This is a genomic window from Actinomadura atramentaria DSM 43919, assembly GCF_000381885.1.
GTDB classification, from domain to species: domain Bacteria; phylum Actinomycetota; class Actinomycetes; order Streptosporangiales; family Streptosporangiaceae; genus Spirillospora; species Spirillospora atramentaria.
The window spans coordinates 113016-169221 of record NZ_KB907216.1 but is presented as its reverse complement, the minus strand read 5'-3'; the positions used below and the strand labels follow the sequence as shown (position 1 = coordinate 169221).

The following is a 56206-nucleotide window of genomic DNA, read 5'->3' as shown; positions in this document are numbered from 1 at the left end:
GGCACGGGTACGTGCTGGAGATCGAGGACCGCGGGCTCGGCATGGAGGAGGCCGCCATCGCGGCGGCCAACGCGCGGCTCGCGGACCCGCCGGAGTTCGACCCGTCCGACAGCGCGCAGCTCGGGCTGTTCGTCGTCGCGCGGCTCGCGCAGCGGCACGGGATCAAGGTGACGCTGCGGGCGTCGCCGTACGGCGGGATCACCGCCATCGCGCTGATCCCCGGCGAGCTGATCGTGGCGATCGAGGAGCCGGAGCCGTCCGCGCGGCGCTCGGGGCCGCTGGCGCTGACGCCGGGGCCGTCGATGGCGGTCGGCGCGGAGCGCGCGGCGGGCGGCGTGGTGCGGCTCGTCGCGGAGCCCGCGCCGGAGGCCGAACCCGTGCCTGAGCGGGTGTCCGAGCCCGTGTCTGAGCCCGCGCCCGCCGGGAACGTGCCCGTGCGCGCGGTCGAGGCGCCGGCCGAAGTCCCGGCCGAGGAGCCCGCGCCGCTGGAGTCCACGGACGCCGGGCTGCCGCGCCGCCGCCGCCAGGCCAACCTCGCGCCGCAGCTCCGCGAGCGGCTGGAGGCGCGCGAAGGCCGCGCCGCGCCCGTGCCCCTGCCCGCGCCCGTGGCCGAGCCCGTGGCCGAGCCCGCGCCTGAACCCGAACCCGATCCCGGACCGGCCGTGCCGCTCGGCGCGCCCGTGCCCGGCGACGTCCCGCCCCCGCCGGAGGACCCGGCGGAATCGCCCCGGTCGCCCGAGGCGATGCGGTCCAAGCTGTCCGCGATGCAGCGCGGCTGGCAGCGCGGCCGGTCCGAGACCGGACCCGCGCCGACCCACCCCGAGCCGACCCACCCCGAGCAGGAGGACGACACCCGATGACAGAAGCCCAGCAGGCAGTGACCCGGACCGGGGACGACGACCTGAACTGGCTGCTCGACAACCTCGTCCAGCGCGTCGCCCAGGTGCAGAACGCGGTCGTGCTGTCGAGCGACGGCCTGCGCATCGCGGCGTCGAAGGGGCTCGACCGGGCCCAGTCCGACCACGTCGCGGCGGTCGCGGCGAGCTTCCAGAGCCTCGCGCGCGGCGCGGGGGAGTCGTTCGGCGGCGGCGCGGTCCGGCAGACGATCGTCGAGATGGAGACGGCGTTCCTGTTCGTGACGGCGGCCGGGCGCGGCGCGTGCCTGGCGGTGCTGTCGGACGCGGACGCCGATCTCGGCCTCATCGCCTACGAGATGGCGATGCTGGTGACGCGCGTCGGCCAGCACCTGTCGGCGGACCCGCGCGCGGACGCCGCCGCGCCGGGTGCGTGACATGCCGGGTTCGTCCTGGTACGACGACGCCGCCGGCCCGGTGGTGCGCCCCTACGCGCTCACCGGCGGCCGGACGCACTACGACGGCGCGGACGTGTTCGACATGGTCGCGCTCGTCGTCACGCGGGACGCGCCGCCCGACGACGCCGGGGAGACCGGGCCGCGCCCGGTTCCGCCCGGTGCGCCCGTTCCGCTTTGGTCACCTGATCCCGAACATGAGATGATCTTGGAGTTTTGCCGCACTCCGCTGTCGGTTGTCGAGATAGCGTCGGAACTCGAACTCCCGCTCGGGGTCGTCCGCATCCTGCTGGGCGATCTGCTCGACCGCTCGCTGATCGAGGTCCGGCGGCCCGCGCCGGTGGCCCGCTTCCCCGGCGAGCGCGTACTCAAGGAAGTGATCGATGGAATCCGTGCGCTCTGAACCGTCCCCCCGGCAGGGCGATTCCGCGCTGACCGTGAAGATCCTCGTCGCCGGCGGTTTCGGCGTCGGCAAGACCACGCTCGTCAGCGCGGTGAGCGAGATCCGGCCGCTGCGCACCGAGGAGTCCCTCACCGAGAAGAGCATCGGGATCGACGACACCTCGGCGGTGTCGCAGAAGACCACGACCACCGTCGCGATGGACTTCGGGCGGATCACGCTGCCGAACGGCCTGGTGCTGTTCGTGTTCGGCACGCCCGGCCAGGACCGCTTCTGGTTCATGTGGGACGAGCTGGCCAAGGGCGCGCTCGGCGCCGTCGTCCTGGTGGACACCCGGCGGCTCGCCGACTGCTTCCCCTCGGTGGACTACTTCGAGCGGCGCGGCGTGCCGTTCATCATCGGCGTCAACCGGTTCGACGGCGCGGGCACGCACACGCCCGACCAGGTCCGGGACGCGCTCGACCTGCCGCCGGAGATCCCGGTGATCGACTGCGACGTCCGGGACCGCGAGTCGGCCAAGCAGGTCCTGATCACGCTGGTGGAGCACATCATGCGGTCGATGAGCGGGCGGCAGACGGTCGCGCAGTAGCCGTCCGGGCCGCGGCGCGGGTCCGCGCGGTTGACATCGACTTCGGTCGAGGTTCTTGGCTGGACGCATGGAGTCCGACGACCTCGATCCCGAGACCGGCGAGGACCGCGCCGCGCTCGGCCGCCTGCTGGCCGACCTGCTGCTGGGCGCGCCCGACGACGGCGACGTCTGGCCGCACGCGTTCTGGGCGGCCTGGCCGCCGGACTAGGGACCCGTGCTAAAGCAGCGCGCGGAAGTCGGCGAAGTCGAAGCCGGGCGACACGACGCAGCTCACCAGCACCTCCGCGTCCCCGGCGGGCCGCGCGGCCTGCCAGCGCCCCGCCGGGACGAGCGCCTGCGGGGCCTGCCCGGCGGCGAGGTCCGCGCCGAGCACGACCGTCTCGACCGCGTCGCCCGGCCCGTCGCCGGACCCGCCGAGCAGCAGCGCCAGCGGCCCGCCCCGGTGCCACAGCCACAGCTCGTCCGAGCGCACGGCGTGCCACATCGACTCCTCGCCGGGCGGCAGCAGGAAGTAGATGCCGGTCGCGGTGCTGCGGTCGCCCGGGTAGCCGTCCGGGGCGACGCGCGGGCCGGTGCGCCACGTCTCGCGGAACCAGCCGCCCTCGGGGTGCGGGAGCAGGTCGAGCGCGGCGGCCGTCGCGGGGCGGTCCAGGACGGCGGTGTGCCGTCCGTCCGGGCCGCGCCGCAGGTAGCGGACGGCCGGGTCGCCCGACCGGTCCGCGACGCCCTGCGCGAGGCCGGGCACCGGGTCCAGGTCGACGGCGACGACCTGGCCGTCCGGGAAGACGTCGTCGGCGATGGCGAGCGCGGCGGCGGGGTCGTCGGGCGCCCACGCGCCCGCGCCGTCGCGCAGCGCGAACCGGGGGCCGGACGCGGCGCGCCAGGCGTCGAGCGTCGTCAGCAGCATCCGGCGAGCCTACCGGCCGGGCCGCTCACTCCAGCTCCGACAGCCGCGCCGGGTCGAACGCGAGCGGGAACGGCGCGTCCAGCGCGACCGTCTCGCCCGCCCGCGCGCGGCGGCGCACCCGGTACGCCGCGCCGTCCAGCTCCAGGACGGTGACCGCCGGGCGCGGCTCCAGGTCCACGAGCCAGTAGTGGCGGATGCCCGCCGCCGCGTACTCGGCGACCTTCCCGACGCGGTCGGTGCGCTCGCTGGCGGTGCGGGGCGTGACGACCTCGGCGGCGAGCAGCAGGTCGGGTCCGTAGTAGGTGCGGGTGCGGCGCTCCAGCGCGGTGCGGGCGACGTCGCGGTCCACGACGAACACGTCCGGCTTGCGGACCCCGGCGGGCGTCGTGACGTCCTGCGCGCCGCCCGCGACGTGGACGTCGGCCCCGGCGCGCTGCGCCGCGTCGCGCAGGACGCCGCGCAGCCGGTCGGCGGCGTTGTCGTGCCACAGGTCGCCGGGCAGCTCCGCGAGCCAGCCGTCGGCCAGCTCGTGGCGGCGGCCCTCGTCGGGCAGCGCGTCCAGGTCGTAGAGCGTGTACGGGCCGTGCGGGTGGCCCGCCGCCGCGGGCTGCGCGGGCGGGGGAACTGTCGGCACGGGCGGTCGCCTCCCGTCGATGATCAAGTCCGCCCGAATCTAGCCGACGGGGGCGGCGGACCGGGCGGGGCGCGCGGGCGGCCGCCGATGATCCGCACGGGCCCGGACGGAAGAGTTACGATACATCTCGAATTCCGGCTTGCGTCTCCTCCGACCGGAGAGTCCAAGCTGGTCCCGACGTCCCCCGCGCGTCGCCGCCCCGCACATCCGGACCCCGCCTCCACACGACCGACCTCCGGAGGAGACACGATGAGCCCCGACCGAAGTGACGCGCCCCGCGCGGGGGAGCCCGCGCGCCGCGAGGCGGCCGAGCGCGCGTCCGACGCCGACCGCGACGCGGTCCTGGTCCGCCTGCACACCGCGTTCGCCGAAGGACGCCTCGACGAGGCCGAGCTGGACGAGCGCATCGCCCGCACCCTGGAGTCCCGCACGCGCGGCGAGCTGACCGCCGTCGTCGCCGACATCCCCGCGACCGCCGGGCCGCGCACCGTCGCGACCGCCCCCGCGGGCCGGGCCGGGCGGTTCCACCTCGCCTACAAGGACTCGCTGCACCGGTCCGGGCAGTGGGCGCTGCCGGAGAAGTCCACGGTCGTCGTCTACAAGGGGACGGGGCTGCTGGACCTGACCTCGGCGGAGTTCGCCGGGCCCGTGACGCGGCTGCGCGTCGTCGCCTACAAGTCCGGGGTGGACGTCATCGTCCCGCCGGGCGTCCGGGTGGAGGCGGGCGGCATCGGCGTGTCCTCCGACGTGCGCGACCCGGCCCCGGCGGGCGCGCCGGTGCTCCGCGTGGACGGCGTCGGCTACAAGGGGTCGATCGACGTGAAAGATCACTCGTCGCCGCGTTGAGGTGATATGAACCTTGCCGCGGGGGTCATCGGGCGCTGTCCGCGCCGACACCCGCACACGGACTGATCCGGCGCGGTTCGAGGACGGGGACGGGACCGGCCGCAGGCGACGCCCGCCGGGCGAAGGAGCACGCGTGACAGCGAGGATTCCGGAGCGGAACGGGACGCTGGGGACCGGCGGGGAGGCGGGCGCCGCGCCCGGCTCCCGGCACGTCCGGCGGCTGCTCGCGTTCGACGCGGCGGACGTGCCCGCGCCCCGGACCGCGCCGGACGACGGGCGCTCGCCGTGGGTCCGGTCCGCCGACACCTGGAACGAGGCGGGGATCGCCTGGCACGACGGTCCGGCGCTGGTGTCGTCGCGCGCGCCCGCGCGGGCCGACGGGGCTCGCGAGCGGAAACCCGAGCGGAAACCCCAGCGGAAGGACCGGCCCGAGCGGCGGCCGGGCGCGCGGCGGCGCGCGCCGATCGTCGCCGGGGCGGCCGCCGTCGCGGTCCTCGCGGGCGGCGGCGCGGTGTACGCGCTGGCCCGCGACGACGGCGCGCGGCCCCCGGCCGTGCCCGCCGCGCACGTCGCGGACGCGCTGTTCGCGGCCGACCCCGCCCGCCCGGACGGCCTCGCGCAGGACCTGCGGACCGTCGCCGTCGCCGGGAGCACGGTCGTCGCGGCGGGCGCGGAGACCGCGCCGGGCGCGGCCGTGTCCCGCGCCGAGCTCGTCGTGTCCCGCGACGGCGGGCGCACGTTCGCGCTCGCCCGCGTCCGCACCCCCGACGAGTCCGAGCCGCCGCTGGGCTCCGCGCCGGTCGCGGTCGCGGGCGGCCCCGGCGCGTGGGTCGCGCTCGGCGCGGACGGCACGACGCTGTGGACGAGCCCCGACGCACTCGTCTGGACGCTGCGCGGCACCGGCCCCGGCGGGCACGTCACCGCGCTCGCCCGGACGTCGTCGGGCTTCGCGGCGGTCGGCTCCGCGGACGGGCGCGGCGCGGTGTGGACGTCGCCGGACGGGCACGAGTGGCGGCGGGCGGCCGCGCCGGGCGCGACGAACCTCGACGCGGTCGCGGCGTCCGGCGCGGCGCTGGTCGTCCACGGGACGTCCGCGCGGACGGTGACCAAGACCGTCCGCAAGCGCGGCAAGAAGCGCAAGGTCACCTCGACGACCACCGCCGAGGGCCAGTGGGTCTCGGCGGACGGCGGCCGGACGTGGACGGCCGCGCCGATCCCGCAGGCGCAGGGCTCCACCGGCGCGGCGCGCGGGCTGACCGCCGGGCCGCGCGGCTTCTACGCCGTCCGCGCGGCGACGCGCAAGACCGGCTCGAAGAAGCACCGCAGGACGGTCCGCGACGCGGTGGTGTTCGCGTCGGCGGACGGCCGCCGCTGGACCCCGGCCGGGCGGATCGCCGGGAAGGGCGCGGTGTCGGTCGAGCGGTTCGCCGGGGCGGCGGGCGGGCTGGCCGCGCTGGTCCGCGACGGGAAGACCCTCGGCGTCCAGCGCAGTCCGGACGGGCGGACGTGGCGGGCCGCGCCGCTCGCGGGCCGTCCGTCGTCGGTCGCGGGCCTCGGCGTCGCGGCGGGCGGCGAGCCCGTCCTGGCCGGGCGCGCGGGCGACGATCCCTATCTCGCGGCGGGCGCGCCCGTGGACCTGCGGGCCGTGCCGGGCGTGATCGGCGTGCAGAAGTCGGTGTCGGCGCTGGCCGCCGCGCCCGGCCTGGTCGTCGCGGTCGGCGCGACGAACGGCGCCGGGGCGCTGTGGACGTCGCCGGACGGCGCCCGCTGGACGCGGACGGCGCTGGACGCGCCCCCGGCGTCGGCGCTGACCGCCGTCGCGCACGGCCCGGCGGGCTGGCTCGCGGCGGGCCGGACGGGCACCGCCTCGCTCATGGCCGCGTCGGCGGACGGCGCGCGGTGGCGCACCAGCCGCGCCGAGGGCGCGCAGGTCGCGGCCGTCGCCTACGGCCCCGCCGGGTACGTGGCGGTCGGCACGAAGGGCGGCGCGAAGCGCGGCCCGGCGTCGGGGCGGCCGGGCGGCGCGGCGGCGGCGTGGCGCACGACGGACCTGGCGCGCTGGTCGTCGGCGGAACTCGACGGCGAATCCGGCAAGGACGTCGGCAAGGACGCGTGGATGAGCGGCGTCGCCGCGACGGCGTCCGGCTATGTCGCGGTCGGCGGGAAGCACGCGGGCACGCGGGACGTCCCGGCGCTGTGGACGTCGCGCGACGGGCTGGACTGGACGACGGCCGCCGCGCCGGAACCGCCGCCCGGCGTCGTGTCGGGCTCGTTCTTCCAGGTCGTCGCGGGGAACGGCGGTCGGCTGCTGGCGCTCGGCCGGGGCCGGACCGTCACCGGCCCGACCGGGTTCGTCGCGGTCTCGGCGGACGGCGGCGCGCACTGGACGCCCCGCACGCTGCCGGACCTGCCCGCCCCGGCCGCCGCGACGGCGACGCCGCGCGGGTTCGTGCTCGCCGGGTCCACGGGGCTGCCGGGCCGCCGGGAGATCACCGTGCTCGCGTCGGCGGACGGCGCGGGCTGGCGCCGGGTCGCGGCCCGCGGCACCGGCTCGGGCGACCAGCGGGTCGCCGCGCTGGCGGTCGTGGGCCGCGACCTGTTCGGCGTCGGGGGGACCGCGGGCCACCGCGGGGACGTCCCGTTCGTGTGGCGCGCGCCGGTCCCCTGAGCGGGTCGGCTAACCGTTACAGCGGCAGGAGCAGCCCTTCGGGCAGGAGCAACCGCCACCGTGTCCGCAACTGCATGCAGCTTGACTCATGGGGGGGAAATTAACCGGTTTGCACCCCGGGGGTCTATGACCGTCCCGTAAGGCCCGGCTCGCGGCAAGGGAAGGCGGGCCTTCGAGCCGCCGGTCAGCCGCCCAGGTTCAGCCGGACGATCGCCGGATCGCGCTCCCCGGCGCGGTCGGCGAACTCCGCGACGCGGTGGACGACGTCCGCGCTCGTCACGCGCCCGGCCAGCGCCGCGCTGACCAGGACGTGGTCGAGGTCGCGCGCGTTCCCGCCGTCCTCGGCGGTGTAGCGCCGCTTCGCCGGGACCTTCCCCGCCGTGTCGCGCAGCCCGCCCTCGCGGACGAGCGTCGCCACCGGCCCGCCGTCCGGCGGCTCGTTCAGGTCGCCCGCGACGATCACCGCCGCCTTCGGGTCGCGGCGCGTCAGCTCCCGCACGAACGCGGCGACGACCTTCGCCTGCGCGTCGCGCCGCCACGCGGACGGCTGCGCGGGCGGCTGCCGCCGCCCGTACCAGGGCTCGTCGTCGGACGTCGTCGGGAACCACTGCGTCGCGACGACGACGATCCGCCGCCCGCGCCACGACAGCTCCCCGGCGAGCGGCTTGCGCGTGCCGTTCCACGCCGGGTCGGCGGGCGCGATCCGCGCCGGGCTGTGCGACAGCCGCGCGGTCTTCCCGTCGCCGACGACCGAGACGGGCGTGCGCGGCAGCTCGTCCGGCCCGAACCCGAGCGCGCCCGCCGGGGGACCGGTCGGCCGGTCGGTGAACGACAGGCCCCGGTCGGTGCGGAACAGGAACCCCAGCCGGGCGTTCGCGCCGCGCTCGCCGCCGTCCGCACCGTCGCGCGGGTCCACCGACCGCCAGTCGTAGGCGGGGCCGCCGACCGCGCTGATCGCGTTGATCAGCTCCGCGACGGACTGGTCGGCGGCGGTGGTGCCGTCGTCGTCGGCGCCGCTGTTGTCGTCCATGCCGGAGACGGCGAGCAGGTCGGGGGAGCGCAGGCCCGTCACGACGTCCTCGGCGAGGGACAGCAGCCGGTCGGCGGACGTGTCGGGGTCGACGCCGCCGAGGTCGAGCGTCGCGACGGCGAACTCGCCGGAGCGCTGCGCGCGGGTCGACTCGCGGTCGAGGCCGCCGTCCACGCGGCGCGGCGTCGCGGTGGGCAGGACGACGTAGTCGCCCGCGCCGTAGTCCAGGACGCCGTCGACCGCGCCCGGCAGCGTGTCCCCGACGTTCATCGTCGGCAGCGGCGCGAGCGCGTCGTCCAGCACGAGCCGCGCCGTCGCCGGACCCGAATTGCCCGTCAGCACGCCGCCGCGCGCGGTGCGACCGGAGACGCCCGAGCCGTTCGCCGCGACCACCGGTACCTCGCCGTAGCGGGACGGCCCGACCGCGACGGCGTCGTTGATCCGGACCCGCATGCCCTCCAGCGACTCGAAGAAGCCGAACGCGTCCCGGCGCGGGTCGAGCCGCCCGGACGTCTCCGCGTCGCGCGCGGAACCGGAGTAGCGGTGCGCGGGCGGGCGGCGGCCGCCCGGCCCGAGCACGACCGGGGCGGGCAGCGGGACGCCGTGCGCGTCCACGGTCACGCCCGCCGCGCCCGCGTCGATCTCGGTGCGCGACAGGTTCGCCGACGAGCCGCCGCCGGGCCGGAACTCCGCGACGCGGCCGTCCACCCGGACCGCGTCGCCCACGGCGGCGGTCGGCGCGCCGCCGGTGAACACGAACACGCCCTCGGACGTCGCGTCGTCGCGGTCGGGGTGCGGGTCCTGCATCCAGAAGCCGTTCGCGGTGACGGCGGTGACGGTGCCGGGGACGCCCGCGACGGTCTGCCCGGCCAGCGGCGAGACCTGCCGGTCGCCCTGGACGTCGTGGACGCGCGCGCCCCAGACCGTCCCGGCGGCGACCGCCGGGAACGCGCCGGACGCGCCGGCGAGCAGGGCCGCGCCGGCCGCGGCCACCAGGAGTCGCCGCCCGTGCCGAGCCACGTCCCGCCTCCATGATCGCGTCGTAGGGGCGTCCATTGGAACACGGATGACGACCGGCCCGCAGCGGGAAGCAACGGTAAATGTCGGACATGATCGGGAGGTGACAGGGCTCCCGCGCCGAACCGCGCGGGAGCCCCAAAAAAACCGGCTCAGTCGAACAGGACGACCTGCCGGACGACGTCGCCCGCGCGCAGCGCGTCCACCGCGTCGTTCAGCTCCTCGAACCGGATGCGGCGCGAGATCAGCCCGTCGATGTCCAGCCGCCCCGCGCGCCACAGGTCCACGAACCGGGGGATGTCGCGCTTGAGGTCGCAGCCGCCGTACAGGGACGCCTTGATCGCCTTGCCGTCGAACAGCAGCGCGAAGGCGTTGTTGCTGTACTCGTCGTCGGCCGCGCCCGCCCCGACGACGATGACGTCCCCGCCGCGCCGCGTCGCGTCCCACGCCGTGCGGATCGCCGCGGACCGGCCGACGACCTCGAAGGCGTAGTCGAAGCCGACGCCGTTCGTGAGCAGGTTCTTCGCCTCGTCCGCGTCCGCGAGCGTCGCGGTGTGCGTCGCGCCGAACCGCTTGGCGAGCGGGTGCTTGGCCTCGTTCGGGTCGATCGCGAGGATCGTCGAGGCCCCCGCGATCCGCGCGCCCTGGATGACCGACAGCCCGACGCCGCCCGCGCCGACGACGGCGACCGTCGAGCCCGGCTCGACCCGCGCGGTGTTGATCGCCGCGCCGACGCCCGTCGGGATGCCGCAGCCGAGCAGCGCCGCGTACTCGAACGGCACGTCCGCCGCGACCGGGATGACGCCCTGCCGGGGCAGGACGATCTCCTCCGCCCACGTGCCGACGCCCGCCATCCCGAACGCGGGCGTGCCGTCGCCGAGCCGGAACGCGGGCTCGGTGAACGCGGCCGCCAGGTGCGTCATGCACAGGTACGGCTGGCCGCGCAGGCAGTCGGGGCACGTCCCGCAGTCCGGCGTCCAGTTGACGACGACGTGGTCGCCCTCCGCGACGCCGGTCACGTGCGACCCGACCGCCGTGACGACGCCCGCGCCCTCGTGCCCCATCACGGTGGGCGGCACGGACGGCAGCACGCCCGTCATGGTGGACAGGTCGGAGTGGCAGACGCCCGTCGCCCTGATCCGGACCTTCACCTGGTCGGGGCCGGGGTCGACCACGGTGACGTCGTCGCGCAGGTCGAGGTGCTCGTCGCCGACCGCGTGCAGAACCGCGGCACGTGCCATGTCAGCCTCCACAGTGAGGGGTGGGTGGTGCGAACGGGGGCTACTCCTCCAGCGTCAGCGCCGCCTTGGGGCAGGACCGGACGGCGTGGCGGACGCGGTCGGCCTCGGCGGCCGGGACGTCCGGCGCGAGGATCGTCAGCTCGTCGTCGTCGCTGAGGTCGAAGACCTCCGGGGCCAGTCCGACGCAGACGCCGTTGGCCTCGCACACCAGCGGATCGACCGCGACTCTCATGGGCGCTCTCCGTTCGCTCGGCAAAAGTAGAACACGTTTCAGTATAGGGCGGCAAGGCTCCGGGAGGCGGCGGGAACGATCCGGACGATCTCGGCTAGAGTTCCCGACCGGAGGACACGATGACTGAGAGCACGGCGCCCGCCCCCCGCACCGCAGACGCCCGCCCGGAGATGCCCGCGGAACTGCTGCGCGCGGCCCGCGCCGCCAAGGGCTTCATGCCGGACGACGAGGGCCGGGCCCTGTACGAGACCGCGCTGGACCACGCCGTCCGGCACGGGGCCGCCGCCCCGCTGCTGGAGGTCGGCACCTACTGCGGCAAGTCCGCGATCTACCTCGGCGCCGCCGCGCGCGCCGCCGGGGCGACCGTCGTCACCGTGGACCACCACCACGGCTCGGAGGAGAACCAGGCGGGCTGGGAGTACCACGACCCGTCCCTGGTCGACCCGCTGACCGGCCGGATGGACACGCTGCCGACGTTCCGCCGGACGATCGGCAGCGCCGGGCTGGAGGACGAGGTCGTCGCCGTCGTCGGCGCGTCCGCGACCGTCGCCCGGTTCTGGTCGACGCCGCTGGCGCTGCTGTTCATCGACGGCGGGCACGCCGAGGAGTGGGCGCAGGCCGACTACGCGCACTGGGCACCGCACGTCGCGGTCGGCGGCGCGCTGGCGATCCACGACGTCTTCCCGGACCCGGCGGACGGCGGCCAGGCGCCCTTCCACGTCTACGAGCGCGCCCTGGCGAGCGGCGCGTTCGAGGAACGCCGCGTCGTCGGCTCCCTGCGCGTCCTGGAACGCGTCTCCCCCAAGGACCCGCGCACGCCCGCCTGACCCCGGACCCGCGCACGCCGCGCCGCGCTGGAGCGCGGCGCGGCCCGGCGGGACATCGCGCGCGGGCAGGCCGCGCCGCGGCCGCCGGACGTGCCGAGTCTGTCGGCTGTGCCGAGTCTGTCGGCTGTGTCGCGTCTGCGGGCCGCGCTGCGTCTGCGGGCCGGGCCGTGCCTGCCGGCTGTGTCGCGTCTGCGGGAGGTGCTGCGCTCGTCGGATGTGCCGCCGTCCCCGAGGTGCCGCGCCGTCCGCCGGAACGGGTCGCCGGGAACGCCGGAGGCCGCCCCCGCCGAGCGGGGGCGGCCTCCGGCGTTTCCTCAGCTTCGGGAGCGGACCGGGTCCGCGACCGGGGCGGGCGCGCACCCGCACGCCGCCGGGTCGGAGGCGGGCGAAGGGCCGAGCGGCCGCCCCGCGATCTCCTTGAAGAGCCGGGAGCCCGCCGACGTCCCCTCCAGCACGTCCGCGGCCAGCACGACCGCCGCCGCCGTGTACGTGGACCGGTCCCCCGGGAAGTGCGCCTCGTTGGCGAACTGCCAGCCCGTCCAGTACGAGCCGTCCTCGTGGCGCAGGTGCTGGATCGTGGCGAACAGCTCCAGCGCGCGGTCGCGGTCGCCCGCCGCGTCCAGGGCCATCACCAGCTCGCAGCTCTCCGCCGCCGTCACCCACGGCTGGTCCGACACGCAGCGGCAGCCGAGGCCCGGCACGACGAACGTGTCCCAGCCCGCCGCGAGCCGCGCCCGCGCCGCCTCGCCGCGCACCGGACCGCCGAGCACCGGGTAGTACCAGTCCATCGACCAGCGGCTCTTGTCGGCGAACGCCTCCGGGTGCTCGGCCACGACGTGGCCGAGCTGGTCGGCGGCCAGCTCCCAGTCCGGGCACGGCTCGCCGAGCCGCTCGGCCAGCGCGACCGCGCAGCGCAGCGACTGGTGGATGGACGAGCAGCCGGTCAGCAGCGCCTCTTCGCCCAGCTCGCCGTTCTCGTGCCGAATCCAGCGGAACTCGCCGCGCCGCGTCTGCAGGCCCAGCGTGAACTCGATCGCCCGGCGGACCGTCGGCCACATCGCGCGCGCGAAGTCCTCGTCGCCGGTGGTGACCAGCTCGTGCCAGACGCCGACCGCGACGTACGCGGCCTGGTTGGACTCGCCGCCGGGCTCGGTGACCTCGCCCAGCACCCACTTGGCGGGCCACGAGCCGTCCGCCCGCTGCACGTCCGCCAGCCACGCGTACGCGCGGCGCGACGGCTCGCGCAGGCCCGCCACCGACAGCGCCATCGCCGCCTCGACGTGGTTCCACGCGTCCACGTGCCCCGCGACGCCCCCGGTGGGGGAGAACCACGGGATCGCGCCGGACGGCTCCTGCTGCCGGGCGATGCTGCGCGCCGTGGCGACGACGTCGTCGGCGGTCAGGACGCCCGGCACGGACGGCGGGGAGGCGGCGTCGTCAGACCGCATCCGCGGTCTCCCTCGCCGACGCGGCGGGCCGGTCCGGCGTCGCGGGCTTGGTGAAGTAGACGACGACGCTCTTGCCGATCAGCGGGTTCATGACGCGCTCGGCCAGCCGCGTGGCCAGCGGGCGCTTCATGATGTCCCACACGAGGACCTGGTGGTACGCCTTCGCGAGCGGGTTGCCTTCGTTGTTCACGCCGACCGCGCACTTGATCCACCAGTACGGCGCGTGCAGCCCGTGCGCGTGGTGGTGGCCGTCCACCCGGAAGCCGAGCGACTTCAGCTTCGCCTCCAGCTCGGCCCGCGTGTAGATGCGCACGTGGCCGCCCGGGGCGGTGTGGTAGTCCTCCGACAGCGCCCAGCACACCCGCTCGGGCAGCCAGCTCGGCACCGTCACCGCGAGCTGTCCGCCCGGCTTGAGGACGCGCAGCAGCTCGCGCATCGCCCGCATGTCGTCGGGGATGTGCTCCAGCACCTCGGACGCGACGATCTTGTCGAAGTGGTCGTCGGGGAACGGCAGGTCGAGCGCGTCGCCCTGCACGGTCGTCGCGGACGCGCCCTCGGGGACCTCGCCCGCCAGCCGCATCGCGCCGAACATCTTCTCGACGCCGTCCAGCTCCTCGGCGTCCAGGTCGAAGGCCACCACGTCGGCACCCCTGCGGTACAGCTCGAAGGCGTGCCGTCCGGCGCCGCATCCCATGTCCATGATGCGTTCGCCGGGTGCCACGCGGAACCGCTGGAAATCCACGGTCAGCAGGGTCGTGCTCCTTCCGTACGGGGGACGCTCGGGCGAGCGGCCCTCATGCCTTGCGCCGGCCCGCGGCCAGCCGCAGGTAGTCCCGCTGCTCGATCGCGGTGCGGTAGTGGTCGACGGTGGCCTGCGCCACGGCCCGCCAGGCGTACTTCTCCAGCACGCGCGCGAGCCCGGCGGCGCCGACCGCCGCCCGCTCCTCGGGGGAGTCGTGCAGGCGGCGCAGGACGGTCGCCAGCTCCTCGACGTCGCCGGGCGCGACGAGCGGCGCGGCGTCCCCGACGACCTCGGGCAGCGCCCCGGCCCGGCTGGCGACCAGCGGCGTCCCGGACGCCATGTGCTCGACGGCGGGCAGCGAGAAACCCTCGTACCGCGACGGCACCACGGCGATCTCGGCGGAGGCGAGCAGCTCGCCCAGCTCGTCGTCGCTGATCCCGCTGACGAACCGGACCCGGTCGCCGAGCGCCAGTTCGCGGACGAGCTTCTCGGTCGGGCCGTCCTTGCGGGGGCGGCTGACGATCACCACGTGGACGTCGCGCTCGGTCGCGACCTTGGCGACGGCGCGCAGCAGCACGTCCACGCCCTTGATCGGCGCGTCCGCGCTTGCCATCGCGACGATCCGGCCGGGGACGCGCTCGCCGCGCGGGTGGAACACGCCGGTGTCCACGCCGAGCGGGAGGATCTGGATGTCCCGCGGGTCGACGCGGAAGTCCCGCACGATGTCGACCTTGGACGAGCCGGAGACGGTGAGGACCGGCCCGACGCGCCGCGCGACCTGCGCCTGCATCCCGACGAACCCGTACCAGCGGCGCTTGCCGAACCGCGCGAGCGGGTTCTCGGCGGCCTCCAGCTCGATGCGGCGGTCCACGCTGATCGGGTGGTGGATGCTGGTGACCAGCGGCAGCCCGGCGCGGGCGATGCCGAGGTTGCCCCAGCCGAGGACCTGGTTGTCGTGGACGACGTCGAAGTCGCGGCGGCGGCGGCGCAGCTCGCGCAGCGCCCGCAGGCTGAAGGTCAGCGGCTCAGGGAAGCCGCCGGTCTTCATGTGCGCGAACTCCAGGACGTCGATCCAGTCCCGGAACTCCTCGCGCGCGGGGGTCCGGAACGGGTCCTCGTCGCGGTAGAGGTCCAGGGACGGGACCGCCGTGAGGACGATCTCGTCGCGGTCCAGCTCCGGGTACGGCTGCCCGGAGAAGATCTCGACGCGGTGGCCGAGATCGACCAGTTCGCGGCTCAGATGGCGGAGGTACACGCCCTGGCCGCCGCAGTGCGGCTTGCTCCGGTACGAGAGCAGGGCCACGCGCAACGGACCGTCCGACGGCTCAACTGCCTCAGTCACGCCAGCCCCTGCTCACGCATCACTCCTGTCCGTCGCGGCGGTCGCGCTGCCGTGCGCAGCGGCGGCCCCTCGGGTCGATGATGAAACCAGACCTTACGTTACCGGCTGGTTCGGTATTGGGCATCGCGTCCAAGAGTGTTCGCAACACCACACGCAACCCACAACGGGCGAACCGCATTCTTTACGGCCTTCTCGTCAGCCGCGCGGACGGAATGAACTCCACCCGCAGCTCCTTCACGCCGTTGACGAAGTTGGACCGCAGCCGCCGGGGCTCGCCCGCGGGCCGGATGTCGGGCATCCGGTCCAGGATCGTCTCGAACAGCACCGCCAGCTCCAGCCGCGCCAGGTGCGTGCCGAGGCAGTAGTGCGGGCCGCCGCCGCCGAAGCCGACGTGCGGGTTGGGGTTGCGGCCGACGTCGAACGTGAACGGGTCCTCGATGACGCGCTCGTCCCGGTTCGCGGATGCGTAGAACAGGACGACCTTGTCGCCCGCCCTGATCTGTTTCCCGCCCAGTTCGGCGTCGCGCACGGCCGTCCGGCGGAACAGGTTGATCGGGCTCGTCCAGCGGACGATCTCGTCCGGGGCCGTGCGCAGCAGCGAGCGGTCCGCCCGCAGCCGCTCCCACTGGGCCGGGTTCTCGAAGAACGCCTGCATGCCGCCGACCGAGCCGTTGCGGGTCGTCTCGTGGCCCGCGATGACGAGCATGAGCAGGAAGAGCTGGAACTCCTCGATGCTGAGGCGCGCGCCGGTCTCGTCCGGCTGCAGCAGGGTCGTGGCGATGTCGTCGCGCGGGTCGGCGGTCCGCTGCGCGGCGAGCCGCGCCGCGTACTCCATCAGCTCGCCCGCGAAGTCGCGCGCCTGCTCCTTCGCGCCGTTCAGCTCCGGGTCGGCGAAGCCGATGATCCGGTTCGACCAGTCGCAGATGCGGTCGCGGTCCTCGACGGGCGCGCCGAGCAGCTCGCAGATCACGTAGGCGGGCAGGTGCGCGGCGATGTCCCCGACGAAGTCGGCCTCGCCGCGCTCCACGACGTCGTCCAGCAGCTCGTTGCAGATGTCGCGGATGTGGCCTTCGAGGCGGCGGATCATCCGGGGGGTGAAGCCGCGGTTGACCTTGGCGCGGTTGCGCGTGTGGTCGGGCGGGTCCTGGAACAGCATCATCATCCCGTAGAGCAGGATCTCGTCGTCCGTGAACTCCTCGTACATCGAGGTGCGGACGTGGCTGGAGAACGTCTGCGGGTCGCGGGAGACGCGGACGACGTCCTCGTGCCGCGTCACCGCCCAGAAGCCGGGCACGCGCGGGTCGAGGTCGCGGTGCCAGTGGACGGCGTCGTGGTCGCGCAGCCAGCGGAACTGCTCGTGGGGGACGCCGGAGCGCTCGTAGACGCCCGGGTCGATGACGTCGATCTCGGGGGCGGTGCCGGTGTCGGGTCCGGGCATGGGGATGTCCTTCGGCTCGGGGTCGTCCGTCGGGGGGTCCTTGGCCGGGTTCCGCTTCGCGCCGCGCGGTTCCGGTCGATCTTGGTTGACCGATCGCTTGCTTGGGATACCTGAATAGAACGAGTTCTAACATGAGACTCGCGTCTGGACAAGGGTCTCATCCGCCGCCGCGCGCGGGGCGCGGCGGCGGACCGCTGCTAGAGGCGTTCGAGGACGGTCGCGGTCGACAGCGCGCCGCCGCAGCACATCGTCACGAGCGCGGTCGACGCGTCGCGGCGCTCCAGCTCGTGCAGCGCGGTCGTCAGCAGGCGCGCGCCCGTCGCGCCGACCGGGTGGCCGAGCGCGATGGCGCCGCCGTTGGCGTTGACGCGGTCCATGTCCGGTCCGTGGACCGACGCCCACGACAGGACGACCGACGCGAACGCCTCGTTGATCTCGATCACGTCGATGTCGCCGATCGCCATCCCGGCCTTGGCCAGGACGCGTTCGGTGGACTGCACCGGGCCGTCCAGGTGGTAGTACGGCTCCGCGCCGACGAGCGCCTGCGCGCGGATGCGGGCGCGCGGGCGCAGGCCGAGCGCGCGGGCCCGGTCCTCGTCCATCAGCAGGACGGCCGCCGCGCCGTCGCTGATCTGGGAGGACGTGCCCGCCGTGTGCAGGCCGTCGGGCAGGACGGCGCGGAGGCCGGACAGGCTCTCGACGGTGGTCTCGCGCAGGCCCTGGTCGCGGGTGACGGTCCTGGTCTCGCCGGTCGGGTTTCCCTCGGCGTCCAGGACGGGCGCGTCGATCGGGGTGATCTCCCGCTCGAAGCGGCCGTCCGCCCACGCCTTGGCGGCGTTGCGCTGCGAGCGCGCGCCGAACGCGTCCAGGTCCGCGCGGGACAGCCCCCGGCGGCGCGCGATGCGCTCGGCCGCCTCGAACTGGTTCGGCATGTCGATCGACCAGTCCGCCGGGTGCGGGTTCGCGGGCAGCACGTTGCTGCCGAGCGGGGCGCGGCTCATCACCTCCACGCCGCAGCCGATCGCCGTCTCGACGGCCCCGGCGGCGATCTGCGCGGCGGCGAGGTGGACGGCCTGCTGCGCCGACCCGCACTGCGCGTCCAGCGTCGTGACGCCCGCCTGCCACGGCAGCCCGGCGTACAGCCACGCGTACCGGCCGACGTGGCCGCCCTGCTCGCCCGCCTGCGTGACGCACCCGGCGAAAACCTGTTCTACCTCGACCGGGTCGAGTCCCGCGCGGTCCACGACGGCGGTCAGCGCGTGCGCGAGCACCGCCTGCGCCTTCAGTCCGGCCAGCCAGCCATTGCGTTTGCCCTGCGGGGTCCGTGTCGCCTCGACGATCACCGGCGTGCCCATGCCGCCTCCTCGGTAGGGGGAATCAACCAGAAATGTAACCTGTTCTAGTTGAGTGGGTCACGCGTAGCGGACCGGGAACTCCTTGATCCCGTTCAGCCACGCCGACCGCAGCCGCCGGGGCTCGCCCGCCGCGCGGATCTCCGGCATCCGGTCCGCGACGGCCTCGAACATCAGGCCGATCTCCAGCCGGGCCAGGTTCGCGCCGATGCAGTAGTGCGCGCCCGTGCCGCCGAAGCCCAGGTGGGGGTTGGGGGAGCGGGTTATGTCGAACGCGCCGGGGTTCTCGAAGACCTCCTCGTCGAAGTTCGCGGAGCTGTAGTACATGGCGACGCGGTCGCCCGCGCGGATCGGGACGCCGCCCAGCTCGGTGTCGACCGTCGCCGTGCGCTGGAACGCCGTCACGGGCGTCGCCCAGCGGACGATCTCGTCGGCCGCCGTCTCCGGGCGCTCGGCCTTGAACAGCTCCCACTGCTCCGGGTTGTCCAGGAACGCGATCATGCCGTGGGTGATGGCGTTGCGGGTCGTCTCGTTGCCCGCGACGGCGAGCAGGATCATGAAGTAGCCGAACTCGTCGTCGGACAGGCCCGCCCCGTCCACGTCCGCCTCGACGAGCCGCGTCACGATGTCGTGCGCCGGGCAGCCCCGGCGGCGCTCGGCCAGGCCCATCGAGTACCCGACGATCTCCGCCGCAGCGCAGGCCGGGTCCGCGTCGAATTCCGGGTCGTCGTAGCCGAGCATCTGGTTCGACCAGTCGAACAGCCGGCCCCGGTCCTCCTGCGGGACGCCCATCAGCTCCGCGATGGCCTGCAGCGGCAGCTCGGCGGCGATCTCGGTGACGAAGTCGCCCCCGCCGCCGCGCCGCCGCGCGTCCGCCACGATCCGCTCCGCGCGCTCGGCCAGCGCGTCCCGCAGCCCGTTGATCACGCGCGGCGTGAACCCGCGCGACACGATCCGGCGCAGCTTGTTGTGCCTCGGCGGGTCCATGTGCAGCAGCAGCGCCTCGCGCTGCAACTCCAGCTCCGCCGGGTCGAAGTCCGCGTTGAACCGGATCACGGCGCCGTTGGCGTTGGCCGAGAACCGCTCGTGGTCGCGGCTGACCTCCTTGATGTGGGCGTGCTTGCTGACGACCCAGAAGCCGTCGTCGGCGAATCCCGTCCGCCCGCGCGGCTGCGGGTTCCACCACGGCCGCGCGGCGGCCCGCAGTGCCGCGAACTCGGCCAGCGGAACCCGCTCGGCCATCAGGTCGGGGCTGCAGAAGTCGAAGTCCGGGGGGACGGGGGCGGGTGCGGTCGCGGACAGTGCGGTCGGGCTCATAGGTGCTCCCCAGTGCGCTCACGGCCGGAAACCCTCCCGGCCGCGCCGATGAGACTCGAGTCTAACCACAGGTATCACCATAAGTCTCTACCCCGGTCCCATGCTCCCCCACGCTCCGGGAGGTCCTTGTTGATCGAGGTTCGGGTGGGGCGGGTCGGAGCGGGGGAAAGCGCCCGAAGGGGGTGGAGGGTCGTTACTCTTCCGCTGGAGCGGGCGAGGGAATGAGGTGCCGACGTGCGGGTGTGGCGGGGGAGCGTCGTCCGGAACGCGGGTCGGGCCGGGGTCGTCGGCGTGCTGGTGGTCGTCTACATCGTCATGGCGATCGGGATGTCGGTGGTGCTGGGGCCTCGGCCTTCCGAACCGGTGGGCGACCCCGTTGTCGCGCGGGCGGCCGCGCCCGATCCGCTCGCGCCGTTCGCGGGGTCGCCCGCGGCGCGGTGGCCGGACGGGGAGTTCGGGCTCGTCACGCCCAGGCCGCGGGCGATGGCCGGGTTCACCGAGGAAGAGGTCTCGCTCGCCTACTGGCATGTGCGGAAGATGCTGTCGGCGGCGAATCTGGACAAGCGGGCGCTCTATCGGCGTGATCCGCGGGCGCTCGCCGCGTTGCTGACGCCTGCGCAGCGGGCGGGGCTGCTGGCGCGGCGGTCGGACCGGAGCGTCTGGGTCACGTCGTTCGCGCCGGGGGCGGCGGAGGCCGCGGTCCCGTCCGTCAAGGTGCGGGGGACGATCACCGCCGAGCCCGCCGTGGACCGGGGACGGACGGTCGTGCGGGTCAAGGCCCGGCACGTCTTCGTGTACGCGGTGCGGCCGCCGGGGCGGCGCGGGTCGGTCGCGCGGGTCGTCGTCCGGCGCGACACGACGCTGCTCATCGTCCGGTCGGGCCCGGCGGTGGCCGTCGAACTGCGCTCGACGGCGGTCGGCGCGGCCGGGGTGCGTTGCGGCTCCAAGGACGGGCTGCTGCGGCCGGTGTTCGACGGGGCGGGCGGCGGGGCCGCCGCGAGCGGCGCGCCCGTCGATCCGTACGACCTCTCGACCGACCCCGCGCGGGGCGCGCGCGACGAGTGCGGGACCGCGACGCGGACCTGACCGCGCCCGGGCGCCGCCGCCGGTGCGCGCGGGGTCCAGCGGCTTCTACCGGGACCTGACCGCGCCCGGGCACGGCCCGCGCGGGGTCCAGCGGCTTCTATCGGGACCTGACCGCGCCCGGGGAGCGCGGAGCCGGCCGCGCGGGTGCGCGGCCGGGGGCGGGCCGGGGTCAGCCGCTGACGTTCGGGTCGGAGTCGGACGCCGCGTCCCGCTCCATCTCGCGCTGTTGCGCCGCCTCGGCCTGCGCGAGGCTCTCGTCCGGCGGGTCCTCGGGCACCGCCGCGCGGTCGGCGTCCTCGTCGGTGACGATCATCGCGTCGTCCTCCGGCCCGAACCCGCGCACGCTCGGCACCTCGCGGCCGAGCAGCTCGCCGTCGCCGTCGTCGGCGGGCACCACCCGGCCCGGCTTGGCCTCGGTGTCGGAGACCCACTCGCCGACCTCCGACGCGTCGGTGTCCTGCACCGCGTCCGGCTCCTCCTGCCAGAACCGCTGGTCGAGGGTCTCGCCCTGCTGCTGCTCCTCGGCCGTCGCGCCGAAGCGCTCGACCGTGGACCAGTGCTCGGGGACCGTGATCCCCTCGTCCAGCGGGTCCTCGGTGGGCGCGCCGTCGAGGGTCTGCGCGGGGTCGAGGATTCCGTCGTTCACGTACTCCGGCTCGTCTTCCTGTCGGGCCATGATCCGTGCCCCCCTTCTGGAGCTTTCTCGCCTCCACCCTCGCCGCGATCGGCGGGCCCAAACACGCGTTTGAACACGCGGTCAGTGCAGCGCGTCGTAGAGCGCGGTGGTGGCCAGCTCCATCGCCGCCTGGTTGGCGCGGCTGTCGCGCAGCGCGTCGATCATCGCGAAGTCGTGGACCATGCCGCCGAGCCGGACGGCGGTCACGTCCACCCCGGCCTGCCGGAGCTTGGCCGCGTACGCCTCGCCCTCGTCGCGCAGCACGTCCGCCTCGCCGTTGAGGATCAGCGACGGCGGGAGGCCGCGGAGCTGGTCGACGCTCGCGCGCAGCGGGGACGCGTGGACCTCCGCGCGTACGGCCGGGTCGGGCGCGTACTGGTCCCAGAACCACTTCATGCCGTCGCGGTTCAGGTAGAAGCCCTCGCCGAACTCGCGGTAGGACTCGGTGTCGAAGTCGGCGTCGGTGACCGGGTAGAACAGCACCTGGCTCCGGAACCGGACGTCGCCGCGCTCGGCCGCCATGATCGTCAGGACGGTCGCCATGTTCCCGCCGACCGAGTCCCCGACGACGGCCGTGAAGTCGGCGTCCAGCCCCTTGTCCGCGCCGTGCCGCATGATCCACCGCGCGACGGCGTAGCACTGCTCGACCGCCGTCGGGTACCGCGCCTCGGGCGCGCGGTCGTACTCGGGGAACACCACGGCGGCGTCGGCGCGGACGGCCAGTTCCCGCACCAGCCGGTCGTGCGTCCGCGCGGAGCCGAACACCCAGCCCGCGCCGTGGACGTAGAGGATCACCGGGAGCGTCCCGGTCGCGCCGGGCGGGCGGACGATCCGGACGGGCACGGTGCCGGTCGGGCCGCCCTCGACCTGGATCCACTCCTCGTCCACCTCGGGTTTGGGGACGCCGGTGTCGGTCTGCAGGTCCTCCAGCACCTGGCGGCCCTGCTCGGGCGGCAGTTCGTAGATGTAGGGGCGCTCGGCGTTGGCGTCGGCGAACTCCTGCGCCGACGGCTCCAGGATGATCTCCCTGCGGGTGAGCGTCTCGGCCATGCCTCCTCCTCGGGACGGTGGGACGGCCGGTCGGGTCCGCGCGTGCGCGGTGCGGACGGCCGCCGGTCCGCGCCCCTCACGTCACCAGTGGGAAACGGTCGCCAACCCACAAACCTGCCAAATCGGGCAAAGCCCGCGTGGCGCGGCGGGCGCACCGCACTACGATGGGCCGATTCCGGCCCGTGTGCTCCCCCTGGCAGGACGGAAGGTCCGCAATGTTCGTGTTGGTCGTCCTAACGATCATCCCGGTCGCCCCGCTGGTGTTCGTCGTACGGTGCGTTCGCTCCATCGCCGGCCGACGCGGACTGCGCACCCGCGGCCACCGCGCGTGGGGTGTGGTCGTCGATGTCGGGGCGACCTGGGTTCCGTCGCGCAGCAACCCCGGCTCGGGCCAGTACGTCCACCACCCGGTCGTCCGGTACCGGGGCGATGACGGGTACGAGCGCCAGGCGGTCAGCGAGGTCGGCACGCGCCGCGTCCGCTTCCGGCCCGGGGAGCAGATCGTCGTCGTGTACGACCCGGCGAACCCCGACCGGGTCCGGCCGGAGGCGATGCTCGGCTCGGGCGGCTTCGGTAACTGGCTGGGTCTGGTGCTCAGCATCGTCCTGTTCCTGGCGCTCGCCGCCGGGGCCGCGACCTTCTGGTACCTGAAGTTGTCGTGACGCGGGCCCGGCGGGTGCTCAGGCGGGACTCCGTCCGGATACTCAGTTCTGACTTGGGGTTGTTTGCTCGTATTTGAGCGGGTTGCGGTGCTCTGTCGGGCGCGGCGCCGCCGGACGAGGCTGGGCGCACGCCCGCCGCCCGGCGCGGCGCCGACCGTCACCCCGGGGAGCCCCCGTGAGAGCCCGCATCACCGCCGTCGCCGCGCACCTGCCGCCGGACACGATGACCAGCGCCGAGGTCGAGGCGCGCGTCGCCGCCGCGAGCGACGGCTTCCGCCCGCTGCCGACGATCGTCGAGCGCATGACCGGCATCCGGACCCGGCACGTCCTGCCGGACGGCGCGCAGGCGTCCGACCTCGCCGTCGCGGCGGCCCGCGCCGCGCTCGCCGACCGGGGGCTGCCGCCGGACGCGCTGGACCTGCTCGTGTTCGGCTCGGCGTCGCAGGACATGATCGAGCCCGCGACCGCGCACATCGTCGCGGCCAAGCTCGGCGCGTCCTGCCCGGTCTTCGACGTCAAGAACGCCTGCAACAGCTTCCTCAACGGCCTGCAGACGGCCGAGGCGCTGATCCGCACCGGCCAGGCCGAGCGCGCGCTGGTCTGCACCGGGGAGAGCCCGTCGCGCGCCGTGCGGTGGCGGGTCCGCGACCGCGCCGCGTTCGTGGACGCGTTCGCGGGCTACACGCTGTCGGACGGCGGCGCGGCCGTCCTGCTGGAGGCCGCGCCGGACGGCGGCGTGTTCTACCGCGACTTCGCGGCGGTGTCGGCGGCGTGGGGGATCGGGACGCTGCCGGGCGGCGGGTCCGCGCACCCGCGCGACCCGGAGTTCACCTACTTCAGCGGCGACGGGCGGCGGCTCAAGGACGCGTTCGTCGCCGCCGGGCCGGAGATCTTCCGGACGGCGCTGGAGAAGACCGGCCTGACCTGGGACGACTTCGCGGTCGTCGCCGTCCACCAGGTGACGCTGCCGTACCTGGAGATCCTGCGGTCGATGCTGGACATCCCGCCCGGCAAGCTCGTCGTGACGCTGCCCGAGCACGGGAACCTGGCGTCCGCGAGCCTGCCGTTCCAGCTCGCGACCGCGCTGGCCGACGGGCGCTGCCGCTCGGGCGACCGCGTCGCGCTGCTCGGGCTGGCGGGCGGCGTCAGCCTCGGCGTGCTGTTCGCGGAGCTGTGATGCGGCTCTTCGTGATCGTCCCGGCCTACGACGAGGAGCAGTCGGTCGGTGCGACGCTGGCGCGGCTCGCGGAGCAGACCGATCCGCACTTCACCGTCCTCGTCGTGGACAACGGGAGTACGGACGGGACCGTCGCGGTCGTCCGCGCGTTCGCCGCCGCGAACCCCACGCTGGATCTGCGGCTCGTCGGCGAAGCCCAGAAGGGCACCGGTGCCGCCGCCGACACCGGCATGCGCGCCGCGATCCGCGCGGGCGCGACGCACCTGGCCCGCACCGACGCGGACTGCCTGCCCGACCGCGACTGGGTCGCGGCCGTGAAGCGCGCGTTCGGCGACGGGCTGGAGATGGTCAGCGGCCCGCTGCGGCCCCGCACCGACGAGTTCCCGCTGAAGTGGTGGGAGCGGCGGCTGCTCCCGGCCGTCATCGGGACCGCCGCGCTGTTCGGGCGGCTGCGGTCCGGCAACCGCGACCCGCTCGCACTTGGGCCGTACGTGATGATGCCCGGCTGCAACGTCGCGCTGACCGCCGCGCTGTACGAGCGGTCGGGCGGGTTCCCGCGCACCCGCATCGAGGACGTCCACGAGGACCGGGCGCTGGTCAACCGCGTCCGGCGCGTCACGGCCGCGTACGGACTGCGCCGGGACGTGGTCGTGTACGGGTCGGTGCGGCGGCTGCGCGCGTTCGGGCTCGTCGGGACGCTCGGCTGGTACGCCGACCACCGGTACCGGCCCGACGTCGTGGACATCCGGCCACGGCATCTCCGGCCGGTCGAGCACGAGGGCGCGCGATGAACGCCGACACCTGGGAGCGGCGGCTGTTCCTCGCCGCGCATCCCGTGGCGTACCCCCTGCTGCGCGGGCTCGCCGCCGCCGGGCCGGTCGTGCGGGTGCCCGGCGTCGGCGTCGTCGTGAACGACGCGGCGGTCGCCCGCGACGTGCTGCTGGACGGCGCGACGTTCCGCAAGGACGGCCCCGGCTCGCCCGGCGACCTGTGGACGCCCGTCCTCGGCCCGTCCGTGCTCCTCAACATGGAGGGCGACGCGCACCGCGAGCTGCGCCGCAAGCTCGCGGGCCTGTTCACGCCCGCGAACACCGCCGAACTGTGCGGGCGCGTGCTGGCCGGGCCGCTGGCGGAGCTGGCCGCGCGCCTGCGCGCCGGAGCGGAGGTCGACGTCGTCGCGGCGGCGAAGGCCGCGGCGGGCGCGGTCATCGCCGCCGTCATCGGCCTGGACGGAGCCGACCACCGCCGCCTGTACGCCGAGGGCGAGCGGATCACCGCGCTCGTGTCCCTGCGCACCCGGCGGCTGACGCCCGCGCAGGTCGCGCGCGCCCGCGCCGTCCTCGCGCCGCTCGGCGACGCGGCCGCCGCCGCGTACGCCGCCGGGGACGAGCGGACCGTGATGGGCCGGATGCGCGCCCTCGGCCTGTCCGCCGCCGAGGCGCGCGGCGCGGCCGGGGCGTTCTTCCTCACCGGCACCGAGACCGTCGCGACGCTGCTGCCGCGCCTGGTCGCGCTCCTGCACGACAGCGGGACGCTCGACGCCGTCGCCCGCGACCGCGCGCTGCTGGACGGCGCGATCGACGAGGCGATGCGCGTCACCACCCCGACTCCGGTGATGCTGCGCAGCGTCCACCGGCCCGCCGCCGTCGCCGGGACGCGCGTGACGCCCGGCGACCGGATCGTCATCGCCACCCACACCTGCTGCCGCGCCGCCGGGCCGTTCGCGCCCGCCCGCCCCGCCGCGCCCGAGCTGCGCCGGCTCTGGTTCGGCGCGGGACCGCACTTCTGCCTCGGCTACCCGCTCGCGCTCGCGGAGGTCCGCGCGGTCGCCGGGACGCTGCTGGACGCCGCCCCGCTCACCGTCACCGGCCGCGCCGCCGCGCGCCGGGTCCTGCTGCCCGCCTACCGGCGGCTCACCGTCCGGAGGGAAACGCCATGACGCTCGTCCGCCGCCTGCTCGACCGGGCCGCCGCCGCGCCCGGGGACGTCGCGCTCGTCGCCGGGGACGGCGCGGAGCTGACCTTCGGGGAGCTGCGCCGCCGCGTCCTCGCCGTCCGGCACGGGCTGATGGCCGCCGGACTGCGGCCGGGGGAGCGCGTCCTGTTCTCGGTGCGGCCGTCCCCGGCGTCGCTGGTGCTCGCGCTCGGCGCCGTCGCGGCGGGCGGCGTCGTGGTGTTCGCCGACCCCGGCGCGGGGCCGGAGATGTTCGCCGCGCGGCTGCGGCTCGCCGCGCCGACGTGGTCGGCCGCCGAGTCGTTGCTGTACGCGGCGGGCGGCTCGGCGGTCGGCCGGGCGCTGGCGCGGCGGCGCGGGCTGGCGCTGCCCGACCTGGCGCGGCTCGGCGCGGCCCGGCACGTGCGCGTCGGGCCGCGGCTGCCCGGCGTGCCGCGCGGCGCGCTGTCGCTGGGGGCGATCCTGCGCGGCCCGGCGCCCGAGCCGGGGCTGGACGGGCCGCCGGACGCGCCCGCCGTCGTCATCTTCACGTCGGGGACGACCGAGCGGCCGCGCGCGGTCGTCCACACGCAGGCGTCGCTGGCCGCCGCGCTCGACGTCCTGCGGGCGCGGCTCCCGCTCGGGCCCGGCGACACCGTCCACACCGACCAGCTCATGCTGGGCCTGCCCGCGCTGCTCGTCGGCGCGCGCTGGTCGCTGCCGCCGCTCGGCGGGACGCCGGAGCGGTTCGCGCGCGACCTGGCCGCGCGCGGCGCGACGCACACGTTCTGCGTGCCCGTCCACCTCGCCGACGTCCTGGACGTCCGGCCGCGGCTGCCCGAGACGCTGCGGTACGTCCTGCTCGGGGCCGCGCCCGCGCCCGCCGCGCTGCTGCGCCGCGCCGTCGCCGCCGCGCCGACCGCCGAGGTGCTGTCGGTGTACGGGATGACGGAGATCCTGCCGGTCGCGGTCGCGTCGGCCGCCGAGAAGCTCGCGCACACCGAGTCCGGCGCGGCCGGGGACCTGCTCGGCGCGCCGCTGGCCGACGCCGCGCTCGCGGCGGACGGCGAACTGCTGCTGTCCGGGCCGAACCTGTGCCTGGGCTACCTCGGCGAACCGCCGCTGGACCGGCTCGCGACCGGCGACCTCGCGCGGCTCGACGGCGGGCGGATCGTCCTGACCGGCCGCAAGAAGGACATGCTGATCCGGGGGAAGTTCAACCTGTACCCGGGCCTGTACGAACCGGCGGTCGCGGCGCTGCCCGGCGTGACCGAGGCGGCGATCGTCGGCGTCCCGGACGCGGCGACCGGCGACGAGCGCGTCGTCCTCGCCGTCACCGGGACGGCGGACCCGGCCGAGCTGCGCCGCCGCCTGCCCGGCGTGCTCGACCACGCGGCGCTGCCGGACGAGGTCGTGGTGCTGCCGGAGCTGCCGCGCTCGGGGCGGTCCCGCAAGCTGGACCGGGCGCTGCTGCGCGAGCTGGTCGCCGGAGGCGCGGCATGAGGGTCGCGGTGACGGGGGCGTCGGGGTTCGTCGGGGGTGCGGTGTGCCGGGAGCTCGTCGCGCGGGGCGTCGCGGTCGCGGCGTTCGGGCGGCGCGCGCGGGTGGCCGCCGCGCACGTCGGGGGCGCGCCGTACCGGGCGTGGGACCTGACGGGCGCGGCGCCGCGCGGTCTCCCGGCCGTGGACGCGGTCGTCCACTGCGCGGGGAGCGTCACCGACTGGGGGAGCGCGGCGGAGATGTTCGCCGTCAACGTCGGCGGGACGCGGGCGGCGCTCGCGGCGTTCCCGGACGCGCGGTTCGTCCACGTCAGCACCGCGAGCGTGTACGACCCGGCGCGGCCGACCGTCCGCGCGACCGAGGACGCCGCGCCCGTCGCGCGGTACGTCAACGCGTACGGGGCGTCCAAGGCGACCGCGGAACGGGTCGCGGCGGGGCGCGGGGCGATCGTGCTGCGGCCGCACGCCGTGTACGGGCCGGGCGACACGACGCTGCTGCCGCGCGTGCTCGGCGCGGTGCGCGGGCCGCTGCTCGTCGCGGCCGGGACGGGACGGCAGCTCGTCAGCCTGACCTCGGTCGGCAACCTCGCCGCCGCGTGCGCGCTCGCCGCGACCGGGCCGGTCGGGCGCGGCGTGTTCAACGTGACCGACGCCGAGCCGGTCGTGCTCGACGACGCCCTGCGCGCGATCCTCGCCGAACGCGGCGTGCGCGCCCGGCCGGTGTACGTCCCGGCGCGGCTCGCGGCGCCGGTGGCGGCGGCGGTCGAGGGCGCGTTCCTGCTGGCGCGGCGGCCGTCCCCGCCGCGCCTCACCCGGTACGCGGTCGGGCACCTGGCCGTCGAGCGGACGCTGGACATCACCGCCGCGCGGACCGTCCTCGGCTACGACCCCGCGCCGACGTCCTTCGCCGGGGCCACCGACTGGTGACCGCGCATCCGCCCGAGCGCGGACGGGTCCAGGCTGCGGTGCAGCGTCTCCAGCGCGGCGCGGACCTCCGCGAGCCGCGCCGGGTCATCGGTGCCGAGCGCCGCCGCCAGCGCCCGGTCGATCGGCGCGGCGCGGACCTCCGCGACGCGCTCGGACACCGTCCGGGCCGGGTGGACGAGCATCCGGCGGCGGTCGGCGGGGTCCGGGGCCGTCTCGACGCTCCCGGCCTCGCGCAGCCGCGCGACGCAGGTGGACACCTTGCTCTGCGGGAAGCCGGTCCGCGCGGCGATCTCCCCGATCGCGGAGCCGGGATGCTCGCGGACGTCGGCGGCGACGACCAGGACGGACCGGTGGCTCGTGCCGCGCGCGGCCCCGGGGGAGACGTCGCCGGTGGGGATGGCCTCCTCGCCGATCTTCATGAGGGTGCGGCCCAGGAGGAACAGCTCGATTCCGTTCACGCCCGCCAGATTACATCCGAAGTGATGTATCCGTATTGATGTATCTGTTCTGATGGATTATCGTCCTCGGCATGGACACCACCACGGGCCGACTCCCCGTTCCCGGCGCGACCCTCCACTACGAGCTGCGCGGCACCGGGCCGCTGCTGCTGATCTCCGAGAGCGGAGAAGGCGACGCGGGACGCAGCGCCGACCTCGCCGCCCATCTCGCCGCGCGGCACACCGTCCTCACCTACGACCGGCGCGGCCTGTCGCGCAGCGTCCCCGACGACCCGGCGGCCCCCGCGTCGCTCGTGCGGCACGCCGACGACGCCGCCCGGCTCCTGGACGCGCTCGCGGACGGACCCGCGACGATGCTCGGCCTCAGCATCGGCGCCGTCATCGGGCTCCACCTGGCCGTGCGGCGGCCGGACCTGCTCGGCCGGCTGATCGCGTTCGAGCCCGTCGCGCCGTCGCTGCTGCCCGCCGCCGACGCCGCCCGGCACCGCGCCGAACTCGACGGCCTGCGCGCGACCTACCGCGCGGACGGCCTCGCCGCCGTGCTCCCCGCCATCGCGGCGACGCTCGGCATCGACCCGCACGACCCCGGGACGGAGCCGGACGTCACCCCGCAGCCCCTCACCGAACAGCGCCGCGCGAACTTCGCCCACTTCATCGAGCGGGAGTTCCCGGCCGTCATCGACGACGGCCTGGCCGCGTCGGCGCTCGCGGACTGCCCGGTAGACATCGTCCCGGCGCTCGGCGCGGCGACGCCGCCGCACGTCTTCGACCGCCGCTGCGCGGTCATCCTCGCGGACCTGCTCGGCACGGCCCCGGCCGTCCTCCCCGGCGGCCACAACGGCAACACCGCCCGCCCCCGCGCGTTCGCGGCGGCGCTGCTGCCCCTGCTCGACGCCGTCCGCACCTGACCGGCCGTCGGGTCAGCTCGTGTCGATGGAGCGCTGGAGGCCGGGGTAGCCCGGGAGCTGGCCGGGCAGGCCGACGCGCTCGTCGTAGAGGTCGCCCGCCGTCGCCGGGTGCTCCGGCGGCGGGGGCGCGTGTTCGATGCGGCCGGTGGGCGGCGGGTCGTCGATCGGCTTGCCGGCGTTGATCCCCTGGGTCTCGATGAGGCCGTGGTCCTCGCCCTGGACATGGGTGTGGCGACACTTGCGTCTCGGCATGGGAGACGACTACCCGATAACTCCCTGTAAATCCGCTTTGTGGCTACATCAATGGTCAGGAACGCGTTGGAGCAACGCACGAAAGCCCTCCCGGCGCGGCGCGCCGGTTCGGAGGTCCGTCCCTCGATCCGGCCGGGCGCGCGGCGGTGTACTGCTGCCAGGACGCCGGACGCTGGGAGGGACGCCGTTGACCGACGCGACACGCGGAGCGCTCGACGCGTTCAACGCGCTGCCCGCGCAGGCGGCCCGGGACGCGCTGCTCGCCTGCTGCGCGTCCGCCGCGTTCGCCGCCGAGGTCGCCGGGCGGCGGCCCTACGCGGACGCGGCCGACCTGCACGCCGCGTCCGCCGGAGTCCTCGCCCGGCTCGACTGGCCCGACGTCGAACAGGCCCTGGCCGCGCACCCCCGCATCGGCGAACGCGCCACGGGCGACGGCCGCGACGCCGCCTGGTCGCGCGGCGAGCAGGCCGGGATGGACGGCGCGGACGCCGCCCTCCGCCGCGAGATCGCCGCCGGCAACCGCGCCTACGAAGCGGAGTTCGGCCACGTCTACCTCGTCTGCGCGACCGGCCTCGGCGCGGGCGCGCTGCTCGCCGCGCTGCGCGCCCGCCTCGGCAACGACCCCGCCGCCGAACGCGCCGTCGTCCGCACCGAACTCGCCAAGATCACCGCCCTCCGCCTCGACCGCCTCCTCACGACCGCGCCCGCCCCGCCGAGCCGCGACCACGCTCCGCCGTCCGAGCGCGCCGCGCCGGACACCGGCCCGCCGCCCGGCCCCGCGCCGACGCTGTCCACGCATGTGCTCGATGCGGCTGCGGGGCGGCCCGCCGCGGGGACGCCCGTGACGTTGGAGCGAAGGGACGCGGCGGGGGAGTGGCGGCGGGTCGCCGCCGCCGCCACCGACGAGGACGGGCGCGTCCGCTCGTTCGGCACGGCGACCCCGCCGGGCGCGTACCGGCTCGTGTTCGACTGCGCCGGGCGGTCGCCGTTCTTCCCGGAGGTCTCCGTCGCGTTCGTTCTCGCCGCGGGCGGGCACTTCCACGTCCCGCTGCTGCTGAGCCCGTTCGCCTACTCCACCTACCGAGGGAGCTAGATGGCCATCGTTCTCGGTCCCAACCGCTACGGGAAGGCGGAGACCCGCGTCGTCCGCGTCTCCCGCGACGGGGCCGTCCACCACCTCAAGGACCTCAACGTCAGCATCGCCCTGTCCGGCGACATGGAGGACGTCCACCTGACGGGCGACAACGCGGCCGTCCTCACGACGGACGCGCAGAAGAACACGGTCTTCGCGTTCGCCCGCAAACACGGCATCGGGGAGATCGAGGACTTCGCGCTGCTGCTGGCCCGCCACTTCGTGGACGCGCAGCCGACGATCCACCACGCCCGCGTGGAGATCGACGAGTACGGCTGGGACCGCGTGATCGTGCCCGGCGACGCGCGGCGGCACTCGTTCGTCCGCGCCGGGACGGAGGTCCGCACCACGCTCGTCCACAGCGACGGCACCGGCGGACAGGAAACGGTGGTGTCGGGCCTGAAGAACCTCGTCGTCCTCAACTCCACCGGCAGCGAGTTCCACGGCTTCGTCCAGGACGAGTACACGACCCTTCCCCCCACCGACGACCGCGTGCTCGCCACCGAGGTCACGGCCCGCTGGCGGCACCGCGACACGGCCGCCGACTGGGCGGCGTCGTTCGCCGAGGCGCGGCGGTGCCTGCTGGAGGCGTTCGCCGGAACCCACAGCCGCTCGCTGCAGCAGACGCTGTACGCGATGGGCCGCCGGGCGCTGACGCAGTGCCCGGAGCTGTGCGAGGTCCGGATGGCGATGCCGAACAAGCACCACTTCGACGTCGACCTCGCCCCGTTCGGCCTGGACAACCCCGGCGAGGTCTTCTACGCCGCCGACCGCCCGTACGGCCTGATCGAGGGCACCGTCACGACCGACGACGCGCCGGACGCGCCGTCCGCCTGGACCTGAGGGACGCTGGTCGGCATGGACTTCCTGCGCCCCGCCACCTGGGCAGACGCGCTCGCCGCGAAGGCCGCGCGGCCCGGCGCGCTGCCGCTGCAGGGCGGCACCGACGTCATGGTCGAGCTGAACTTCGACGTCCGCCGCCCCGCCGCGCTCCTGGACCTGTCCGGCATCGCCGAACTCCGCGACTGGGAGGAAGACGGCCCCGTGCTCCGAATAGGCGCGGGCGTCCCCTACGCGCGGATCATCGACGAGCTGGGCGCCCGCCTCCCCGGCCTCGCGCAGGCCGCGCGCACCGTCGGCTCCCCGCAGATCCGCAACCGGGGGACGCTCGGCGGCAACCTCGGCGCGGCGTCCCCGGCGGGCGACGGCCACCCGCCGCTGCTCGCGGGCGGCGCGGCCGTCGAGGTCGAGTCGGCGGCGCGCGGCGTCCGGACGATCCCGGTCGGAGACTTCTTCACCGGTGTGAAGCGCAACGCGCTGGAGTCGGACGAGCTGATCCGCGCCGTCCGCGTCCCGCCCGCCCCCGGCCCGCAGTACTTCGCCAAGATCGGCACGCGGAACGCGATGGTCATCGCCGTCTGCTCGTTCGCGCTCGCGCTCGACCCCGTCCGGCGCGCGGTCGGGACGGGCGTCGGCTCGGCCGGGCCGACGCCGCTGCGCGCCGCCGCCGCCGAGGAGTTCCTGGCCGCCCGCCTGGACTGGGCCGGACGCGGCCCGCTCGACGCCGGCGTCGCGCGGGAGTTCGGCGAACTCGTCCGAGCGGCGGCGGCCCCGATCGACGACGTGCGCGGCACCGCCGCGTACCGCAGGCACGCCCTGTCCGTCCTCGCCCGCCGCACGCTCGGCTGGGCGTGGGACGAGCACCGGGCCGACACAGCGAGGGAGGCGTCGTAGATGCGCGTCAACGTCACCGTCAACGGGTCCGCCGAGACCGTGGACGACGTGTGGGAGGGCGAGAGCCTGCTCTACCTGCTCCGCGAGCGGATGGGCCTGCCCGGCTCGAAGAACGCTTGCGAGCAGGGCGAATGCGGGTCCTGCACCGTCTATCTGGACGACGTGCCGGTCTGCGCGTGCCTGGTCGCGGCCGGGCAGGCCGAGGGCCGCCGCGTCCGGACGGTCGAGGGCCTGGCCGAGGGCGGCCGCCTCGACCCGGTGCAGGAGGCGTTCGTCGAGGCGGGCGCGGTGCAGTGCGGGTTCTGCACGCCCGGACTCGTCGTGCAGACGCACGCGCTCATCGCCCGCGACCCCGACCCGAGCGACGCCGACATCCGCGAGGCGCTGGCCGGGAACCTGTGCCGCTGCACCGGCTACGAGAAGATCCTGGACGCGGTGCGCCTCGCCGCCCGGCGGAAGGCGACGGCGTGAACCGGACCGTCATCGAGCACGCCCACGTCGTCACGGTCGCGGGCGAGGAGCACCCGGACGGCCACATCGTCGTCGAGGACGGCCGGATCGCCGCCGTCGGCCCCGGCCCGGCCCCGGACGCGCCCGGCGCGGAGCGGATCGACGCCACCGGGCGCCTCGCCACGCCCGGCCTCGTCAACACCCACCACCACCTGTACCAGTGGGCCAGCCAGGGCCTCGCGCCGGACGCGACGCTGTTCGAATGGCTGACGACCTTGTACCGGCCGTGGGCGCGGATGGACGCCGAGGTCGTCCACGGCGCGGCCACCGCCGGGCTCGCGTGGCTCGCCAAGTCGGGCTGCACGACGTCCACCGACCACCACTACCTGTTCCCGCGCGGCGGGGGCGACCTGTTCGCGGCGGAGGTCGAGGCGGCCCGCGAGGTCGGCGTCCGGTTCCACCCGTGCCGGGGGTCGATGGACCTCGGCGCGTCGCGCGGCGGGCTGCCGCCGGACGAGGCCGTGGAGGACCTGGACACGATCCTCGCCGCGACCGAGGCGGCGATCGACGCCTACCACGACCCGTCGCCGGACTCGATGCTGCGCGTCGCGGTCGCGCCGTGCTCGCCGTTCTCGGTGACCAAGGACCTGCTCGTCCAGTCGGCGGAGCTGGCCCGCGCGAACGGCGTCCGCCTGCACACCCACCTCGCCGAGACACTGGACGAGGAGGACTACACGCGCCGCGAGTTCGGCATGACGCCCGTCGAGTACATGGACTCGCTCGGCTGGCTCGGCCCCGACGTGTGGCTCGCGCACTGCGTCCACCTGCACGACGGCGACGTCGCGCGGCTCGCCGCGACCGGCACCGGCACCGCGCACTGCCCCAGCTCCAACGCGCGGCTCGGCTCTGGCATCGCGCGCGTCGCGGACCTGCTCGCGGCGGGCGCGCCGGTCGGGCTCGGCGTGGACGGGTCCGCGTCCGCCGAACTCGTCCCGCTCGCCGGGGAGGTCCGCCAGGCGCTCTATATGCAGCGCGCCCGGTACGGCCCGACCGCGCTCACCGCCCGCCAGGCCCTGGAGGCGGCGACGCTCGGCGGCGCGCGCTGCCTCGGCCGCGCCGACGAGATCGGCACGCTGGAGCCCGGCAAGCTCGCCGACATCGCGCTGTGGCGGCTGGACGGGTTCCACGCGGCGGTCGACGACCCCGTCGTCGCGTTCGCGTTCGGCGCGACGCCGCCGCTGGACCTGCTGCTCGTCGGCGGCCGCCCGGTCGTGCGCGGCGACGAGCTGGTCACCGTCCCGCAGGACGAGGCGGCGCGGCGCGGGGCCGCCGCGCACCGCCGCCTCATGGACCGCGCCCGGGAGGTGCTGTGACGTCCCCGGCGAAGGCCGCGCCCGGCCGGGGCGGCGTCGGGGACAGCCCGGTCCGCCCGGACGGCACCCTCAAGGTCACCGGCGAGTTCGCCTACGCCTCCGACCTGTGGACGGACGGGATGCTGTGGGGCGCGACGCTGCGCAGCCCGCACCCGCGCGCCCGCGTCCGCGCGCTGGACACCGCCCCGGCGCTCGCGCGGCCCGGCGTCCACGCCGTCCTGACGCACGAGGACGTGCCGGGCCGGCCCGTCTTCGGCCTCGACCACCCCGACCAGCCCGTCCTCGCGTCGGACGAGGTCCGCTACCAGGGCGAGCCGGTCGCGCTCGTCGCCGCCGACCACCCCGAGACGGCGCGGCGCGCGCTCGCCGACATCGCCGTCGAGTGGGAGGTGCTGGAGCCCGTCACCGACGCGCGCGCCGTCGCCGCCGATCCCGACGCGCACCGCGTCCAGGAGCGCGGCGGGATCGTGCGGCGGCAGCCGATCCGCGTCGGGGACGTCCCGGCCGCGAAGCAGGCGGCCGAGGTCGTCGTCAGCGGCGAGTTCGAGGTGGGCATCCAGGACCAGGCGTTCCTCGGCCCCGAATCGGGCCTGGCCGTCCCCGCCGACGACGGCGGCGTGGACCTGTACGTCTCCACGCAGTGGATCCACAAGGACGTCGCGCAGATCGCCCCCTGCCTCGGCCTGCCCGAGGACAAGATCCGGATGACGATGGCGGGCGTCGGCGGCGCGTTCGGCGGGCGCGAGGACCTGTCCATGCAGATCCACGCCGCGATGCTCGCGCTGCGCACCGGTCGCCCGGTGAAGATGTCGTACAACCGGCAGGAGTCGTTCTTCGGGCACGTCCACCGGCATCCGGCGTGGATGCGGTACGAGTACGGCGCGTCCGGCGACGGCCGGCTGCTGTACGCGGACGTCGAGATCGTGCTGGACGGCGGCGCGTACACGTCGTCCACCGAGAACGTCACCGGCAACGCCGCGTCGCTCGGCGTCGGCCCGTACGAGATCCCGAACATCGCGATCGACGCGGTCGGCGTCTACACCAACAACCCGCCGTGCGGCGCGATGCGCGGGTTCGGCGCCGTCCAGGCGTGCTTCGCCTACGAGTCGATGATGGACCGGCTCGCCGCCGCGTGCGGGCTCACGCCCGTCGAGGTGCGGCGGCGGAACGCCGTCAGCCAGGGATCGCGGATGGCGACCGGGCAGGTCATCGACTCCCCGGCGCCGCTCGCGGCGATGCTGGAGCGGGTGGACGCGATGCCGCCGCCGCCCGCCGCCGATGCGAGCGACCTGCGGAATCTGCCGGGCGGCGTCGCGCAGACCACGCACGGCGAGGGCGTCGTGCGCGGCGTCGGATACGGCGTCGGCATCAAGAACATCTGCTTCTCCGAGGGCTTCGACGACTACTCCACCGCCCGTGTCCGGCTGGAGGTGATCGGCGGCGAGCCCGCCGCGCTCGTCCACACCGCCGCCGCCGAGGTCGGGCAGGGGCTCGTCACGCTCAAGGCGCAGATCGCGCGGACCGAGCTGGGCGTCGACCGGGTGACGATCGCGCCCGCCGACAACGCGGTCGGGGACGCGGGGTCCTCCAGCGCGTCCCGCCAGTCGTACATGACGGGCGGCGCGGTGAAGGCCGCATGCGAGGCCGTCCGCGCGGAACTGCTCGCGCGCGCCGCGCGGCGCACCGGCCGCGACGACCTGTCGGTCTCCGGCGGCGTGGTCGTCTCGCGGGCGGCGGGCGCGGTCGCGTCCGTCGCGGAGATCCTCGGGGACGACGCGATCGAGGAGACCCGCGAGTACCACCACCGCCGCACGACCGCGCTCGATCCCGTCACCGGGCAGGGCGACAGCCACACGCAGCTCGCGCTGTGCGTCCACCGCGCGGTCGTGGACGTGGACGTGGAACTCGGCCTGGTCAAGGTCGTCGAGCTGGCCGCCGTCCAGGACGTCGGGAAGATCATGAACCGGCTGTCGCTGGAGGGCCAGATCCACGGCGGCACCGCGCAGGGCCTCGGGCTGGCCGTCATGGAGGAGATCGTCGTGTCCGGCGGCGTCGTGCGGAACCCGTCGTTCACCGACTACCTGATTCCGACCATCCTCGACATGCCGCCGATGCGCCTGGACATCCTGGAGTACCCCGACCCGAACGCGCCCTACGGGTTGCGGGGCGCGGGCGAACCGCCGACCCTGTCCTCCACGCCCGCGATCGTCGCGGCCATCCGCGACGCGACCGGCAAGGCGCTCACCCGGGTGCCGGTCCGGCCCGAGCACATCGTCGGGTGAGGGAAGGATGGGAAGGGCGCACCGTGGTCCGCTACGCCGTCAACTGCTCGCTGCTGTTCACCGGCCTCCCGCCGCTGGAGCGCCCGGCCGCCGCCGCGGCGGCCGGGTTCGGGGCGGTGGAGTTCTGGTGGCCGTGGCCGGACGCGCCCGTCCCGCCCGCCGCCGAGGTCGACGCGTTCTGCGCCGCGATCGAGGACGCGGGCGTGCGGCTCGTCGCGCTCAACGCCTACGCGGGCGACCTGCCCGGCGGCGAGCGCGGCGTGCTGTCGCATCCGGGGCGGGTCGCGGAGTTCAGGGCGAGCCTGGACGTCCTCGCGGAGATCGCCGGACGGACGGGCGTGCGGCGCTTCAACACCCTCTACGGGCAGCGGATCGCCGGATCGGACGCCGCCGAGCAGGCCCGCACCGCCGACGCCAACCTCGCGCACATGGCCGGGACCGTTCCCGGCACGATCCTGATCGAGCCGCTGGCGCGCGGGCTGAACGGCGACTACCCGCTCGCGACCGCCGCCGACGCGACGGCCGTCGTCGCGCGGGCGCGCGCGGCCGGGGTCGCGGACGTGGCGTTCCTGCTCGACACCTTCCACCTCGCCCACAACGGCGACGACCCGGTGAAGGCCGCGCACTCGGACGTGCTCGGGCACGTCCAGTTCGCGGACGCGCCCGGCCGGGGCCGCCCCGGCAGCGGCGCGGTGGACTTCGCCGGCGTCCTCGCCGCGCTCGGCGCCGCCGGATACGACGGCTGGGTCTCCCTCGAATACGTCCCGGCCGACCCCGCCGCCGAGGACTTCTCCTACCTGGACCGGCTCGGCCCAACGGAGGACACCGCGTGAACGGACCGTACGACCTCGTGCTGCGCTCCCGCCGGACGGTGCTGGACGGCGTCGAGCGGCCCGCCGCCGTCGCCGTCCGGGACGGGGCGGTCGCGGCCGTCGCCGCGCACGACGCGCCGCTGCCCGCCGCCGAGGACCGCGACCTCGGCGCGCTCGCGCTGCTGCCGGGGCTCGTGGACACCCACGTCCACGTCAACGAGCCCGGCCGCACCGAGTGGGAGGGCTTCGCGACCGCCACGCGCGCCGCCGCGGCCGGGGGCGTCACCACGCTCGTCGACATGCCGCTGAACGCGCTCCCGCCCACGACGAACACCGAGGCGCTGGAGATCAAACGCGCCGCCGCGCGCGGCCGCGTGTACGTGGACGTCGGGTTCTGGGGCGGCGCGGTCCCCGGCAACCTCCCCGACCTGCGGCCGCTGCACGACGCGGGCGTGTACGGGTTCAAGTGCTTCGCGTCGGACTCGGGCGTGCCGGAGTTCCCGCCGCTCGCGCCCGACCAGATGGCGGCGGCGTTCGCGGCCGCCGCCGCGTTCGGCGGGCTCGTCGTCGTCCACGCCGAGGACCCGGCCGCCCTCACCGACCCCGCGGGCGGGGACTACGCGGCGTTCCTGGCGTCCCGGCCGCCGTCCGCCGAGCGCGCCGCCGTCGAGCGGGTGATCCGGCTCGCGGAGGAGACCGGCGCGCGCGCCCACGTCCTGCACCTGTCCGCCGCCGACTGCCTGGCACCGCTCGCCGCCGCCCGGGCGCGCGGCGTCCCCGTCACCGCCGAGACGTGCCCGCACTACCTGACGCTCAGCGCCGCCGACGTCGCCGCCGCGCCCGGCCCGCCGACCGCGTTCAAGTGCTGCCCGCCGATCCGCGACGACGCCAACCGCGACGCGCTCTGGCGCGGCCTCGCGGACGGGGTGATCTCCTGCGTCGTCACCGACCACTCGCCCTGCACGCCCGAACTGAAGAAAGGCGACTTCGCGACCGCCTGGGGCGGGGTGTCCTCGCTCCAGCTCGGGCTCGCCGCCGTCTGGACGGAGGCCCGCGCGCGCGGGTTCGGCCTGCCCGACGTCGTCCGCTGGATGGCCGCCGGACCCGCCGCGCTCGCCGGGCTGGCGGGCAAGGGCGCGATCCGCGTCGGGAACGACGCCGATCTCGTCGCGTTCGACCCCGACGCCGTCCGCGTCGTGGACCCCGCCGGGCTGCACCACCGCAACCCGGTCACCGCCTACGAGGGCCGCGCGCTGACCGGCGCGGCCGTCACGACCTGGCTGCGCGGCGTCCCCGTCGGCGACGCGCCGCGCGGCGTCCTGCTCGCCCGGAACGGAGCCCGGTGAACGACCTGCCCGCCTTCACGGCGCTGCCCGACCTCGCCGTCCGCACGCTCGGCGGCTCGGTCGTCGCCGCCAGCGACGAGTCGTTCGAGGCGAAGGAGAACCTGCTCAACCCGTGGCCGCCCGCGTTCCGCCCGGAGACGTTCGGGCCGAAGGGGCAGGAGTACGACGGCTGGGAGACCGCGCGGCGCCGCCCCGGCCCGGACGGCGGGTACGGGCACGACTGGGCGGTCGTCCGGCTCGGCCTGCCCGGCGTGATCCGGGGCGTCGTCGTGGACACGGCGTGGTTCAAGGGGAACTATCCGCCGCACGCGTCCGTCGAGGCGTGCGGCGCGGACGGGTACCCGTCCGCCGCCGAACTCGCCGCCGCCGACTGGACGGAGATCGTGCCGCGCGGCGCGCTGGCGGGCGACGCGGCGCAGGGCTTCGAGGTCAAGGTCGAGCGGCGGTTCACGCACGTCCGGCTGAACATCTTCCCGGACGGGGGAGTGGCGCGGCTGCGCGTCCACGGCGAGCCGGTCCCCGACCCGCGCCTGCTGGACGGGCTGACCGTCGACCTCGCCGCGCTGGAGAACGGCGCGCGCGTCGTGGACTGCTCGAACCGGTTCTACTCCGCGCCCGACAACATGCTGTTCCCCGGGACCGCCCGCAACCAGGCGGAGGGCTGGGAGACCGCGCGGCGGCGCGACGGCGGCCACGACTGGGCGGTGGTGCGGCTGGCCGCGCCGGGGATCGTCCGCCTGGTGGAGTTCGACACGACGCACCTGAAGTTCAACGCGCCCGGCCACGTCACGCTGGCGGGCCTGGACGCGCGCGCGGCGCGCCCGGACGACGACGGCGCGTGGACCGACCTGCTGCCGCGCACCCGCGTCCAGCCGGACGGGCGGCACCGCTTCCGGCCCGCGTCATCGCCGGAGATCACCCACGTCCGGCTCGGCCTGCACCCGGACGGCGGCATGTCCCGGCTGCGGCTGTTCGGCGACCCGGCCCCGGACGGCCTGGCCGCCCTCGCCGCCCGCTTCGCCGAGCTGACCCGCCCGGCGTGACCCGCCCGGCGTGACCCGCTCGGCGTGACCCGCTCGGCGTGACCCGCTCGGCGTGACCCGCTCGGCCCGGCCCGCTCGGCCCGGCCCGCTCGGCCCGGCGTGACCCGCCTGGCGCGGCCTGACCCGCCTGGCTTGGCGTGACCCGCTCGGCCCGGTCGGCCCGGCGTGACTCGCTCGGCCTGACCCGCCCGGCCGGCCCGGCCGCCGGGAGGCGCGCGGCCTCCCGGCGGGCCGGGGCTCAGGCGTTCTCGGCCGACTCGGTCGGCTCTTCCAGCAGGTCGTCGAACTCGCCGTCCTTGACGCCCGCGATGAAGGCCTCCCACTCGGCTTCGGTGAAGTAGAGGGTGGGGCCCTCGTTGTTCGTCGCGCGCATGACGACGGCGCGGTCGCCGAACTCCTTGTGGTTCACCGGGACGTCCTTGCCGTCGATGAACTCGATGATGACGCCGTCGCTGATGAACGGCTCCCGATCGCTCACAAGCCCACCTGTTTCCGTTTGGCTCCGAAGGGTCGCCTCCAGCGTAATGGGGGCGACCGCCCGGCCACGCGGGTTCGGCGCGGGGCGTTTGGGCGCGGGAGCGGCGGGCAGGCGGGACCGGACCGGCGGACGCGAGCCGTGAGGAGGGACGCCGTGCCGATGGACGAGCGGACGAAGGAGACCGTCCGGACCCTGCTGGCCCGCCACCCGAGCGGGTACGCGACCGCGGAGGTCGGGTTCACCGTCACCGGGTCGGCGACCGGGCTGTTCCGGCTGCTGTGCTTCGCGATCCTCGCGGACCGCGCGACGCCGTCCGAGGCGGCGGTCCGGGCGACGCGGGCGCTGCTCGACCGGGGCTGGGACGCCGCCCCGGCGATCCGCGAGACCGACGAGCGCGAACGCGAGGAGTTCCTGCGCAACGCGGGCCACCCGCACCCCGAGGCGGCGGCCCGCGACCTCGGCGGCGCGGCCCGGCTCGTCACCGACCGCTACGACGGCGACCTGAACCGGCTCCGCGACGCGGCGCACGGCGATGGCGGCCGCGTCCGCGCGCTGCTGTCGGAGATCCCCGGCATGGACGACTCGGGGCTCACCGTCTTCCTGCGCGAGGTCCAGCTCCTGTGGCCGGAGGTCGGCCCGTTCCTCGGCGCGCACGCGGCCCACGCCGCGCGGCGGCTCGGCCTGCCCGACGACGCCCGGACGCTGCTGACGCAGGTGGCGCGCGGCGAGGGCGAGGAGGAGATGGCGTGGCTGGCGGGCGCGCTCGCGCTGGTGGACGCGCGCGACGAGTACCGCTCGGTCGAGGCCGCCGTGCGCTGAGCGTCGGCTGAGCGCCGCTCAGAAGTCGGTGAGGAGCCGCGCGGCCGCGACCTCCAGCCGCGTCTGGATCTGCTCGGCGGTGGCGTGGCCGCGCAGCATCTCCATCATTTCCATGATCCACACGCTGGTAAGGGCGCGGGTGAGGGTGCGGCGGTCGTCGTCGGGCGCCTCCGCGGCCCCGGCGGCGCGCAGCAGCAGGCCGGTCATCCGGTCGCCGAAGTCGGTCTTGACGTCCGACAGCAGCAGCGACCGGATCAGCGCCTCGGCCAGCTCGGGCTCGCGCATGAGCCCGCGCGTGGCGCGCATGAGGACGTCCACGGCGCGGTCGGCGGGCGCGGCGGTGTGCGGCGGGCGGCGCTCGATGCTGCCTTCGAGCAGGTCCAGTTCCTCGCTGACGACCGCGACGACGAGGTCCATCTTCGACGGGAAGTAGCGGTACAGCGTGCCGAGCGCCACCCCGGCGCGTTCGGCGACGGTCCGCATCTGCATGGCCTCGATCCCGCCGCGCGACGCGAGCGCGGCGGCGGCCTGGACGATGCGGCGGCGGCGCTGGACCTGGCTGCGGGACCGCGCTCCGGCCGGAGCGGGCCGCTCCTCGGTCGCCTCGGTCGGTTCGGCGGTCACGGCGGGTCCTTCCTGCTCGGCGGGGCGCGGGGTCGGGCCGGCGGCCCGGGCACCAGGGTACAGGCAGCGTGAGAACGTGTTATCTGATCCGGTCCGGCACGCGCCCGGACGGGATGTCAGTAATTCCTGACATCCGTGGAGAACCGGGGTCGTCCGGCACTCGATCGCGCCTCTGGACACAGACTAGAATCTGTTCTAGTTTTGCCGCCGTGGGTCGGTTCCGGCCGGGAGGTGGACGCGCGTGACCGTGGCAGCGCAACTGGCGGCCCGCGCCGCCGACGACCGGACCGGGCTCGTCTGCGCCGCCAGCGGCGACGCCTGGACCTGGGCCGACACCGTCGCCGAGTGCGCGGCGCGCGCCGCGTGGCTCGCCGCGCTGCCCGGCCCCGGCCGCCCCGTCCACGTCGGCGTCCTGCTCGACAACGACCCCGAGATGGTGTTCCTCATCGGCGGGGCGGCGCTCGCCGGGGCCGTCGTCGTCGCGCTCAACCCGACGCGCGGCCCGGCGGAGCTGGCCGCCGACGCCGCCCGCGCCGACTGCGACCTGCTCGTGGCCGCCCCGGCGCACCTCGGCGCGGCCCGGACCGTCGCGGCGCGGCTCGGCGTCCCTGTCACCGCGCTCGCGGACCACGCCGCCGCGATGGCCCGCCACCGCGACGCCGCGCCGCCCGACGCGCGCGCCGTCACGCCCGAGACGCTGCTGATGCTGGTCTTCACCTCGGGCACGTCCGGGCGGCCCCGCGCCGTCCGGGTCACCCACCGCAAGGTGACCGTGCCGGGCGCGAGCCTCGCCGGACGGCTGCTGACGGACTCCGACGCCGTCTACTGCCCGATGCCGCTGTTCCACTCCGGCGCGCTGATGGCCGCGTTCGCGCCCGCCCTGACCGCCGGGGCGGCGCTCGTGCTGCGCCCGCGCTTCTCCGCGTCGCGGCTGCTCCCGGACGTCCGCGCGCACGGCTGCACCTACCTGCACTACGTCGGCAAGGCCCTGTCGTACGTCCTGGCGACGCCCGAGCGCCCCGACGACGCCGACAACCCGCTGCGCGTCGCGTTCGGCAACGAGGCCGCGCCCGCCGAGCAGCGCGCGTTCGCCGCCCGGTTCGGCTGCGGCGTCGTGGACGCCTACGGCTCGACCGAGACCGCGATCTCCCTGTCCCCGGACCCGGCCGGGCCGCCCGGCGCGCTCGGCCGCCTCGGCGACGGCGTCGCGATCCTCGACCCCGGCACCGGCCGCCGCTGCCCGCCCGCGCGGCTGGACGAGGCGGGCCGCCCGCGCAACCCCGAGGCGGTCGGTGAGCTGGTCGGCGCGGGCACCGGCCTGTTCGACGGCTACTACAAGGAGGACGCGCCCGACCGCGTCCGCGACGGCCGGTTCTGGAGCGGCGACCTCGCCTACGCCGACGCCGCCGGCTGGGTGTACTTCGCGGGCCGCGCCGCCGACCGCATCCGCGTGGACGGCGAGAACTTCGGCGCGGTCCAGGTCGAGCGCGCCCTGGCGGGGCTGCCCGGCGTCCGGCGGCTCGCCGTGTACGGGGTGCCCGACGCCGCGTCCGGCGACGAGGTGATGGCCGCGCTCGCCCTCGACGGCGGCCCGGCCGCGTTCGACCCGGCCGCGTTCGCGGCGTTCCTGCGCACCGCCCCGCTCGGCGCCAAGTGGCTGCCGCGGTACGTCCGGCTGACCGGCGACCTGCCCGTCACCGCGTCCAACAAGGTCCTGCGGCGCGCGCTCGCCGCCGAGGGCTGGCGTGTCCCCGACCCCGTCTGGTGGCGGCCCGGCCGCGCGCCCGACTACCGGCCCCTGACCCCCGACGACGCGGCGGACCTGCGCGCGCGGTTCGCGGGCAGCGGCCGCCTGCACCTGCTGGAAGGGAAGCGATAGTGGACTTCGATCTGGACGAGACCCGGCGCGACCTGCGGGACCTCGCCGCCGAGGTGCTGGCGCGCGAGGCCGCGGCCGACCGGCTGGCGGCGTTCGAGACGACCGGCGCGCCCTATCCGGCGGACCTGTGGGCCGCGCTGGCGTCCGCCGGGCTGCTCGGCGTCGTCGTCCCGGAGGACGCGGGCGGCGCGGGGCTCGGCCCGGTGGAGCTGACCGTCCTCCTGCGCGAGGTCGGCCGGGCCGTCGCGCCCGTCCCGGCGTACGCGTCGCTGGCGCTCGGCGCGCTGCCGCTGGCCGCGCACGGCACGCCCGCGCAGCGCGAACTGCTCGCGGGCGTCGCGACCGGCGAGCGGGTGCTGACCGGCGCGTGGCGCGAACCGGGCCCGGTCGGCGCGGTCACGGCGACGGCGCGCCGCGACGGGGACGGGTTCGTGCTGGACGGCGTCAAGACGTTCGTGCCGTTCGCCGTCGAGGCGCACCGCATCCTCGTCGCCGCCCGCGTCGAAGGGGAGGGCGTCGGCGTGTTCCTCGTGGAGCCGGCCGACGTCGCGGTCGTCCCGCACCCGGCGGCGACGACCGACCCGCTGTCGCGCCTCGACCTGGCCGGCGCGCGCGTCGGCGCGGACGCCCTCGTCGGCGGCGCCGCCGACGGCGCGGCCTGGGCCGCGCTGCGCCGCTCGGCGCTGCTCGGCGCGGTCGCGCAGGCGTCCGGCGTCATCGACGGCGCGCTGACGCTGACGTCCGACCACGTCAAGGGCCGCGAGCAGTTCGGCCGGGCGCTCGCCCAGTTCCAGGCCGTCACGATGAGCATCGGCGACGTCTACATCGCCAAGCGCGCCCTCGACGTCGCGGTGTGGGCGGCGGCGTGGCAACTGGAACAGGGCCACCCCGAGGCGGACGAGACCCTGGCGGTCGCCGCGTTCAACGCGAGCGACCCCGTCGTCCGCGCGCTCTACACCTGCCAGCATCTCCACGGCGGCATCGGACTCGACGTCACCTACCCGCTGCACCGCTACTTCGCCTGGGCCAAGCACGCCGGGCACCTGCTCGGCGGCGCCGACGACCAGCTCGACGCCCTCGGTTCCCTCGTCGCGCAGGAGGCGTGATGTTCATCGACCTGACCGCCGAGCAGAAGGAGCTGCGCGCCGAACTGCGCGACTACTTCCGCCGCTGCCTGACCCCCGCCGACCGCGACAAGATCGCCAACGACCCGTTCGGCGGAGCGTACCTGGAGCACTGCCGCCGCCTCGGCGCGGACGGGATGCTCGGCGTCGCGCTGCCCGCCGAGTACGGCGGGCGCGGCTACGGCCCGGTGGAGCAGCAGATCTTCGCCAACGAGATCGCCCGCGCCGAGGTCCCGTACCCGATCATCACGCTGAACTCCGTCGCGCCGACGATCCTTCAGTACGGCACGGACGCGCAGAAGGAGCGTTTCCTGCCGAAGATCCTCGCGGGGGAGTGCCACTTCGCGATCGGGTACAGCGAGCCGGAGGCGGGCACCGACCTGGCGTCGCTGCGCACGACGGCGGTCCGCGACGGCGACCAGTACGTCGTCAACGGGCAGAAGATCTTCACCTCCGGCGCGCACCACGCCGACTACATCTGGCTCGCCGCGCGCACCGACCCGGCCGCCAAGAAGCACAAGGGCATCTCGATGCTCGTCGTGGACTGCGCCGACCCCGGCTTCTCGTGGACGCCGATCGTCACGATGGACGGCCGCCACCACACCAACTCGACCTACTACCAGGACGTCCGCGTCCCCCTCGACATGCTCGTGGGGGAGGAGAACAAGGGCTGGGACCTCATCGTCAACCAGCTCAACCACGAGCGCGTCACCCTCGGCCCCGCCGGGAACATCGGCCACACCTACGACCGGTTCCTCGAGTGGGCGCGCGACACGACCGGCCCGGACGGGCGGCGGCTGCTGGACGTGCCCGACGTGCGGCGCGCGGTCGCGCGCGTCCGCGCGTACCTGCGCGTCAACGAGCTGCTGAACTGGCAGGTCGCCGCGAACCAGGACCTCGGCTGGCTCGGCGCCGCCGACGCGTCCGCCACGAAGATCTACGGGTCCGAGCGGATGCAGGACGTCGGCCGGATCGTCGGGGACGTCCTCGCCCGGTACGGCGACCCCGGCGACCCGGCGACCGCCGCGTTCGTGGAACGCCTCGACCACGGCGTCAAGGGCGCGATCGTGCTGACGTTCGGCGGCGGCGTCAACGAGATCCAGCGCGAGCTGATCGCGATGATCGGCCTCGGCCTGCCGCGCGCCCCCCGCTGACCTTCCGCGACAAGGAGCACCGTTGCACGACGAACTGACCGCGCTCGCCGAACGGCTCGCGGCGGCGGGCGAACGGCCCGGCGCGCCCTGCCCCGACCCGGTGAACGCCGCGATGATCCGCAACTGGACGCAGGCGCTCGGCGACCCCGGGGACTGGTCGCGCTGCGCGCCGCCCGCGATGATCCAGGTCTGGTCGATGCAGGGCCTGGCGGCCGCCGACGCCGCCGGGTCCGTCGCGGACGGGCCCCTGCGGCTGCTCAACGAGCACGGGTACACCGGCGTTGTCGCGACGAACTGCGAGCAGACCTACGACCGGTACGTCCGCGTCGGGGAGCGGCTGCGGTCGTCCATGCGGTTCGGCGGCGTCGCCGGGCCGAAGAAGACCGCGATGGGCGAGGGCTACTTCGTCACCTGGTACCAGAGCTGGTACGACGCGGCCGGGGAGCGGGTCGCGGAGATGCTGTTCCGGGTGCTGAAGTTCAAGCCGCGCGCGCGCCGGGCCGCGCCGAGCGCGGGCGGACGGTATCCGCTGCGGCCGGCGATCGGCCCGGACACGCGGTTCTTCTGGGACGGCGTGGACGCGGGCGAACTGCGCGTCCAGCGCTGCGCCGACTGCGGGACGCTGCGGCACCCGCCGGGGCCGATGTGCCCGGCGTGCCACTCGGTGAAGCGGGACTTCGTCGTCGCGTCCGGGCGCGGGACGGTCCACAGCTACGTCGTCCACCACCATCCGCCGGTGCCGGGGCGGACGCCGCCGTACGTCGTCGCGGTGGTCGAACTGGCGGAGGGCGTCCGGATCGTCGGGAACGTCAACGGCTGCGACCCGGCGGACGTGACGGTCGGGATGCCGGTGCGGCTCGTCTTCGAGCGGATGGACGACGAGCTCACGCTGCCGCAGTGGGTGCCCGCCGACCTCCCCGACCCCGACCCCGACCCCGCGCCGGAGCCGCGCGCGGACGCGCTCGCCGTGCCGCTGACGCCGACGTTCGTCATCGCGACCGCGCTCGCCACCCGCGACTTCACGCCCGTCCACCACGACACCGCGCTCGCCCGCGCCCAGGGCTCGAAGGACATCTTCCTCAACATCCTCACCACGATGGGCCTCGTGCAGCGGTGCGCGCTGGCGGCCGCGCCCGGCGCGGCGCTCCGCTCGATCGCCGTCCGGCTCGGCGTCCCCGCCTACGCGGGCGACACCCTCACCCTCACCGCCGACCGCACCGGCCCCGACACCCTCGCGGTGCGCGGCGCGGTGTCCCTCGGAGACCACGTGACCGCGACCGTCCACCTGACCGCGTCCGGTGGTCCGACCGACGAGGAGGACGCCCGATGAGCGGCCTGTCCGGCAAGGCGGCCGTCGCCGGGATCGGCGCGACCGAGTTCTCCAAGGAGTCCGGCCGCTCCGAGCTGCGGCTGGCCGCCGAGGCGTGCCTCGACGCGCTCGCCGACGCGGGCCTGGCGCCCGCCGACGTGGACGGCCTCGTCACCTTCACCGCCGACGCCAACTCCGAGATCGCCGTCCAGCGCGAACTCGGCATCCCCGCGCTGCGGTTCTTCTCCCGCGTCGACTACGGCGGCGGCGCGGCGTGCGGGACCGTCGCGCACGCCGCGATGGCCGTCGCGACCGGCCAGGCCGACGTCGTCGTCTGCTACCGGGCGTTCAACGAGCGGTCCGGGCACCGGTTCGGCCAGGCCAGCCCGTCCCAGCGCGCCGACTCGACCGGGCTGGAGTTCTCCTGGCACCTCCCGTTCGGGTTCGCGACGCCCGCCGCGTGGGTCGCGATGCACGCCCGCCGCTACATGCACGAGTACGGCGCGACCAGCGAGGACTTCGGCCGCGTCGCGGTCGCGATGCGCGCGCACGCCGCGACGAACCCGCGCGCCTGGTTCCACGGCCGCCCGATCACGCTGGAGGAGCACCAGGCGTCCCGGTGGATCGTCGACCCGCTGCACCTGCTGGACTGCTGCCAGGAGTCGGACGGGGCCGTCGCGATCGTCGTCACCAGCGCCGAGCGCGCCCGCGACCTCCCGCACCCGCCCGCCGTCATCCGCGCGGCCGCGCAGGGCACCGGCCCGGACCAGATGATGATGTTCGGCTACTACACCGGCGACCTGGCCGCGCTGCCCGCGATGCGGACGGTCGGGGACGCGCTGTGGCGGCAGTCGGGCCTGACGCCCGCCGACGTCCGCACCGCGATCCTCTACGACCACTTCACCCCGTTCGTCCTGATCCAACTGGAGGAACTGGGCTTCTGCGGACGCGGCGAGGCGGCGGACTTCGTCCGCGAGCGCGGCATCGGCCTGGCCGGCGCGCTCCCGCTCAACCCGCACGGCGGCCAGCTCGGGGAGGCGTACATCCACGGGATGAACGGCATCGCCGAAGCCGTCCGGCAGGTGCGCGGGACGGCGGCGAACCAGGTGGACGGCGTCGAGCACGTCCTCGTCACCGCCGGGACGGGCGTCCCGACGAGCGGGCTGGTCCTCGGCCCGGCGTGACCGGGGTCGCTACGGCGCGCTGCGCGGCGCGTCGAACCCGGCCGAGATGATCTCGAACGCGTCGGCCAGCGCCGCCGACAGCGTCGAGTAGCCCATCGGACGCTCCCCGACGGCGACCAGCGCCGCGTGGAACGCTCCGAGCGCGGTGGCCGCGACGACGTGCGGCCGCAGGTCGGCGGCCGGGTCGACGTCCATCCGCCGCGCGATGACGGCGGCGGTGTCGCGCAGCGCCGACTGCGCGTGCTCCAGGCTGCCCGCGCGCAGCCCGCCGCCGTCCCCGAGCATCCGCAGCAGCAGGCGGAACCGCTCCCGGCCCGCGCCGGTGTCGCCGCACTCGTAGGCGCGCGTGACCGCGACGACCGCGTTGCGCAGCGCCGTCATGATCGGCTCGTGCGCGGGCCGCTCGGCGAGCGCGGCGAGCATCATCTCCTGCTGCTCGGCCTGGAGCGTGAGCGCGACGTCCTCCTTGGAGGCGAAGTAGCGGAAGAACGTCCGGGACGACACGTCCACGGCGTCCGCGATCTCCTCGACGGTGGTCGCGTCGTAGCCCTTGGCGGCGAAGAGGGTGAAGGCCGCGTCGATCAGCGCCTCGCGGGTGCGCTGCTTCTTGCGCTCCCGCCTGCCCGGCGGCCGCTGGAGGTCGCCGGGGCGGGTCTCGGGCGCGATGGCGGTCATGGCGTCATGCTAACCAGCGGGCGAATTTGTTCCAACCACAACAAACCGGACGCTCCACCGTGTATCCGGAGAACAAGAAACGCCGGGCGGGCCGAAGGACGGCCCGCCCGGCGCTCGGTCACTCGCCGGACGGCGCGGGCGCCGGGTCGGACGGCGCCGGACTCCCCGGATCGGGGCTGGTCGGCGGGTCCGAAGGCGTCGTCGGCGGATCGGTCTCCGGCGGCGTCGCCGGGTCCGTGGGCTCGGTCGGCTTCGTGGGCTCCGACGGCTCGGACGGCTCCGTCGGCTTCGACGGCTCGGACGTCACCGGGGGCTTGCTCGACTCCGCCGGGGGCTTGGCCGACGCCGGGTCATGCGACTTGACCGGCTTGCCGTGCGTCGGCGGCGTCACCGGCGGCGCGGGCGTCGCGGCCGGCGGGGCCACCGGCGCGGGCGGCTGGTCGTACTGGCTCGTCGCGCCGCCGTGCGTCCCGCCCTTCCCGTCGCCGTCCGGCGTGCGCGTCTGCGTCGTCGCGGGCGGCGTCCCGACCGGCGCGGCGCTCAGCGCCTGCTCGGCGGCCGGCCCGTCGCTGTTGCTCGACGACGGCACGATCGCGCCGACGCCCGAGCCCTTCGCGGACGGCCACGACGCGAGCAGCCCGATCGCGGCGGCCACCGTCGCGGCCACGCCCGCCAGGGCGCCCGCCGCGCGCGGCAGCCCGCGGCGGCGCCTGCGCGGCACCGGCTCGGGGCCGATGAGCACGATCGGGTTCGGCGCGGTCAGCGTCGACAGCGGCGGGGCCGCGTCCGGGTCGAGCTCGGTGAGCCGGTCGCGGAGCCCGGCGGGCGCGGTGTCGGGCGCGCGCTCGGCGAGCGCCCGCGGCAGCCGCTTGTCCTCGAACGCCTCGATCAGCGCGGCGTCGCCCGCGCCGTGCATGAGGACGTCCAGCACGGCCCGCTCCAGCCGCGACCGCGCGATCTGCAGGAGCTGGTGCGCGGTGTCGGGGGCGACGCCGAGGACGCGCGCGATGTCCGGCACGTCCAGCCACTCGCCCGCCCACAGCAGCAGCGCCTCGCGGTGGTCGGGCCGCAGCGCCGCCGCCGCCCGCAGCAGCGGGTCGGCCGGGTCGAACGCGGGCGGGGTGCGGGCGAACGCGCCGCGCTCGGCGCAGGCCGAGCGCGCGAGCGCGTACAGCCAGAGCACGTCGTCGCCGCGCGGCGGATGGCGGCGCGTCGCCACGAACGCGTCGGCGACGGCGTCGGCCGCGTCCCGGTCGCCGAGCAGCGACCAGCAGTACGCGTGCAGCCGCGCCGCGTGCGCGTCGAAGAGGGAGCCCAGGTCCCCTCGCATGTGACCTCCGTGTCCAGCGGTCGGTGACGGACCGGCCGGTTCCCGCCCCCGTGACGGCGACACCGCGGTGCAGACACCGCGGTGGCGACGGCACCTGGTGGCGACCGGTGAACTCGCGATTCCGGCAAACTGTCGAGTATCGGGACTCTAGTGGACAGGGTCAACGCTGAGAAGCCTGTTCCACGGTTCGGATCAGGGTTTTAACTTTCCTGATAAGTCGGGATTCCTGATGCGGTTCAGCAGGGAATGCTCCCCTCCCGTTAGGGAGGGATGCCGATGACCCGGCTCACGATCGACGAGGTCTACCAGTACATCCGGGGCGTCTGTTTCAAGACCGGGCCGCCCGGCACGGTCGGCGCCGAGACCGAATGGCTCGTCACCCACGCGCGCGACCCGGCCGCGCACGTCCCCGCGGCGGGCGTCCGCGCGCTCGTCGCCGCGGCCGGACCGCCGCCCGGCGGCAGCCGCGTCACCTACGAGCCGGGCGGCCAGATCGAACTCAGCTCCGCGCCGTTCCCCGGCCTCGGGACGCTCCACGCCGAACTCGCCCGCGACGTCGCGTTCCTGCGCGACGTCCTCGCGCCCGCCGGGCTCGCGCTCGCCGGGCACGGCGTGGACCCGCTGCGCGCGCCGCGCTTCCAGGCCGAGCACCCGCGCTACGCGTGCATGCGGGACTACTTCGTCGCGGGCGGCTTCGCGGACGCCGGACTCGCCATGATGTGTACCACCGCCTCCGTGCAGGTCTGCGTCGACATCGGCGCGGACGCCGCCGACGCGGCCCGGCGCTGGCGGCGCGCGCACGCGCTCGGCCCGGTCCTCGTCGCGGCGTTCGCGAACTCGCCGCTGCGCGCGGGCCGCCGGACGGGCTCGCGCTCGTCCCGGCAGGACGTCTGGACGGCGCTCGACCCCTGCCGGACGCTGCCCGTGTACCGCGCGGACGGCGCCGACCCGGCCGAGGCGTGGACCCGGTACGCCCTCGACGCCCGCGTCATGGTCGTCCGCACCGCCGACGGCGGCTGGGCCGCCGACCCCGGCATGACGTTCGGCGCGTGGCTGGCCAAGGGCGAGCCGACGCTGGACGACCTGGAGTACCACCTGTCCACGCTGTTCCCGCCCGTCCGCCCGCGCGGCTGGCTGGAGCTGCGGATGATCGACGCGCTGCCGGAGCGGTACTGGCCGGTCCCGGTCGCGGTCGCCGCCGCGCTGCTGGACGACCCGGCGGCGGCCGACGCCGCCGAGGCCGCCGTCGAGCCCGTCGCGGACCGGTGGTCCACTGCGGCCCGCGACGCCCTCGCCGACCCGGCCCTCGCCGCCGCCGCGCGAACCTGCTTCGCCGCCGCGCTGGACGCCCTGCCCCGGCTCGGCGCGGCGGGGCTGCGCCCGCTGGTGGCCGAGTACGCCGACCGCTACGTCGAGCGGGGCCGCTGCCCCGCCGACGACGCGCCCGACCAGACCGCCCCCCACGTCCAGGAGGTCGCGACGTGACCGACGAGCACGCCCTGAAGGAACGCATCGCCGCCGAGCTGGGCGCGGTGCGGGAACGCAGCCACGGCCTCACCACCGGCGTCCTGCCCGACGAGGAGCTGACCGCGCAGGTGTCGCCGCTGATGTCCCCGCTGGTGTGGGACCTCGCGCACGTCGGGAACTACGAGGAACTGTGGCTGCTGCGCGCGGCGGCGGGCGCGGACCCGATGCGCCCGGAGATCGACGGCCTGTACGACGCGTTCGAGCACCCCCGAGCCGAGCGCCCGACCCTCCCGCTGCTGCCGCCCGGGGAGGCGGCCGCGTACATCGCGACCGTCCGGTCGAAGGTGCTCGACGCGCTGGAACGTGCCCGTTTCGACAGCGCGGACCCGCTCACGGCGGGCGGTTTCGTCTACGGGATGGTCGTCCAGCACGAGCACCAGCACGACGAGACGATGCTCGCCACCCACCAGCTCCGCGCGGGCGCGCCCGCGCTGCTGGAGGACCGCGCGCCCGCGCCGCCGGGGCCGCCCGCCCCGACGACGGAGGTGTTCGTCCCGGCGGGCCCGTTCATCATGGGCAGCGACGACCCGTGGGCGTACGACAACGAGCGGCCCGGGCACGTCGTGGACCTGCCCGCGTTCTTCGTCGACACCGAGCCGGTCAGCAACGCCGCCTACGAGCGCTTCATCGACGCGGGCGGCTACGACGACCCGCGCTGGTGGGACCCGCGCGGCTGGGAGTGGCGGCGCTCCAGCGGCAAGGCGGCCCCGGCGTTCTGGCTGCGCGAGGACCGCGAGTGGCTGCGCCGCCGGTTCGGCCGCGTCGAGCCGGTCCCGCCGGACGAGCCCGTCCAGCACGTCTGCTGGTACGAGGCGGACGCGTACGCGCGGTGGGCGGGCCGCCGCCTCCCGACCGAGGCCGAGTGGGAGAAGGCCGCCGGCTGGGACCCCGAGGCGGCGCGGGCGCGCCGCTACCCGTGGGGCGACGAGTGGGCGGAGGACCGCGCGAACCTCGGCCAGCGCGCGCTGCGGCCGTCCGCGACGGGCGCGTACGCGGCGGGCGCGTCCGCGTACGGCGTCCGGCGGATGCTCGGCGACGTGTGGGAGTGGACGTCCTCGGACTTCCACGGCTACCCGGGTTTCCGCTCGTTCCCCTATAAGGAGTACTCCGAGGTGTTCTTCGGCCCCGACTACAAGGTGCTGCGCGGCGGGTCGTGGGCGACGCACCCGCTGGCGGTCCGGACGTCGTTCCGCAACTGGGACTACCCGATCCGCCGCCAGATCTTCACCGGCTTCCGCACGGCCAGGGACGCGCGCTGATGTGCCGCCATCTCGCCTATCTCGGCAGGCCCCGGACGCTGCGCTCGCTGATCTACGACGGCGACCACTCGCTGGAGCACCAGACGTACGCGCCCCGGCTCAACGTCGGGAACGTGCTGAACGCGGACGGCTTCGGCGTCGGCTGGTACGTGGACGGCGCGGACGAGCCGCTGCGGTTCCGCCGCGCGCAGCCGCTGTGGACCGACGCGTCGTTCCGCGAGATCTCCGGCGCGGTCGCGACGGGCTGCGCGGTCGCCGCGATCCGCTCCGCGACGGTCGGGTTCCCGGTGGACGAGAGCTGCGCCCAGCCGTTCCGCGCGGGGCGGCGGCTGTTCAGCCACAACGGGATCGTCGCGGACTTCGCCCGCGTCGAGGCCAAGTTGCGCGAGCTGGCCGCCCCGGTGGACGCCGACGCGCGCGCCCCGGTGGACTCCGCGCTGCTGTTCGCTCTCGCCGCCCGCGCCTGGGCGGACGGCGCGGACCTCGCGGCGGGCCTCGCCGCCGTCGTCGGCACCGTCACCGGCCTCGCCGAGGGGCGCTTCAACCTGCTCGCCGCCGACGGCGCATCGCTCGCCGCGACCGCCGTCGGCGACTCCCTGTTCGTCCGGGAGGGCCCGGACGGCGTCGAGCTCGCCTCCGAACCGACCGACGGCGCCCCCGGCTGGCGCCGCGTGCCCGACCGCTCGCTCGTCTCCGCCGACGCCTCCGGCGTCTCGGTCACCCCACTCGAAGGAGCCACGTGGACCGCTTCCTGACCGCCGACGACCTCGCCGCCGCCCTGCGCCGCGACGTCCGCGACGGCCTCACCGCACGCCCGAAGACCCTGCCCCCGAAGTACTTCTACGACGAGCGGGGCAGCGCGCTGTTCGAGAAGATCACCGAGCTGCCGGAGTACTACCCGACCCGGCGCGAGCGCGAGATCATCGTGGACCGCGCGCGGGAGATCGCCGTCGAGACCGCCGCGACGACGCTGCTGGAGCTGGGCGCGGGCTCGGGCGAGAAGACGCGGGTGCTGCTGGACGCGCTCGCGGGCTCGCTGCGCACCTACGTCCCGGTGGACGTGAGCGGCGACTTCCTCGCCGACGCCGCCGCCAAGATCGCCGCCGACCACGGCCGGCTGGAGGTCCGGCCCGTCGTCGCGGACTACGAGCGGCACCTGGCGCTGCTGCCGACCGGCGGGCGGCGGCTGGTGGTGTTCCTCGGCGGCACGATCGGGAACATGCCGCGCGCCGCGCGGCTGGAGTTCCTGACCGGGCTGCGGGCGACGATGGGGCCGGGCGACGCGCTGCTGCTCGGCGCGGACCTGGTGAAGGACACGGCGCGGCTCGTCCGCGCCTACGACGACGCGGCGGGCGTCACCGCGGAGTTCAACCGCAACGTGCTGCGCGTGATCGACCGCGAGCTGGGCGCGGACTTCGACCCGGACGCGTTCGCGCACGTCGCCCGGTGGAACGAGGACGAGGAACAGATCGAGATGTGGCTGCGCTCCGAGCGCGACCAGGTCGTCCGGATTCCCGCGCTCGACCTCACGGTGCGGTTCGCGCGCGGCGAGGAGATGCGCACGGAGATCTCCGCGAAGTTCCGCCCGGCCGTGCTGGAGGAGGAGATGGACGCGGCCGGGCTCGCCGTCGCGGAGTTCTGGACGGACGCGGCCGGCGACTTCTCGCTGACCCTCGCCCGCCCCGTCTGACGGGTCAGCGGACCGCGCGCGTGCGGACCGGGCGGTCCAGCCCGAGCCGGCGCAGGTCCGCGACCAGGCGGGTGGCCACGTACCGGCCGCCCGCCACGGTCGGGTGCGTCCCGTCGGGCAGGATGAAGCGCGCGGCGTTGCCGGTCCCGTCCGCGCGGTTCCCGGTGATCCAGCGCTCGGCGATGGGGTCCACGAACGGCACCTTCGCCTGCCCGGCGGTCGCGGCGAGCGCGTCGCGGACGGCGAGCGCGTCTGCGGGCGGCGCGCCGTTGCCCCACAGCGGCCCGATCATGAGCCGCCGGGTGCCGGGCCAGCGCCGCGCGGCGAGGTCGAGCAGGCTCCGGGCGGCCGCCGCGACCTGCGCGGGCGGGTAGCGGGCGTCGTTGTGCCCGCCGGAGATGATCAGCAGGTCCGGGGCGGGCCGCCAGCCGAGCTGGCTCTCGAACAGCTCGTGGAACGCGACCGTCCCGGTGCCGGTCGACACGAAGCCGGTCCCGGCGCGCCCGGCGAGGACGACCTGCCAGCCGAGCAGGCGCGCGGTCGCCGCCGCGTAGGTGTTCTCCGGCAGCGTCCCGCGCTTCCCGACCGTGTAGGAGTCGCCGAAGAACAGCACGACGGGGGCCGCGGCCGGCGGCGCGGGGCTGACCGGCGGCCGCTGCGCGCGGTCCGCGACGGACGTGCCGAACATCGTGCAGCCGGTCAGCGGCGCCACGGCGCACAGAGCGGCCAGGAGCGCGGCGGCACGGCGCGCGCGGCGAGATCGCATGGGGGAGTGCTCCGCCGTGGTTCAGGGGGAATGGTGAGCCGAATCCTACTGTGGCGGGATGTGATGTTCGTGGGGAAATTACTTCGCCAGTCATCACTGGCATAGTCGGCGGAACTCGTTCATAGTGGGTGCCATGAAGCGTCAGATCCTGGCCCTCGCCGCATCCGCCGGCGCGGCCGTCGCACTGGTCCCCGCGCCCGCCCGCGCGGACGCCCCCGCGCCGTACCGCTCGGTCGGCCTCCCGTTCCTC

56 protein-coding genes and 1 pseudogene (2 of these 57 only partly in view) are annotated in these 56206 nt (G+C 75.7%); 37 read left to right on the top strand and 20 right to left on the bottom strand.

Translation table 11 applies throughout. The features are described 5' to 3' along the window. From G339_RS0121840 to G339_RS39055, 5 genes are all read left to right on the top strand, one after another. Positions 1-860, top strand: the 3' end of a protein-coding gene (locus G339_RS0121840) for a sensor histidine kinase (protein WP_019633193.1). 1699 nt of this gene lie to the left of the window's left edge; the window shows 860 of its 2559 coding nt (coding positions 1700-2559); its start codon lies beyond the left edge, outside the window; the stop codon is at positions 858-860. After that, complete coding sequence (locus G339_RS0121835; protein WP_026341666.1) at positions 857-1291, top strand: roadblock/LC7 domain-containing protein; 435 nt, start codon at positions 857-859, stop codon at positions 1289-1291. The genes G339_RS0121840 and G339_RS0121835 overlap by 4 nt, the downstream gene beginning before the upstream one ends. A gap of 1 nt (position 1292) precedes the next feature. Further along, positions 1293-1712 carry a DUF742 domain-containing protein gene (locus tag G339_RS0121830; protein WP_033323882.1) on the top strand — a complete coding sequence of 140 codons (420 nt, stop codon included), beginning with the start codon at positions 1293-1295 and terminating at the stop codon, positions 1710-1712. Beyond that, on the top strand, positions 1693-2298 hold the full coding sequence (locus G339_RS0121825; protein WP_033323880.1) for a GTP-binding protein: 606 nt from the start codon (positions 1693-1695) through the stop codon (positions 2296-2298). Before G339_RS0121830 ends, G339_RS0121825 begins: the two co-directional genes overlap by 20 nt. A 67-nt stretch (positions 2299-2365) precedes the next feature. Further along, positions 2366-2506: a hypothetical protein gene (locus G339_RS39055; protein ID WP_019633189.1), complete on the top strand. Its 141-nt coding sequence runs from the start codon at positions 2366-2368 to the stop codon at positions 2504-2506. Between the two features lie 9 nt (positions 2507-2515). On the opposite strand, the gene G339_RS38070 is transcribed toward G339_RS39055, so the two are convergent. After that, complete coding sequence (locus G339_RS38070; RefSeq protein WP_019633188.1) at positions 2516-3205, bottom strand: cupin domain-containing protein; 690 nt, start codon at positions 3203-3205, stop codon at positions 2516-2518. Positions 3206-3230: 25 nt separating this feature from the next. Next, a complete protein-coding gene (locus G339_RS0121810; protein ID WP_019633187.1) occupies positions 3231-3839 on the bottom strand; it encodes a Uma2 family endonuclease in 609 nt (202 codons plus the stop codon). Positions 3840-4088: 249 nt separating this feature from the next. On the opposite strand from G339_RS0121810, the gene G339_RS0121805 reads away from it, so the two are divergent. Next, positions 4089-4685, top strand: a complete 597-nt coding sequence (locus G339_RS0121805) for a DUF1707 SHOCT-like domain-containing protein (RefSeq protein ID WP_019633186.1) — start codon at positions 4089-4091, stop codon at positions 4683-4685. A gap of 133 nt (positions 4686-4818) precedes the next feature. Further along, a complete protein-coding gene (locus G339_RS0121800; RefSeq protein WP_026341664.1) occupies positions 4819-7353 on the top strand; it encodes a hypothetical protein in 2535 nt (844 codons plus the stop codon). Between the two features lie 184 nt (positions 7354-7537). Here the strand turns inward: G339_RS0121800 and G339_RS0121795 are convergent, their stop codons facing one another. From G339_RS0121795 to G339_RS0121785, 3 genes are all read right to left on the bottom strand, one after another. After that, positions 7538-9403: an endonuclease/exonuclease/phosphatase family protein gene (locus G339_RS0121795; protein ID WP_033323877.1), complete on the bottom strand. Its 1866-nt coding sequence runs from the start codon at positions 9401-9403 to the stop codon at positions 7538-7540. A gap of 149 nt (positions 9404-9552) precedes the next feature. After that, complete coding sequence (locus G339_RS0121790) at positions 9553-10641, bottom strand: Zn-dependent alcohol dehydrogenase (protein WP_019633184.1); 1089 nt, start codon at positions 10639-10641, stop codon at positions 9553-9555. A gap of 40 nt (positions 10642-10681) precedes the next feature. Then, positions 10682-10873 carry a ferredoxin gene (locus G339_RS0121785; protein ID WP_019633183.1) on the bottom strand — a complete coding sequence of 64 codons (192 nt, stop codon included), beginning with the start codon at positions 10871-10873 and terminating at the stop codon, positions 10682-10684. Between the two features lie 119 nt (positions 10874-10992). Here G339_RS0121785 and G339_RS0121780 point away from each other — a divergent pair, with 119 nt between their 5' ends. After that, positions 10993-11700 (top strand): class I SAM-dependent methyltransferase, encoded by a 708-nt coding sequence (locus G339_RS0121780; protein WP_019633182.1) that lies wholly within the window; start codon positions 10993-10995, stop codon positions 11698-11700. A gap of 314 nt (positions 11701-12014) precedes the next feature. Here the strand turns inward: G339_RS0121780 and G339_RS0121775 are convergent, their stop codons facing one another. The 6 genes from G339_RS0121775 to G339_RS0121750 form a co-directional block, all read right to left on the bottom strand. Beyond that, positions 12015-13148, bottom strand: a complete 1134-nt coding sequence (locus tag G339_RS0121775) for a prenyltransferase (protein WP_019633181.1) — start codon at positions 13146-13148, stop codon at positions 12015-12017. Beyond that, complete coding sequence (locus tag G339_RS0121770; RefSeq protein ID WP_240489872.1) at positions 13138-13899, bottom strand: class I SAM-dependent methyltransferase; 762 nt, start codon at positions 13897-13899, stop codon at positions 13138-13140. The genes G339_RS0121775 and G339_RS0121770 overlap by 11 nt, the downstream gene beginning before the upstream one ends. A 43-nt stretch (positions 13900-13942) precedes the next feature. Next, entirely contained in the window at positions 13943-15232 is a 1290-nt protein-coding gene (locus tag G339_RS0121765; protein ID WP_026341662.1) for a glycosyltransferase family 4 protein, read from the bottom strand. A 181-nt stretch (positions 15233-15413) separates the two neighbouring features. Beyond that, positions 15414-16670: a cytochrome P450 gene (locus G339_RS0121760; RefSeq protein WP_019633178.1), complete on the bottom strand. Its 1257-nt coding sequence runs from the start codon at positions 16668-16670 to the stop codon at positions 15414-15416. 197 nt (positions 16671-16867) lie between these two features. Next, positions 16868-18025, bottom strand: coding sequence for a steroid 3-ketoacyl-CoA thiolase (locus G339_RS0121755; RefSeq protein ID WP_019633177.1), 1158 nt, complete (start codon positions 18023-18025; stop codon positions 16868-16870). A gap of 57 nt (positions 18026-18082) precedes the next feature. Further along, the gene (locus G339_RS0121750; protein WP_019633176.1) at positions 18083-19339 is read right to left on the bottom strand and encodes a cytochrome P450; all 1257 of its coding nucleotides are present in this window, start codon (positions 19337-19339) and stop codon (positions 18083-18085) included. A 234-nt stretch (positions 19340-19573) separates the two neighbouring features. Between G339_RS0121750 and G339_RS0121745 the strand changes: the two genes are divergently transcribed. Then, entirely contained in the window at positions 19574-20425 is an 852-nt protein-coding gene (locus tag G339_RS0121745) for a hypothetical protein (protein ID WP_019633175.1), read from the top strand. 169 nt (positions 20426-20594) lie between these two features. Here the strand turns inward: G339_RS0121745 and G339_RS39050 are convergent, their stop codons facing one another. Together G339_RS39050 and G339_RS0121735 are read right to left on the bottom strand one after the other, a co-directional pair. Next, a complete protein-coding gene (locus G339_RS39050; protein ID WP_019633174.1) occupies positions 20595-21101 on the bottom strand; it encodes a hypothetical protein in 507 nt (168 codons plus the stop codon). A gap of 81 nt (positions 21102-21182) precedes the next feature. Then, a complete protein-coding gene (locus G339_RS0121735) occupies positions 21183-22151 on the bottom strand; it encodes an alpha/beta hydrolase (protein ID WP_019633173.1) in 969 nt (322 codons plus the stop codon). Between the two features lie 221 nt (positions 22152-22372). Between G339_RS0121735 and G339_RS0121730 the strand changes: the two genes are divergently transcribed. The 6 genes from G339_RS0121730 to G339_RS0121705 all read left to right on the top strand — a co-directional run bounded on the left by G339_RS0121730 (position 22373) and on the right by G339_RS0121705 (position 28348). Beyond that, positions 22373-22813 carry a DUF3592 domain-containing protein gene (locus G339_RS0121730; RefSeq protein ID WP_169514771.1) on the top strand — a complete coding sequence of 147 codons (441 nt, stop codon included), beginning with the start codon at positions 22373-22375 and terminating at the stop codon, positions 22811-22813. Between the two features lie 175 nt (positions 22814-22988). Then, the gene (locus G339_RS0121725) at positions 22989-23990 is read left to right on the top strand and encodes a 3-oxoacyl-ACP synthase III family protein (RefSeq protein ID WP_019633171.1); all 1002 of its coding nucleotides are present in this window, start codon (positions 22989-22991) and stop codon (positions 23988-23990) included. Next, positions 23990-24781 (top strand): glycosyltransferase family A protein, encoded by a 792-nt coding sequence (locus G339_RS0121720; RefSeq protein ID WP_019633170.1) that lies wholly within the window; start codon positions 23990-23992, stop codon positions 24779-24781. Before G339_RS0121725 ends, G339_RS0121720 begins: the two co-directional genes overlap by 1 nt. Next, complete coding sequence (locus tag G339_RS0121715; protein WP_019633169.1) at positions 24778-25929, top strand: cytochrome P450; 1152 nt, start codon at positions 24778-24780, stop codon at positions 25927-25929. Before G339_RS0121720 ends, G339_RS0121715 begins: the two co-directional genes overlap by 4 nt. Beyond that, a complete protein-coding gene (locus G339_RS0121710) occupies positions 25926-27425 on the top strand; it encodes a class I adenylate-forming enzyme family protein (protein ID WP_019633168.1) in 1500 nt (499 codons plus the stop codon). The genes G339_RS0121715 and G339_RS0121710 overlap by 4 nt, the downstream gene beginning before the upstream one ends. Beyond that, positions 27422-28348 (top strand): NAD-dependent epimerase/dehydratase family protein, encoded by a 927-nt coding sequence (locus tag G339_RS0121705; protein WP_019633167.1) that lies wholly within the window; start codon positions 27422-27424, stop codon positions 28346-28348. Before G339_RS0121710 ends, G339_RS0121705 begins: the two co-directional genes overlap by 4 nt. Here the strand turns inward: G339_RS0121705 and G339_RS0121700 are convergent. Beyond that, positions 28303-28806, bottom strand: a complete 504-nt coding sequence (locus tag G339_RS0121700; RefSeq protein WP_019633166.1) for a MarR family winged helix-turn-helix transcriptional regulator — start codon at positions 28804-28806, stop codon at positions 28303-28305. The genes G339_RS0121705 and G339_RS0121700 overlap by 46 nt on opposite strands. A gap of 71 nt (positions 28807-28877) precedes the next feature. On the opposite strand from G339_RS0121700, the gene G339_RS0121695 reads away from it, so the two are divergent. Then, a complete protein-coding gene (locus tag G339_RS0121695; protein WP_019633165.1) occupies positions 28878-29714 on the top strand; it encodes an alpha/beta fold hydrolase in 837 nt (278 codons plus the stop codon). 12 nt (positions 29715-29726) lie between these two features. On the opposite strand, the gene G339_RS0121690 is transcribed toward G339_RS0121695, so the two are convergent. Continuing rightward, a complete protein-coding gene (locus G339_RS0121690) occupies positions 29727-29966 on the bottom strand; it encodes a hypothetical protein (protein ID WP_019633164.1) in 240 nt (79 codons plus the stop codon). Here G339_RS0121690 and uraD point away from each other — a divergent pair. The 10 genes and pseudogenes from uraD to alc form a co-directional block, all read left to right on the top strand. Next, positions 29851-30660, top strand: a pseudogene (gene uraD / locus G339_RS39985) (2-oxo-4-hydroxy-4-carboxy-5-ureidoimidazoline decarboxylase); the annotation flags it as partial. The gene G339_RS0121690 and the pseudogene uraD sit on opposite strands and share 116 nt — an antisense overlap. 93 nt (positions 30661-30753) lie before the next feature. Further along, entirely contained in the window at positions 30754-31059 is a 306-nt protein-coding gene (gene uraH / locus G339_RS39980; protein ID WP_205625610.1) for a hydroxyisourate hydrolase, read from the top strand. Further along, positions 31060-31941 carry a factor-independent urate hydroxylase gene (gene pucL / locus G339_RS0121675; RefSeq protein ID WP_019633162.1) on the top strand — a complete coding sequence of 294 codons (882 nt, stop codon included), beginning with the start codon at positions 31060-31062 and terminating at the stop codon, positions 31939-31941. It abuts the gene before it with no gap. Positions 31942-31956: 15 nt separating this feature from the next. Then, complete coding sequence (locus G339_RS0121670) at positions 31957-32832, top strand: FAD binding domain-containing protein (protein ID WP_019633161.1); 876 nt, start codon at positions 31957-31959, stop codon at positions 32830-32832. Further along, positions 32833-33303: a (2Fe-2S)-binding protein gene (locus tag G339_RS39975; RefSeq protein ID WP_019633160.1), complete on the top strand. Its 471-nt coding sequence runs from the start codon at positions 32833-32835 to the stop codon at positions 33301-33303. Further along, positions 33300-34655, top strand: coding sequence for an 8-oxoguanine deaminase (locus tag G339_RS34815; RefSeq protein ID WP_019633159.1), 1356 nt, complete (start codon positions 33300-33302; stop codon positions 34653-34655). Before G339_RS39975 ends, G339_RS34815 begins: the two co-directional genes overlap by 4 nt. After that, positions 34652-36937, top strand: a complete 2286-nt coding sequence (gene pucD / locus G339_RS0121655; protein ID WP_019633158.1) for a xanthine dehydrogenase subunit D — start codon at positions 34652-34654, stop codon at positions 36935-36937. Before G339_RS34815 ends, pucD begins: the two co-directional genes overlap by 4 nt. A gap of 23 nt (positions 36938-36960) precedes the next feature. Continuing rightward, a complete protein-coding gene (locus tag G339_RS0121650) occupies positions 36961-37770 on the top strand; it encodes a TIM barrel protein (protein ID WP_019633157.1) in 810 nt (269 codons plus the stop codon). Continuing rightward, positions 37767-39095, top strand: coding sequence for an allantoinase AllB (allB, locus tag G339_RS0121645; protein ID WP_019633156.1), 1329 nt, complete (start codon positions 37767-37769; stop codon positions 39093-39095). The genes G339_RS0121650 and allB overlap by 4 nt, the downstream gene beginning before the upstream one ends. Then, positions 39092-40138, top strand: a complete 1047-nt coding sequence (alc, locus tag G339_RS0121640; protein WP_019633155.1) for an allantoicase — start codon at positions 39092-39094, stop codon at positions 40136-40138. Before allB ends, alc begins: the two co-directional genes overlap by 4 nt. Before the next feature lie 238 nt (positions 40139-40376). Here alc and G339_RS0121635 read toward each other — a convergent pair whose 3' ends face one another. Beyond that, positions 40377-40616, bottom strand: coding sequence for a DUF397 domain-containing protein (locus G339_RS0121635; RefSeq protein WP_019633154.1), 240 nt, complete (start codon positions 40614-40616; stop codon positions 40377-40379). 153 nt (positions 40617-40769) lie between these two features. Between G339_RS0121635 and G339_RS34810 the strand changes: the two genes are divergently transcribed. Then, positions 40770-41435 carry a hypothetical protein gene (locus G339_RS34810; protein WP_051107919.1) on the top strand — a complete coding sequence of 222 codons (666 nt, stop codon included), beginning with the start codon at positions 40770-40772 and terminating at the stop codon, positions 41433-41435. A gap of 18 nt (positions 41436-41453) precedes the next feature. Here the strand turns inward: G339_RS34810 and G339_RS0121625 are convergent, their stop codons facing one another. Continuing rightward, positions 41454-42059, bottom strand: coding sequence for a TetR family transcriptional regulator (locus G339_RS0121625; RefSeq protein WP_019633152.1), 606 nt, complete (start codon positions 42057-42059; stop codon positions 41454-41456). A gap of 241 nt (positions 42060-42300) precedes the next feature. On the opposite strand from G339_RS0121625, the gene G339_RS0121620 reads away from it, so the two are divergent. The 5 genes from G339_RS0121620 to G339_RS0121600 are packed head-to-tail and all read left to right on the top strand — an operon-like array spanning position 42301 to position 48709. Then, entirely contained in the window at positions 42301-43938 is a 1638-nt protein-coding gene (locus G339_RS0121620) for an AMP-binding protein (protein ID WP_019633151.1), read from the top strand. Continuing rightward, complete coding sequence (locus G339_RS0121615) at positions 43938-45044, top strand: acyl-CoA dehydrogenase family protein (RefSeq protein WP_019633150.1); 1107 nt, start codon at positions 43938-43940, stop codon at positions 45042-45044. Before G339_RS0121620 ends, G339_RS0121615 begins: the two co-directional genes overlap by 1 nt. After that, a complete protein-coding gene (locus G339_RS0121610; RefSeq protein ID WP_019633149.1) occupies positions 45044-46216 on the top strand; it encodes an acyl-CoA dehydrogenase family protein in 1173 nt (390 codons plus the stop codon). Before G339_RS0121615 ends, G339_RS0121610 begins: the two co-directional genes overlap by 1 nt. A gap of 22 nt (positions 46217-46238) precedes the next feature. Beyond that, positions 46239-47546 (top strand): OB-fold domain-containing protein, encoded by a 1308-nt coding sequence (locus tag G339_RS40910; protein WP_019633148.1) that lies wholly within the window; start codon positions 46239-46241, stop codon positions 47544-47546. Further along, on the top strand, positions 47543-48709 hold the full coding sequence (locus tag G339_RS0121600) for a lipid-transfer protein (protein ID WP_019633147.1): 1167 nt from the start codon (positions 47543-47545) through the stop codon (positions 48707-48709). Before G339_RS40910 ends, G339_RS0121600 begins: the two co-directional genes overlap by 4 nt. A gap of 9 nt (positions 48710-48718) precedes the next feature. On the opposite strand, the gene G339_RS0121595 is transcribed toward G339_RS0121600, so the two are convergent. Then, positions 48719-49384, bottom strand: coding sequence for a TetR family transcriptional regulator (locus tag G339_RS0121595; RefSeq protein ID WP_019633146.1), 666 nt, complete (start codon positions 49382-49384; stop codon positions 48719-48721). 118 nt (positions 49385-49502) lie between these two features. Continuing rightward, positions 49503-50714, bottom strand: a complete 1212-nt coding sequence (locus G339_RS0121590) for an RNA polymerase sigma factor (RefSeq protein WP_019633145.1) — start codon at positions 50712-50714, stop codon at positions 49503-49505. 276 nt (positions 50715-50990) lie between these two features. On the opposite strand from G339_RS0121590, the gene egtA reads away from it, so the two are divergent. From egtA to egtD, 4 genes are read left to right on the top strand one after another with little or no spacing between them, the layout of a single operon-like run. Continuing rightward, positions 50991-52199: an ergothioneine biosynthesis glutamate--cysteine ligase EgtA gene (gene egtA, locus G339_RS39970; protein ID WP_019633144.1), complete on the top strand. Its 1209-nt coding sequence runs from the start codon at positions 50991-50993 to the stop codon at positions 52197-52199. After that, complete coding sequence (gene egtB / locus G339_RS39965) at positions 52196-53500, top strand: ergothioneine biosynthesis protein EgtB (protein ID WP_019633143.1); 1305 nt, start codon at positions 52196-52198, stop codon at positions 53498-53500. The genes egtA and egtB overlap by 4 nt, the downstream gene beginning before the upstream one ends. Further along, positions 53500-54255 (top strand): ergothioneine biosynthesis protein EgtC, encoded by a 756-nt coding sequence (egtC, locus tag G339_RS0121575; RefSeq protein ID WP_019633142.1) that lies wholly within the window; start codon positions 53500-53502, stop codon positions 54253-54255. Before egtB ends, egtC begins: the two co-directional genes overlap by 1 nt. Continuing rightward, complete coding sequence (egtD, locus tag G339_RS0121570; RefSeq protein ID WP_019633141.1) at positions 54240-55190, top strand: L-histidine N(alpha)-methyltransferase; 951 nt, start codon at positions 54240-54242, stop codon at positions 55188-55190. Before egtC ends, egtD begins: the two co-directional genes overlap by 16 nt. Positions 55191-55194: 4 nt before the next feature. Here egtD and G339_RS0121565 read toward each other — a convergent pair whose 3' ends face one another. After that, positions 55195-55956 carry an SGNH/GDSL hydrolase family protein gene (locus G339_RS0121565; protein WP_084693355.1) on the bottom strand — a complete coding sequence of 254 codons (762 nt, stop codon included), beginning with the start codon at positions 55954-55956 and terminating at the stop codon, positions 55195-55197. Between the two features lie 133 nt (positions 55957-56089). Between G339_RS0121565 and G339_RS0121560 the strand changes: the two genes are divergently transcribed. Then, positions 56090-56206: the start of a hypothetical protein gene (locus tag G339_RS0121560; protein WP_019633139.1), read on the top strand. The gene runs 951 nt beyond the window's last position; 117 of the gene's 1068 nt are visible here — the first part of the coding sequence; it begins with the start codon at positions 56090-56092; the stop codon falls past the right edge of the window.

Coding starts and splice junctions, on each gene's coding strand:
- G339_RS0121835 (WP_026341666.1), top strand. CDS start 857: ATGACAGAAGCCCAGCAGGCAGTGACCCGGACCGGGGACGACGACCTG.
- G339_RS0121830 (WP_033323882.1), top strand. CDS start 1,293: ATGCCGGGTTCGTCCTGGTACGACGACGCCGCCGGCCCGGTGGTGCGC.
- G339_RS0121825 (WP_033323880.1), top strand. CDS start 1,693: ATGGAATCCGTGCGCTCTGAACCGTCCCCCCGGCAGGGCGATTCCGCG.
- G339_RS39055 (WP_019633189.1), top strand. CDS start 2,366: ATGGAGTCCGACGACCTCGATCCCGAGACCGGCGAGGACCGCGCCGCG.
- G339_RS38070 (WP_019633188.1), bottom strand. CDS start 3,205: ATGCTGCTGACGACGCTCGACGCCTGGCGCGCCGCGTCCGGCCCCCGG.
- G339_RS0121805 (WP_019633186.1), top strand. CDS start 4,089: ATGAGCCCCGACCGAAGTGACGCGCCCCGCGCGGGGGAGCCCGCGCGC.
- G339_RS0121790 (WP_019633184.1), bottom strand. CDS start 10,641: ATGGCACGTGCCGCGGTTCTGCACGCGGTCGGCGACGAGCACCTCGAC.
- G339_RS0121785 (WP_019633183.1), bottom strand. CDS start 10,873: ATGAGAGTCGCGGTCGATCCGCTGGTGTGCGAGGCCAACGGCGTCTGC.
- G339_RS0121780 (WP_019633182.1), top strand. CDS start 10,993: ATGACTGAGAGCACGGCGCCCGCCCCCCGCACCGCAGACGCCCGCCCG.
- G339_RS0121775 (WP_019633181.1), bottom strand. CDS start 13,148: ATGCGGTCTGACGACGCCGCCTCCCCGCCGTCCGTGCCGGGCGTCCTG.
- G339_RS0121760 (WP_019633178.1), bottom strand. CDS start 16,670: ATGCCCGGACCCGACACCGGCACCGCCCCCGAGATCGACGTCATCGAC.
- G339_RS0121755 (WP_019633177.1), bottom strand. CDS start 18,025: ATGGGCACGCCGGTGATCGTCGAGGCGACACGGACCCCGCAGGGCAAA.
- G339_RS0121750 (WP_019633176.1), bottom strand. CDS start 19,339: ATGAGCCCGACCGCACTGTCCGCGACCGCACCCGCCCCCGTCCCCCCG.
- G339_RS39050 (WP_019633174.1), bottom strand. CDS start 21,101: ATGGCCCGACAGGAAGACGAGCCGGAGTACGTGAACGACGGAATCCTC.
- G339_RS0121735 (WP_019633173.1), bottom strand. CDS start 22,151: ATGGCCGAGACGCTCACCCGCAGGGAGATCATCCTGGAGCCGTCGGCG.
- G339_RS0121720 (WP_019633170.1), top strand. CDS start 23,990: ATGCGGCTCTTCGTGATCGTCCCGGCCTACGACGAGGAGCAGTCGGTC.
- G339_RS0121715 (WP_019633169.1), top strand. CDS start 24,778: ATGAACGCCGACACCTGGGAGCGGCGGCTGTTCCTCGCCGCGCATCCC.
- G339_RS0121710 (WP_019633168.1), top strand. CDS start 25,926: ATGACGCTCGTCCGCCGCCTGCTCGACCGGGCCGCCGCCGCGCCCGGG.
- G339_RS0121705 (WP_019633167.1), top strand. CDS start 27,422: ATGAGGGTCGCGGTGACGGGGGCGTCGGGGTTCGTCGGGGGTGCGGTG.
- G339_RS0121695 (WP_019633165.1), top strand. CDS start 28,878: ATGGACACCACCACGGGCCGACTCCCCGTTCCCGGCGCGACCCTCCAC.
- G339_RS0121690 (WP_019633164.1), bottom strand. CDS start 29,966: ATGCCGAGACGCAAGTGTCGCCACACCCATGTCCAGGGCGAGGACCAC.
- pucL (WP_019633162.1), top strand. CDS start 31,060: ATGGCCATCGTTCTCGGTCCCAACCGCTACGGGAAGGCGGAGACCCGC.
- G339_RS0121670 (WP_019633161.1), top strand. CDS start 31,957: ATGGACTTCCTGCGCCCCGCCACCTGGGCAGACGCGCTCGCCGCGAAG.
- G339_RS39975 (WP_019633160.1), top strand. CDS start 32,833: ATGCGCGTCAACGTCACCGTCAACGGGTCCGCCGAGACCGTGGACGAC.
- G339_RS0121610 (WP_019633149.1), top strand. CDS start 45,044: ATGTTCATCGACCTGACCGCCGAGCAGAAGGAGCTGCGCGCCGAACTG.
- G339_RS0121600 (WP_019633147.1), top strand. CDS start 47,543: ATGAGCGGCCTGTCCGGCAAGGCGGCCGTCGCCGGGATCGGCGCGACC.
- G339_RS0121595 (WP_019633146.1), bottom strand. CDS start 49,384: ATGACCGCCATCGCGCCCGAGACCCGCCCCGGCGACCTCCAGCGGCCG.
- G339_RS0121590 (WP_019633145.1), bottom strand. CDS start 50,714: ATGCGAGGGGACCTGGGCTCCCTCTTCGACGCGCACGCGGCGCGGCTG.
- egtA (WP_019633144.1), top strand. CDS start 50,991: ATGACCCGGCTCACGATCGACGAGGTCTACCAGTACATCCGGGGCGTC.
- egtC (WP_019633142.1), top strand. CDS start 53,500: ATGTGCCGCCATCTCGCCTATCTCGGCAGGCCCCGGACGCTGCGCTCG.
- G339_RS0121565 (WP_084693355.1), bottom strand. CDS start 55,956: ATGCGATCTCGCCGCGCGCGCCGTGCCGCCGCGCTCCTGGCCGCTCTG.